Origin of the sequence: Bacteroides sp. AM23-12, from assembly GCF_003434395.1 — a bacterium.
In the GTDB taxonomy this organism is placed as follows: Bacteria; Bacteroidota; Bacteroidia; order Bacteroidales; family Bacteroidaceae; genus Bacteroides; species Bacteroides thetaiotaomicron.
The window spans coordinates 2,987-51,428 of sequence record NZ_QTLF01000033.1; the positions used below are offsets into that span (position 1 = coordinate 2,987).

Annotated in this window: 41 protein-coding genes and 1 pseudogene; 21 read left to right on the forward strand and 21 right to left on the reverse strand. The window is 43.1% G+C overall.

Annotation, left to right across the window (positions count from 1 at the left end; genetic code table 11):
* Positions 1–17: 17 nt before the first annotated feature.
* The 6 genes from DW640_RS19490 to DW640_RS19515 form a co-directional block, all read right to left on the reverse strand.
* Positions 18–398: a VOC family protein gene (locus DW640_RS19490; protein ID WP_048698209.1), complete on the reverse strand. Its 381-nt coding sequence runs from the start codon at positions 396–398 to the stop codon at positions 18–20.
* 13 nt (positions 399–411) lie between these two features.
* Entirely contained in the window at positions 412–1,545 is a 1,134-nt protein-coding gene (locus DW640_RS19495) for a DUF4468 domain-containing protein (RefSeq protein ID WP_008762149.1), read from the reverse strand.
* A 14-nt stretch (positions 1,546–1,559) separates the two neighbouring features.
* Positions 1,560–2,291: an MBL fold metallo-hydrolase gene (locus tag DW640_RS19500; RefSeq protein ID WP_048698207.1), complete on the reverse strand. Its 732-nt coding sequence runs from the start codon at positions 2,289–2,291 to the stop codon at positions 1,560–1,562.
* 68 nt (positions 2,292–2,359) lie between these two features.
* On the reverse strand, positions 2,360–3,001 hold the full coding sequence (gene pdxH / locus DW640_RS19505; RefSeq protein ID WP_011107871.1) for a pyridoxamine 5'-phosphate oxidase: 642 nt from the start codon (positions 2,999–3,001) through the stop codon (positions 2,360–2,362).
* Positions 3,002–3,035: 34 nt separating this feature from the next.
* Complete coding sequence (locus tag DW640_RS19510; protein WP_008767943.1) at positions 3,036–3,740, reverse strand: pirin family protein; 705 nt, start codon at positions 3,738–3,740, stop codon at positions 3,036–3,038.
* Between the two features lie 60 nt (positions 3,741–3,800).
* Entirely contained in the window at positions 3,801–4,802 is a 1,002-nt protein-coding gene (locus tag DW640_RS19515; protein ID WP_008762152.1) for a 2-hydroxyacid dehydrogenase, read from the reverse strand.
* Between the two features lie 209 nt (positions 4,803–5,011).
* Here DW640_RS19515 and DW640_RS19520 point away from each other — a divergent pair, with 209 nt between their 5' ends.
* Positions 5,012–6,445, forward strand: a complete 1,434-nt coding sequence (locus DW640_RS19520) for an OmpP1/FadL family transporter (protein WP_011107869.1) — start codon at positions 5,012–5,014, stop codon at positions 6,443–6,445.
* Positions 6,446–6,544: 99 nt separating this feature from the next.
* Here the strand turns inward: DW640_RS19520 and DW640_RS19525 are convergent, their stop codons facing one another.
* Positions 6,545–7,834: a DcaP family trimeric outer membrane transporter gene (locus tag DW640_RS19525; RefSeq protein WP_008762154.1), complete on the reverse strand. Its 1,290-nt coding sequence runs from the start codon at positions 7,832–7,834 to the stop codon at positions 6,545–6,547.
* Positions 7,835–7,997: 163 nt separating this feature from the next.
* Here DW640_RS19525 and DW640_RS19530 point away from each other — a divergent pair, with 163 nt between their 5' ends.
* The 7 genes from DW640_RS19530 to queC all read left to right on the forward strand — a co-directional run bounded on the left by DW640_RS19530 (position 7,998) and on the right by queC (position 13,767).
* The gene (locus DW640_RS19530; protein ID WP_008762155.1) at positions 7,998–8,501 is read left to right on the forward strand and encodes an RNA polymerase sigma factor; all 504 of its coding nucleotides are present in this window, start codon (positions 7,998–8,000) and stop codon (positions 8,499–8,501) included.
* 248 nt (positions 8,502–8,749) lie between these two features.
* Positions 8,750–9,124 carry a DUF2141 domain-containing protein gene (locus DW640_RS19535; RefSeq protein ID WP_008762156.1) on the forward strand — a complete coding sequence of 125 codons (375 nt, stop codon included), beginning with the start codon at positions 8,750–8,752 and terminating at the stop codon, positions 9,122–9,124.
* A gap of 4 nt (positions 9,125–9,128) precedes the next feature.
* Complete coding sequence (locus DW640_RS19540) at positions 9,129–11,306, forward strand: outer membrane beta-barrel family protein (RefSeq protein ID WP_117578862.1); 2,178 nt, start codon at positions 9,129–9,131, stop codon at positions 11,304–11,306.
* A 59-nt stretch (positions 11,307–11,365) separates the two neighbouring features.
* A complete protein-coding gene (locus DW640_RS19545; protein WP_117578853.1) occupies positions 11,366–11,956 on the forward strand; it encodes a hypothetical protein in 591 nt (196 codons plus the stop codon).
* Positions 11,941–12,228 (forward strand): transcriptional regulator, encoded by a 288-nt coding sequence (locus tag DW640_RS19550; protein ID WP_008762199.1) that lies wholly within the window; start codon positions 11,941–11,943, stop codon positions 12,226–12,228. The genes DW640_RS19545 and DW640_RS19550 overlap by 16 nt, the downstream gene beginning before the upstream one ends.
* 142 nt (positions 12,229–12,370) lie before the next feature.
* Positions 12,371–13,051, forward strand: coding sequence for a queuosine precursor transporter (locus DW640_RS19555; protein ID WP_117578854.1), 681 nt, complete (start codon positions 12,371–12,373; stop codon positions 13,049–13,051).
* Positions 13,052–13,107: 56 nt separating this feature from the next.
* Entirely contained in the window at positions 13,108–13,767 is a 660-nt protein-coding gene (gene queC / locus DW640_RS19560; protein WP_055299487.1) for a 7-cyano-7-deazaguanine synthase QueC, read from the forward strand.
* Between the two features lie 44 nt (positions 13,768–13,811).
* Here the strand turns inward: queC and DW640_RS19565 are convergent, their stop codons facing one another.
* Entirely contained in the window at positions 13,812–13,964 is a 153-nt protein-coding gene (locus tag DW640_RS19565) for a hypothetical protein (RefSeq protein WP_008767948.1), read from the reverse strand.
* A gap of 431 nt (positions 13,965–14,395) precedes the next feature.
* On the opposite strand from DW640_RS19565, the gene queF reads away from it, so the two are divergent.
* Both queF and DW640_RS19575 read left to right on the forward strand, forming a co-directional pair.
* A complete protein-coding gene (gene queF, locus DW640_RS19570; RefSeq protein ID WP_008762202.1) occupies positions 14,396–14,851 on the forward strand; it encodes a preQ(1) synthase in 456 nt (151 codons plus the stop codon).
* A 31-nt stretch (positions 14,852–14,882) separates the two neighbouring features.
* Positions 14,883–15,521, forward strand: a complete 639-nt coding sequence (locus DW640_RS19575) for an HD domain-containing protein (protein WP_117578856.1) — start codon at positions 14,883–14,885, stop codon at positions 15,519–15,521.
* A 28-nt stretch (positions 15,522–15,549) separates the two neighbouring features.
* Here DW640_RS19575 and rlmH read toward each other — a convergent pair whose 3' ends face one another.
* Positions 15,550–16,023, reverse strand: coding sequence for a 23S rRNA (pseudouridine(1915)-N(3))-methyltransferase RlmH (rlmH, locus tag DW640_RS19580; protein WP_008762204.1), 474 nt, complete (start codon positions 16,021–16,023; stop codon positions 15,550–15,552).
* A gap of 127 nt (positions 16,024–16,150) precedes the next feature.
* On the opposite strand from rlmH, the gene DW640_RS19585 reads away from it, so the two are divergent.
* The 8 genes from DW640_RS19585 to DW640_RS19620 all read left to right on the forward strand — a co-directional run bounded on the left by DW640_RS19585 (position 16,151) and on the right by DW640_RS19620 (position 22,042).
* On the forward strand, positions 16,151–16,543 hold the full coding sequence (locus DW640_RS19585; RefSeq protein ID WP_011107862.1) for a DUF4783 domain-containing protein: 393 nt from the start codon (positions 16,151–16,153) through the stop codon (positions 16,541–16,543).
* Entirely contained in the window at positions 16,536–17,384 is an 849-nt protein-coding gene (gene nadC / locus DW640_RS19590) for a carboxylating nicotinate-nucleotide diphosphorylase (protein WP_008762206.1), read from the forward strand. Before DW640_RS19585 ends, nadC begins: the two co-directional genes overlap by 8 nt.
* A gap of 202 nt (positions 17,385–17,586) precedes the next feature.
* Complete coding sequence (locus DW640_RS19595) at positions 17,587–18,138, forward strand: RNA polymerase sigma factor (protein ID WP_032850560.1); 552 nt, start codon at positions 17,587–17,589, stop codon at positions 18,136–18,138.
* A complete protein-coding gene (locus DW640_RS19600) occupies positions 18,122–19,174 on the forward strand; it encodes an outer membrane beta-barrel protein (protein ID WP_008762208.1) in 1,053 nt (350 codons plus the stop codon). Before DW640_RS19595 ends, DW640_RS19600 begins: the two co-directional genes overlap by 17 nt.
* Before the next feature lie 11 nt (positions 19,175–19,185).
* Positions 19,186–19,710: a DUF4943 family protein gene (locus tag DW640_RS19605; RefSeq protein ID WP_008762209.1), complete on the forward strand. Its 525-nt coding sequence runs from the start codon at positions 19,186–19,188 to the stop codon at positions 19,708–19,710.
* A 38-nt stretch (positions 19,711–19,748) separates the two neighbouring features.
* Positions 19,749–20,300: a DUF4858 domain-containing protein gene (locus DW640_RS19610; protein ID WP_008762210.1), complete on the forward strand. Its 552-nt coding sequence runs from the start codon at positions 19,749–19,751 to the stop codon at positions 20,298–20,300.
* A gap of 37 nt (positions 20,301–20,337) precedes the next feature.
* Positions 20,338–21,033, forward strand: coding sequence for a DUF4858 domain-containing protein (locus DW640_RS19615; RefSeq protein ID WP_008767956.1), 696 nt, complete (start codon positions 20,338–20,340; stop codon positions 21,031–21,033).
* Between the two features lie 73 nt (positions 21,034–21,106).
* Complete coding sequence (locus tag DW640_RS19620; protein WP_008767957.1) at positions 21,107–22,042, forward strand: nitronate monooxygenase family protein; 936 nt, start codon at positions 21,107–21,109, stop codon at positions 22,040–22,042.
* A gap of 84 nt (positions 22,043–22,126) precedes the next feature.
* Here the strand turns inward: DW640_RS19620 and ald are convergent, their stop codons facing one another.
* The 4 genes from ald to DW640_RS19640 all read right to left on the reverse strand — a co-directional run bounded on the left by ald (position 22,127) and on the right by DW640_RS19640 (position 30,744).
* Positions 22,127–23,233, reverse strand: a complete 1,107-nt coding sequence (gene ald, locus DW640_RS19625) for an alanine dehydrogenase (RefSeq protein WP_008762213.1) — start codon at positions 23,231–23,233, stop codon at positions 22,127–22,129.
* A gap of 155 nt (positions 23,234–23,388) precedes the next feature.
* Positions 23,389–24,735: a RagB/SusD family nutrient uptake outer membrane protein gene (locus DW640_RS19630; protein WP_117578857.1), complete on the reverse strand. Its 1,347-nt coding sequence runs from the start codon at positions 24,733–24,735 to the stop codon at positions 23,389–23,391.
* Between the two features lie 12 nt (positions 24,736–24,747).
* A complete protein-coding gene (locus DW640_RS19635; RefSeq protein WP_054959269.1) occupies positions 24,748–28,080 on the reverse strand; it encodes a SusC/RagA family TonB-linked outer membrane protein in 3,333 nt (1,110 codons plus the stop codon).
* A 33-nt stretch (positions 28,081–28,113) separates the two neighbouring features.
* Positions 28,114–30,744 carry a zinc-dependent metalloprotease gene (locus DW640_RS19640; RefSeq protein ID WP_048698200.1) on the reverse strand — a complete coding sequence of 877 codons (2,631 nt, stop codon included), beginning with the start codon at positions 30,742–30,744 and terminating at the stop codon, positions 28,114–28,116.
* Between the two features lie 198 nt (positions 30,745–30,942).
* On the opposite strand from DW640_RS19640, the gene DW640_RS19645 reads away from it, so the two are divergent.
* The 3 genes from DW640_RS19645 to DW640_RS19655 all read left to right on the forward strand — a co-directional run bounded on the left by DW640_RS19645 (position 30,943) and on the right by DW640_RS19655 (position 36,131).
* A complete protein-coding gene (locus DW640_RS19645; RefSeq protein ID WP_117578858.1) occupies positions 30,943–32,595 on the forward strand; it encodes a M23 family metallopeptidase in 1,653 nt (550 codons plus the stop codon).
* A gap of 20 nt (positions 32,596–32,615) precedes the next feature.
* Positions 32,616–34,253 carry a C69 family dipeptidase gene (locus DW640_RS19650; protein WP_008762217.1) on the forward strand — a complete coding sequence of 546 codons (1,638 nt, stop codon included), beginning with the start codon at positions 32,616–32,618 and terminating at the stop codon, positions 34,251–34,253.
* A 132-nt stretch (positions 34,254–34,385) separates the two neighbouring features.
* On the forward strand, positions 34,386–36,131 hold the full coding sequence (locus DW640_RS19655) for a phospho-sugar mutase (RefSeq protein WP_008767964.1): 1,746 nt from the start codon (positions 34,386–34,388) through the stop codon (positions 36,129–36,131).
* Between the two features lie 305 nt (positions 36,132–36,436).
* On the opposite strand, the gene DW640_RS19660 is transcribed toward DW640_RS19655, so the two are convergent.
* From DW640_RS19660 to DW640_RS19695, 8 genes and pseudogenes are all read right to left on the reverse strand, one after another.
* Complete coding sequence (locus DW640_RS19660) at positions 36,437–37,612, reverse strand: DUF418 domain-containing protein (RefSeq protein WP_008762219.1); 1,176 nt, start codon at positions 37,610–37,612, stop codon at positions 36,437–36,439.
* 9 nt (positions 37,613–37,621) lie between these two features.
* Positions 37,622–38,671, reverse strand: a complete 1,050-nt coding sequence (locus DW640_RS19665) for an acyltransferase (protein ID WP_022470250.1) — start codon at positions 38,669–38,671, stop codon at positions 37,622–37,624.
* Positions 38,672–38,755: 84 nt separating this feature from the next.
* A complete protein-coding gene (locus DW640_RS19670) occupies positions 38,756–39,319 on the reverse strand; it encodes a Crp/Fnr family transcriptional regulator (protein WP_008762221.1) in 564 nt (187 codons plus the stop codon).
* 6 nt (positions 39,320–39,325) lie between these two features.
* Positions 39,326–40,114, reverse strand: coding sequence for an NAD(+) diphosphatase (gene nudC / locus DW640_RS19675; protein ID WP_117578859.1), 789 nt, complete (start codon positions 40,112–40,114; stop codon positions 39,326–39,328).
* Positions 40,115–40,195: 81 nt separating this feature from the next.
* A complete protein-coding gene (gene abc-f, locus DW640_RS19680) occupies positions 40,196–41,794 on the reverse strand; it encodes a ribosomal protection-like ABC-F family protein (protein ID WP_016267109.1) in 1,599 nt (532 codons plus the stop codon).
* 357 nt (positions 41,795–42,151) lie between these two features.
* Positions 42,152–44,977, reverse strand: a complete 2,826-nt coding sequence (locus DW640_RS19685; RefSeq protein ID WP_117578860.1) for a glycoside hydrolase family 2 TIM barrel-domain containing protein — start codon at positions 44,975–44,977, stop codon at positions 42,152–42,154.
* Positions 44,978–44,990: 13 nt separating this feature from the next.
* Positions 44,991–47,582: a glycosyl hydrolase 115 family protein gene (locus DW640_RS19690; protein ID WP_117578861.1), complete on the reverse strand. Its 2,592-nt coding sequence runs from the start codon at positions 47,580–47,582 to the stop codon at positions 44,991–44,993.
* A gap of 153 nt (positions 47,583–47,735) precedes the next feature.
* Positions 47,736–48,401, reverse strand: a pseudogene (locus tag DW640_RS19695) (helix-turn-helix domain-containing protein); the annotation flags it as partial.
* Positions 48,402–48,442 lie beyond the last annotated feature (41 nt).

A 48,442-nucleotide genomic window follows, 5' to 3' on the forward strand; every position in this document is an offset into this window, starting at 1 on the left:
CGCTTCTTTTTATAAGGTTACTTCTTTTGTGGAAGTATCTCTATCCAGTAGTCATCCGGGTCGTTGATAAAATAAAGCCCCATGGCTGTATTCTCAAAACAGACACAATTCATTTCTTTGTGATATTGCCGTACGGCGTTATAGTCGCCGGCTACACGAAAGCATAAATGACTTTCGTTTTCTCCCAGTTCATAGGGGGAGGTATGATCTTTCAGCCAGGTCAGTTCCAGTAGGAAGCCGGTTTCGTTGTCCGTCAGGTAGACCAGGATGAAAGAACCGTCGGAAGCTTCCTTCCGACTATGTTCTTTTAAGCCAAGCGCTTTTTCATAAAAAGCAATGCTTCGCTCCAGATTCGTTACATTGATATTAAAGTGATCAAATCTACTTTTAATTTCCATGATTGCTATCTTGTTATTTTTTCATCAATAGCTTCACGATTTCTCCGACATACGTACGGGGTTGTCCGGCTTGCGGAGTCGTTTGTGAAGGCAGTTTCTTACATTCGATAACAGCCGAAGGGGTCGTTTGGTTCGGAGCGTATAGTTTCAGTGTATAAGTTTCTGCTTTTTCTATCGCTTCGTAGGGCTGATCGGCAGAAAGTGTGCAATAAGCTACGGCTTTACCGTTTTGATAACCCAGTGCGCCGCCTGCGTTGGCTGTCATATTGGTCATGTTGAATTCATCTTTGCCGATAGAGATCACCAGTTTTCCATTGCCCATCAATGCGTATACATCGCCCGGAATCTGCTTCAGATCGATTTCTGTATATCCTGGCATATCTGCTGAAGCCTTGCCGACAGGAGTTGCAGGAGTTAAAGTAGCAGCAGGAGTAGTTGTCTGATCTGCTTCTGCAGTGGTAACTTTACCGCCCTGACCAATCACCAGCGGACCTGCAGCAGCAACGATAGACGGCTTCTGTGCTTCTTCTTCTTTTTTCTTTTTCTCAGACTTCGGACGAGTATCGGGAGCACCGAAGGCTACAGCTACATCCATAAAGATGTCATCGGCAAAGTCTACCGTTTTTCTGCGCCATTTAGCCAAGCCGCGTACCAGTTTGGTTTTAGCTTTGTTCAGTGCATATTCATCTGTAATCCATTCTTCTGCTTTGTATTTTTCTGTTTCGCGGTAGGTGAAACGGATTTTTTCCAGTTCTACCAAGCAACTGCCCGGTTTGCAGGTAACAGTGATCTGATAATTGACCCAAGTGCGGTCCAATGACAGGGCGCTGGAGTAAAATGTGATCCATTCTTCACCTACACCGGCGATGGTTCCTTGTGCTTCATCGCTGAAAACGACGCGGCTGTCCGGATTATTGTTTTCTTTCAGACGTTCGTTCATCCACTTCATGACAGTGTCGTAGATCTGCTTCTGACTCATTCCGGGAATCTGGAATTCCTTGGAAAATACTACTTTACCATCTACTACAGGAACAGCTCCCGCAAGGTATCTGGTATCATCTCTTTTTTCTTTGTGCGATTCGGCTCTCATTGCCATTGGCAGGCATGTGAGAAGCATGGTAAGAAACAGGATTGTTAACTTATTCATAATTATTATTGTGTTTATTTGGTTATTTCAAAACTTTCGCCCCGATGGGTGATGCTGACAAACCGGCATCCTGCATTTTCGGCAAAATCACGGAGGGCATTTCCGCCTTCGTAGTCTTCACTGAAGTGCATGGGTACAAATATAGTAGTTTTTATTTGTTCGATGAACTGTTTTGCACCTTTCATATAATCTTTTCCCATCCTGCGGTCCACTGGGAACAGCGCTAAATCGATCTTCGGTGCTTTTTCTTTTAAATATTTAACTTCTGCAAGGAAGTCTCCGTTGGCTTTTCGTATCTCCGCTTCGGTAGATTCTTCACTCCAGTGCCAGTTGTTCAGATCGCCTGCATGGAAGATGTTCCAGTCTTGCAGATGGATCAGGTACGAACTGCCGACATCGGTCGAGCCGAATGCTTCGATGCGGATCGTCTCGTCTTCGTAGGTTTCTCCTTTTTTAATATAAGTAGCGTTTTCGGGCTTTCCACGATGGCTTTTCAGAATATCTTTGGAGAAAATGTACCGGATGTCGGGACGTGCTTCTTTCCACGTCAGTATTTCACGGTTGAAGTGGTCGGGGTGAAAGTGAGTGGCCAATACATAGAGTTTACCCGGTCTTTGCAGGAGGTAGTCATGTACGATTCCCCGGTTATGTTCAGTTTCCGAAGAATCTTTGTAATAATCGATGATGACGGTCACACCTTCTGCTTCGATGGCAAAACCGCTATGATAAATATAATCCAGTGTCATGAGCTGATTATTTTTACAGTTGCAATATTACGTATTCTAGTTGGAGTTGGCAAGAAAAATCAGTGAAATCAGGGAGAAAGTCGATTGATTTCCCATTTTCCATCCGTCTTTAGGGTATACAGGAAGCGATCGTGTAACCGGTTGGGGCGTCCTTGCCAAAACTCCATCCGGGTAGGAGTGACGGCATATCCGCCCCAGTTGTCAGGGCGTTCCACTTCTTTTCCCAGCCATCGGGCAGCTTCTTTAACGAAAGCGCGTATCAGTTGCATCCGGCTTGCGATAGGCTGGCTTTGTGGAGAGATACGTGCACCGATGCGGCTTTTATAAGGGCGCTTTCGGAAATATTCGTCCGATTCCTCCGGAGAAACTTTCGCGGCAGTACCTTCGATGTGTACTTGCCTTTCAAGTTCATGCCAGACAAAGGAAAGTGAAATGTACGGATTTTGTGCCAGTTGCCTTCCTTTGCGGCTTTCGTAGTTGGTATAGAAGATAAACTTTCCGTCATGCAGTCCTTTCAGCAGTACGGTACGGGTCGAGGGTCTGCCTTCGGGAGATACGGTACCTACAATGATGGCGGTCGGTTCTTCTACGTTTGCGTCGATGGCTTCCTGTAGCCAGCGGCTGAAAAGTGAAAGCGGGTCGCAGGGAAGTTCGCTTTCCCTTAACCCGCTTTTGGTATATTCTTGCCGGATATCAGCTATATTCTTCATTCATTCAAGATTCATGATTTCTAATTCCAAATTTCTACATCGGTACTTCTATCAATAAGATATGTGAGTCCTTCAATGTTTCGAGTTCGAAACTTTTCGTATCATAGACGCCCATTCCGTCGCGACGTTTCAGTACTTCTCCGTCTACTACGATTTCTCCTTCAATCAGGAAAATGTATACGCCGCCATGACTTTGGTGCAAGTGATAACCGAGTTTCTTTCCGGCTTCCACCTTTCCGATAGAAAACCAGGTGTCTTGTAGAAGTGAAGCGGGAGTACTGCCGTCGGGCGATACAATCACTGCCAGTTCGTTCGGTCGTTCCAGCTCTTTGATGCTAAAATCCTTGTAGACAGGATGCGTATTCCGTTCTCTCGGCATAATCCATATTTGTAGGAATTCTACCGGCTCTACAGGGCTGGCATTCACTTCACTGTGGAAAATACCCGTTCCGGCACTCATCGTCTGAATCTCTCCGACAGTGATGATACGGCTGTTTTTCTTGCTGTCACCATGTTGCAGATGTCCTTTCAATGGAATGGAGATAATCTCCATATTTTTATGCGGATGGGTTTGGAACCCTTCTCCGGGGGCGACTTTGTCGTCATTCAATACGCGGAGGGCACCGAAGTTGATACGGTCAGAATCGAAGTATTCGTCGAAACTGAAGGTATGGTAACTATCCAGCCAGTCATATTGGGAATGTCCTCTTGTATCTGCTTTATGTATTACTTTCTTCATAATTTTCTCCTTTTCTAATTGTTTATATACTTCTGTAACAAGGGAAGTCAGGTAAAGGTTCTATCTCTTCACTTCATTTAGCAAAGGCTTGTGGTTGATGAAATCCTTGATATTCTGAAGTGTGGTCATGGCGATATTTCCCATTGCTTCACGTGTGAAAAAGGCTTGATGCGAAGTGACAATCACATTGTTAAATGAGAGCAGACGGGCAAGCACGTCGTCGTCGATGATGCGGTCGGACTGGTCTTCGTAGAAATATTCGCTTTCTTCCTCGTACACATCCAATCCGGCAGAACCGATTTTCTTGTTTTTTAAGCCTTCGATCAGGGCATTGGTGTGAATCAATTGTCCACGACCGGTATTGATGATCATGACTCCGTCTTTCATTTTGCTGATGGAGTAGTCATTGATCAGATATTTGGTGGCTTCGGTAAGCGGGCAATGCAGGGAAATAATGTCGGAACTATGGTACAATTCGTCCAAAGAAGTATAAACGATTTGTTCTTCCCTGGCAAAGTTGTAGTCGGGATAAAGGTCATAAGCCAGTATATTCATTCCGAATCCCTTTAAGATATGAATCAGAATTTTGGCGATTTTTCCTGTACCGATGATACCTGCCGTCTTACCGTGCATGTCGAATCCCATCAGACCGTGAAGGGAAAAGTTTCCGTCTTTTGTACGCCACGAAGCGCGTGGAATCTTTCGGTTGAGAGAGAGCATGAGTGCTACGGTATATTCGGCAACGGCATAAGGCGAATATGCAGGAACCCGTACAACGGTGATTCCGGCAGTGGCGGCAGCGTTCAGGTCTACATTATTGAATCCTGCACATCGGAGTGCCAGTAGTTTTACTCCGTTGGCTGCCATAGCATGAATGACTTCTGCATCGGCCGTATCGTTGACAAAGATACAGACCGCGTCTACTCCTTGCGTCAATAGCACGTTATTCTTATTCAGATGTCCTTTATAATAACGGAATTCAAATCCGAACTCTTTGTTTTTATCGTTGAAAGAAGCTTCGTCATAAGGCTTTGTTCCGAAAAATGCAATTGTATAGGCCATAATATTTTCTGTTTTTATTCTTATTAATAAACGTAAAAACAGGGTGGTTTGTTTATCTTTACCTCCGCTCAGAATGTGGATTGTTTCATTAGAAACAGTTTTTATTTTCAATTAAAATGAGCCGGTAAGCGAAAATAAGTGCACAAACATGTGTTGCGTGTGCAGGAATGTTGTATCTTTGCGCCCGAATTAATTTAAAAAAGATTTAGATGAGAAAAAATTTCTTGATTGGATTTGTAATGTTAATCGTTTCAATTCCAACTTTTGCCGGAGATTATCTAACTAATACGAATCAGAATGCTGCTTTCTTGCGCATGATAGCCCGCGGCGCTTCCATTGATATTGATGGAGTTTATAGTAATCCTGCCGGACTGGCATTCCTTCCCCAAAACGGTTTACAGGTAGCACTGACTATTCAGAGTGCATATCAGACCCGTGATATTGCTGCTACAAGTCCTTTGTGGACTATGGATGGACAGACTTCCGTGCGCAATTATGAAGGAAAAGCTTCGGCTCCCGTTATCCCTTCTGTCCATGCTGTATATAAGAATGGTGACTGGGCATTTTCCGGTAGTTTCGCTATCGTTGGTGGTGGTGGAAAAGCTTCTTTCAATACAGGTTTGCCTATGTTTGATGCAGCTGCTATCGGCTTGGTAAATTCTACAAGTGATATGTTGAAACCTAATATGTACAATATCAATTCAGCCATGGAAGGTCGTCAATATATTTATGGTTTGCAGTTAGGGGCAAGCTATAAGATTAATGAACACTTTTCAGTTTTTGCCGGAGCCCGTATGAATTACTTTACAGGTGGATATAAAGGTTTTCTGAATATTGCCTTGAAAGAAGGAGTAGCAGGACAGATCGGTGCTGCTATAGTACAACAAATTATGGGGGCTAATCCTAATTTGAGTTTAGAACAGGCACAGCAGATTGCACAAGAACAATCTGCACCTATGCTTCAGAAACTGAATGATACGAAGCTTGAACTGGATTGTGACCAGACAGGTTGGGGATTGACGCCGATTATCGGTGTAGACGCTAAGTTCGGTAAGTTGAATTTGGCTGCGAAGTATGAGTTCAAAGCTAATATGAATATTGAGAACAATACACATAAATTGGAATTTCCGGATGCTGCTGCTGCCTATATGGCACCTTATCAGCATGGTGTGAATACTCCAAGTGACCTCCCTTCTATGTTATCTGTAGCAGCAAGTTATGAATTCTTGCCTTCTCTTCGTGCTTCAGTAGAGTATCATTTCTTTGATGACAAGAATGCAGGTATGGCTGATAACAAGCAGAAGACATTGAAACATGGAACACACGAATACCTGGCTGGTGTAGAATGGGATATAAACAAAATATTCACAGTCAGTGGTGGTTATCAGAAAACTGATTATGGATTGAGCGATGCTTTCCAGACAGACACAAGTTTCTCTTGTGATTCTTATTCAGTCGGTTTGGGCGGTCGTATTAATCTTAGTAAGGCGTTAAGTTTAGATGTTGCTTATTTCTGGACTACCTACAGCGATTATACCAAAGAAAATCCACGTGGCTTGGATGGGGCTATGGCTTCAATGGATAAAGATGTTTATAGTCGTACAAACAAAGTGTTTGGTGTAAGTGTAAACTATAAGTTCTAATATTAATCCGCTACGATTTTATATTAAAGAAGCCGTCTCGAACATTGTTCAGAGGCGGCTTCTCATATTATATATACCTAATATTATATATGTAATAGATTAGAAAGAATATTGTACCAGCATATTCAGCCGATTGGCATGGCGGGTAGAAGAGTTGAAATCAGTGCGCCATCCTCTCAGATATTCAACACCTACTTGCATATTGCTAGTCACATTCCAGAAAGCATTTGCTACGAAATACTGTCCTTTTCGGTATGCTTCCGGATTATCACTCGGATAGTTGTTTTCAGAGTAAAGTCTGGATAAGCTGTATGTACCGGATACAAAGATATTCGGGCAAATATTATATTGCAACCCCGCATACCAGCCCAGCATCGGAAGAACCTGCATCTTGCCTTCATTATCCGGATCGGGAACGATGTCCACATTCAGATTACTTAAGTCGTTCAGATAAGAACCAATTCCTTTTCCATAATTAAACTGTCCGAACACTTGCCACTTCTTGGTTACATTAAAGGTGGTAGATGCTTGCAGGCCAAATCCGGTAGTCGAAAAAGCCTTGTCGTGCACATTACTTGAATAAGTCATGCTGCGTACGATTGCACCCAACTTAATATGACTGTTACTATTCCAGTTATACTGTGCAGAAGCTGCAAAATCCGGCATTCGTTGCGTGTTGATAGATACATCGCTATTCGTTGTACCGTCTACCGAAGGCATTTCCATGGCAACGCCGAATCTCCAGTTTTTCAGTTTATCGCACATATAACTCAGTTGAGTGGTACGATAGAAAGCGGAACCGTTCGGACCGGCAAAGTCAATTGTTGCGGGCAGAGCCGAAAGGTCCATGAATGAACCGTAGCTGTATCCGATGGTAAATCCTAAGAACTGCGCATACGCATTTTGAAGTTCAAACGTCTTCCCATCTCCACGGAAGTTTCCGGCGGTATACACCACGAAGTCGCCCAGATGCTTGGTTCGTCCTACCAATTTCAGGAATAGGGTAGAAGTGGTGATGTCCATCTGAAATTGATTCTTGGCAAAATTTCCCTTTCCGGGCTGTCCGATCAATGCCGGATAGAAATCCACATCGTCAACGATGCCGTTGAAATCATACTCTGCCGTCGCACGTACGTAGCCGCCGATACCAAGGGCGAATTTCCCTTTCTGATCCGTCAGAAGGAAGCGGGGAGCATTCGGGTCGTGAAAACGCATCTGAGAGCGGTCGTTCATGATTCGGATGATTTCATCTCCGGCCTTGTCCCTGGAGACGAACATGATGGAATTCGGTTCCTCATCCTCGATGACTACTTTCTTTTGCGCATGAGCACAGACGGGGAAAATTCCGATCCCCAGTAGCATAGCTACCATTTTAAAGCTTGTTTTCATTATCAGTTAAGTTTTAGGTGAATGCCCAATGAACAACTAAAAAAAGAAATGGTTGAGAGGGGCTAAGGAAAAATTGCCAAACTTATCGGAAGAATTGCTATTTATAATCGTTCTAAAAAAGCGGATCTTTGTATCGTACTAATTAGATAAATAAAATACGAGAATGGAAAAAGTGGATTTTACTCAAGGAATATTGGCGATGGAGTCAGACCTGCATCGTTTCGCATATAAGTTGACTTCAGACCGTGATTCTGCCAACGACTTAGTTCAGGATTGTGTATTGCAGGCATTGGATAATCATGAGAAATTTACGCATGCCAAAAATCTGAAAGGATGGATGTTTACCATCATGCGTAATATCTTTGTCAACAACTACCGGCGCACGGTCCGTGAAATGAATTTGATCGATGATACCTATTCCATCAATCAGCAAAGTTTGATAGAAGATGAAGAAGGCGACCGTTTCGAGTTTGCTTATGACATGAAGCAGCTGTATAGAGTGATCCATTCCATCCCCGAAGATATGAAAGTTCCTTTCCAGATGTTTGTAGCTGGATTTAAATACAGGGAAATTGCCGAAAAATTAGGATTGCCGATGGGGACGGTAAAGAGCCGACTTTTCTTTATCCGCAAGCGTCTGAAAGAAGAATTGAAAGACTTCTCCTGATGCAACTTTCTAATTGAGTGATGTGTTTTAAGGTCAAAGTGAAGCCTTCCTGTCAAAATACGACGAATGACAGGAAGGCTTATTTAATTTGAAATATTCTTCCGAAATACTTGGTTTATAAAATAAACCTATTTATATTTGCATCGAGTAAGAGAGATGCGCAGCTCCTTACTTTTTTTAATCCATATATGGTTTATAAAATAAACTAATTAAATCGTATCAACTAATTGATTGGAGGAAAGTAAAAGATGAAACGCTTGTTATTCATTGCTTTAGGGATTATTTGTTACCACGTTGTTACTTTTGCACAAGAAGTAAAAGTAGAAGTGCGGGGTATTCGTAGTGCAAAAGGCGCTATTATGGTCATGGCACAACAGGATTCGGAATCGAAGCCGGTATATGCGATGGCTACTGCTGTTAAAGATACAGTGACTGTTGTTCTAAAAGATGTTCCATGGGAAAAGTTTTTAATCTCTCTTTTCCATGATGAGAACGGAAACTGGGAATTGGACATGAATGAACAGGGGATACCGGTAGAAGGGTATGCCCGGGAAAAATGCAAGAAAGAGGCGGATGCTTCGGCTACCGTTAAAATGAAGATGTATTATCCGGTAAATGACTAACAGTATGCGATACCTGATATTTCTGATATTGACCGGTTTTACCGGAGTTACTGCTTGGGGGCAGACTTCGACGGCTGCCCGGCCGATGGCTGTGAATGATACTTTGGCAGAAGATTCCACTTATGCTTTGCAGGAAGTGGTGGTACGGACAAGTCCTGTGAAACGGAAAGCAGACCGTTTTATCCTGTCCGTCCCTCCTGCACAGAACAAAGACGGAGTCGAACTCCTTCAACAAGCGCCCGGAGTATGGTTGTCCGACGAGCGGATTTCCATCAATGGTTCTTCCGGCACGAAGGTGTTTGTAGATAATAGGGAGATAAAACTTACCGGAGAGATGCTGATAGGCTATCTCCGTTCTTTGAAATCGGACGATATTGCCCGCGTTGAAGTGCTTCCAATGGCGGGAGCCGATAAGGATGCCGATGCTCAGGGAGGTGCTATACATATTATAATGAGACGTCATACGGACAAAGGATTTCAGGGAAATCTTTCTATGAATGCTTCTTTTGCCTCTTCCTTGCAATCTTATCAGCCTAGCGGTAGCTTGAATTATCATAGTGGGAAGTGGGATACCTATGGATTTGCTTCCGGCACTTTGGTTCCTCAGAATAAAGGAGATTTGTACGTTACCCGTGATTATGTAGCGGGAGATAAAGGTTTTTCCAGTCTGACCCGTATGAAGCAGCCTTCGCGTTACGGGACGATTCGGATGGGAACAGTTTATACGATGGACTCTTCCAATAGTCTGGGAGTAGAGCTGGAGTATGTTCGTCGCGGATACATCTGGCCGTCTCAGAGTTACTCTACTCTGTCGGTAGGACCGCTGGATATGGAAAGTCAGGGTGTGTATCGTCAGAAAGAGACTTACAATATGTATACAGCTACTGCCAACTATATACATAAACTGGATAAGGACGGTTCGGTGCTGAAGCTTGTCACCGACTATATCTCTAAAGATCTGCATGGCAGAAATCAGTATCAAATTTTTCAGGAGATAGGTGCTCTAAATAAAGATACCGTTTACCGTTCCCGCTCTAATGCCACTTATCAGATCGCAACTGCCGATCTGTCGTGGAAACAACAGTTACATAAGAAATCGTTTTTCCAGGTAGGAATGAAATATACCTATACGGGAATGAAAGATGATGCCTGTTACGAAGGGCTGGAGCCTGACGAAAGTTGGAAGCCCAATGTTGCTTATGGATATGAACTCGATTATCACGAGAATATCGGTGCTTTATACGGAACTTATTCTCTGGATATGAAAAGAGGATCTGTTCATATTGGACTTCGGGGAGAATATACGCAAACCTCCAATGAAACAGAACGTCGGACGAGAAAATACTGGGATTGGTTTCCACATATCGACGGAAATTTCTATTTTGATGAAATTCACAAGTGGATGCTTATCGGTCAGTATGGACGCTATATAGAACGTCCGACTTTTTCGGCTCTCAACCCGAACCGGATTCAGACTTCCGAATATAGTTATCTGATAGGCAACCCGATGTTGCGTCCTACTTATATTAATAAATTCAGTATTACGCTGGTCTATAACTTCCGGTATACATTGACTGTTGGCGGCAATTTGCACCATGATCTGATCCGTCAGTTTGGTAAAGAAGATGCGGAGAATTCGGATATATCATATGTCATCAATGAGAATCACAATCGTGAGAACCATTGGTTCGTAGCCATCACTGCTCCCTGGCAGCCGCTCAATTGGCTGAATCTGAATGCCAGCTTTATCGGAGTGAGGCAAGATATCCGCATGTATCGGGAGGACGATTACTTTGGGCACTTCCTTTATTTCGCCAATGCTAATGCTACGGTCCTTTTACCGTCAGACTATTCGTTGGAAGCACAATATAATGGAGTTAGCCGGTTGTATTCCGGTAATAGCGGGATCGATCCTCGTCATACATTCAACCTGCACCTGCGCAAAAAATGGAAAGACGGGCGTTGTGTAGCTACTTTGGGGGTAGACAATATCTTCAACCGATATAATTCTTATTTCAGCAATGTACCGAGTTATTCATCGCAGAATCGTTTTGAACTGGCTTCGAGCGGAAGACTGATGAAACTCACATTTACCTGGAATTTCAATCATGGAAAGAAATCGGGTGCGGTGACTGTAGAAAAGAAATCGGCAAGTGAAAGAAGCCGTATCGAAGGAAAATAGACAAGGATTTTTGGTTTATTACGTAAACAATATTATTTTTGAAACAAAATTGATAGAATATGGAAGACAAGAGAATTTCAGAGAAAGAGAGTTTGGAACTGATTGCCCGCATGATTCGGGAGACGCAGGACCATACAGCCCGTTATGCAGCCTACCCATTATTGATATGGGGATATACTACTGTGGCTATATCACTTTTGGTATGGTACTTTTATTTGCAGACGGGAGTGTGGCAGATCAATTTTCTCTGGTTTGCTTTGCCTGTCATTGCCGGACCGCTGACTATCTTTTTTAATAGGAAAGACAAGAATAAGGGAGCAAAAAATTACATAGACCGGGTGACTGGTCAGATATGGGCTGTGTTTGGAGTAGTAGGTTTTTGTCTGTCTTGCATGGCATTTGTTGTCCGTATTGATATTCTGTTTGTAATTTCCTTATTGATGGGGATGGGGGCTACTCTTACGGGGTTGGTATGTAAGTACAAGCCGCTTAGTATAGCAGGGATGATTGGTATCGCCCTTTCTTTTTCCATGCTTTTTATTCATGGAAGCGGGGTATATCTGGTGTTTGCCGCCATCTTTATAGTGATGATGATTGTCCCCGGACATATTATGAATAAACAGATGAAGAAGCAATGTTTAAAGAACTGAATCCTATCTTGCATTCACAGCTTCGCTTGGCTATAATGTCGATTCTGCTGACGGTGGAGGAGGCTGAGTTCGTCTACTTGAAAGAGAAGACCCAGTCGACAGCGGGAAACCTCAGTGTGCAGTTGGATAAGCTGAGTGAAGCCGGATATATCGAGGTGGAAAAAAGCTTTGTAGGCAAAAGGCCGCGTACTGCCTGCCGGATCACTGCCGGAGGCAGGAAAGCGATGGAGGAATATGTGGAGACGCTGAAGGAGTATCTTTCGGGGTTGTAGTTCATGCCCCGAATAAAGTTATCGGATAACTTTGCCTTCTCGCTTTTTTCTTCTACCTTTGCACCCCGAAACAAGTAAAAAGATGTATGATGCCGTGAATAGCGGTCGTGTATTCTAGAACACCACGTAAAAAACAGGAGTTATGAAAGAAAAAGTATCAGTACCTTTTATGTTGCTGGGCATTCTCTTCAATGTATGCCTCATTGCAGCCAATCTTCTTGAAACGAAAGTAATTCAGGTCGGCAGCCTGACTGTCACAGCCGGATTATTGGTTTTTCCTATTTCTTATATCATTAATGATTGTATCGCCGAAGTTTGGGGATTCAAGAAAGCACGTCTTATTATCTGGAGTGGTTTTGCCATGAACTTCTTTGTGGTAGGGCTTGGCTTGATAGCTGTTGCGATACCTGCTGCTCCGTTCTGGGAAGGCGAAGAGCATTTCGATTTTGTATTCGGTATGGCTCCCCGCATCGTAGCAGCCAGTTTGATGGCTTTCCTTGTCGGTTCATTCCTGAATGCGTATGTGATGAGTAAGATGAAGATTGCCAGTCAGGGGCGGAACTTCTCTGCCCGGGCTATTCTCTCAACGATTGTCGGCGAGACTGCCGATTCGTTGATTTTCTTCCCGATAGCTTTCGGAGGCATCATTGCCTGGAAAGAACTGCTTATCATGATGGGACTTCAGATCGTACTGAAATCTATGTACGAAGTTATCATCCTTCCGGTGACTATCCGCGTAGTGAAAGTGATTAAGAAGATAGACGGCAGCGACGTATACGATACCAATATTTCCTATAACGTGCTGAAAATCAAAGATGTTTAATGAAACGACTTCTTCCGGCCTGCTTCGAGGGCTGAGAATATAAAGAGAATTTTATGATGAACAGAGAGACTGTATTGGTTGTGTTCAGTGGCGGACAGGATTCTACCACTTGCCTCTTTTGGGCGAAACGCAACTTTAAAAAAGTATACGCTTTGAGTTTCCTTTATGGTCAGAAGCACCAGAAAGAAGTGGAACTCGCCAGAGAAATAGCCCGAAAGGCAGAAGTGGAATTTGATGTGATGGATGTGTCTTTCATAGGAACATTGGGACATAATTCGTTGACTGACACCACGATGGTAATGGATCAGGAAAAGCCCGCAGGCAGCGTCCCCAATACTTTTGTTCCAGGACGTAATCTGTTTTTCCTGAGTATTGCTGCGGTATATGCCCGCGAACGTGGCATCAACCATTTGGTGACGGGAGTTTCTCAGACTGACTTTAGCGGCTATCCCGATTGCCGGGACGCGTTTATTAAGTCTTTGAATGTGACATTAAACCTGGCAATGGATGAACAATTCGTGATTCATACCCCTCTGATGTGGATTGATAAAGCAGAAACTTGGGCTTTGGCAGATGAATTGGGAGTACTGGATTTGATCCGTAACGAGACTTTGACATGCTATAATGGCATTCAGGGGGATGGCTGCGGGCATTGTCCCGCCTGTACGCTGCGTCGTGAGGGGCTGGAGAAGTATTTAAAAAAGAAGAATCAATAATATCTCTACATAGAGACTAAAAACGTGTTTTTTATTGTCACTTGTCACTTTTGAAGATTAACTCCTTGATTACGAATGAATAAAGGGTGATAATAGATGGTGATAATAGGGTGATAATAACCGATGAATGCTTTTTTATTGTCACCTTTATTGTTGCTGACAGCTGCTTGCCATTCTATTATTGGTGTTCGTTTCATTTCGGGATGTGCAAGGGTAAAGAAGTCATTGCTGGTTGTTTCAAGAAGTTTCAAGCGGTTGAAACTTTGGTTCCATAGGTTTGAAACCTTAGTTCCATAGGCTTGAAACTTTAGTTTCTATTACTTGAAACCATAGTTTCATACGCTCGAAACTTTTAGTTTCAAGGCTTTGAAACTAGAGTTCCATCATAGTGAAACACTTCATTCCTTTATAGGAAACGACTAAAAGCAACGGTCGTTTTGATAATAGGAGTACCGGATGATAATAGGAATACCGGATGGTGAAAGATGAAAGATCGGTGAAAGATTGCAATAATCAATCTTTCACCGCTGAACCATCGATGGATAAGCCGTTTCAGAGAATATGGTGACAGGTGAAAGATGTTTTGCGTTTTTTTCTATATGAAGAGAGTTTAAAACTATATTAAACAATGGCTGAATTAAAAGACCAACTTTCCTTATTAGGAAGAAAAACGGAGTATAAACAAGACTATGCTCCTGAAGTATTGGAGGCTTTCGATAATAAGCATCCGGAAAATGATTACTGGGTACGTTTCAACTGTCCCGAATTTACAAGCCTGTGCCCCATAACCGGACAACCTGACTTTGCAGAAATACGTATCAGCTACATCCCCGACATTAAGATGGTGGAAAGCAAGAGTTTGAAACTTTATCTGTTCAGCTTCCGTAATCATGGTGCATTTCATGAAGACTGTGTGAACATCATCATGAAAGATCTGATAAAACTGATGAATCCCAAATATATCGAAGTGACAGGTATATTTACTCCTCGTGGTGGTATTTCGATTTATCCGTATGCCAATTATGGCCGTCCGGGAACGAAGTTCGAACAGATGGCAGAGCACCGGTTGATGAATCGGGAATAACCAGATATAAAAATAATAATACGAGCAGAATATGACTCATAATATACCTACTGAATTGCAGAGATACGTGCAGGAAAGGATTATCCCGCAGTATGCCGGCTTTGATAAAGCACATCAGATTGACCATGTGGAAAAAGTGATCGAAGAAAGTCTGAAGCTGGCTCTTCATTATGAAGTCGATTCTGCAATGGTTTATACGGTTGCTGCTTATCACGACTTGGGGTTGTGCGAAGGACGTGAATTTCATCATATCGTTTCGGGGAGAATACTGTTGGCAGATGAAATTTTGCACCGTTGGTTTACCGATGAACAAATGCTGGAGATGAAAGAAGCGATAGAAGATCATCGTGCCTCCAATAAACAGGCTCCGCGAAGTATCTACGGGAAAATAGTGGCTGAGGCAGACCGGATTATTGATCCGGAAATAACACTGCGCCGTACCGTACAGTATGGTTTGTCTCATTATCCGGAGATGGATAAAGAGCATCAGTATGAACGCTTCCGGAAACATCTTGCCGATAAATATGCAGAAGGAGGGTATCTGAAGTTGTGGATACCCCAATCTGATAATGCCGGACGGTTGGCGGAGTTGCGTCAGTTGATGGAAAATGAGGAGGAACTGCGGACCGTATTTGATAAATTATATTTAGCGGAAAACTCAGCAGGATAAGGAGAGTTTGCTGTTGAATGGAGGCATGTTATTCATGATGATACGGCCCTCCATTCAATATCGTCATCGCCCGATAAATCTGTTCCACGAAGATCAGCCGTATCATCTGATGTGAAAACGTCATCTTCGACATTGAAATCTTTTCATTAGCTACCTGATACACCTTCTCCGAAAATCCGTAAGGACCACCGATGATAAATACCAACCGCTTATTCACCGTATTCATCTTCCGCTTCATGTAATCGGCAAATTCGAGTGAACGCATTTCTTTCCCGTGCTCATCGAGCAGTACGATCACATCCCCCGGTTGCAACGCTTTCAATATCAGTTCCCCTTCTTTCTCCTTCTGCTGTTCCATCGAAAGGCTCTTGGTGTTCTTCAGTTCGGGGATCACTTCCATATCAAAAGTGATGAAGCGTTTGGTACGCTGAATATAGTCATTAATAGCTGTAATATAGTGTTGTTCTACGGTTCGTCCAACGACGAGCAAAGTTGTTTTCATGCGTCTGATATTCTGATTCGAGCACAAAAATAGGCATTTTTTATGTTATTCTGCAATTAATGCTTACCTTTGCCTATCATTAGTTGAAAGTTTAAGCCTTTAAACTTCAACCCAAAAGCTTGGATTTATGAAGAAACGAGTGCTTTTAGGAATGGCCTCTTTGCTTCTTTCTGTCTCATTGCTGATGGCGCAGGAGATACCGGCAGGAGTGATTACGGCATTTAAGCGGGGAAGCTCGCAGGAACTGAGTAAGTATATGGGAGACAAGGTAAACCTTGTTCTCCAAGGCAGCTCGGCAAACGTTGACAAGAAGAAAGCAACAGCAATGATGCAAGAGTTTTTCACGGAAAACAAGGTCAACGCATTTGACGTGAATCATCAGGGAAAACGGGATGAATCCAGTTTTGTCATAGGTACGCTGACGACTACAAAAGGGAAATTCCGTGTGAACTGCTTCCTGAAAAAAGTGCAGACTCAATATTTAATACACCAAATAAGAATTGACAAGATCAATGAATAAGGAAAAAGAACTGATCGACAAACTGATCGATCTTGCTTTTGCAGAAGATATAGGTGATGGTGACCATACCACCCTTTCGTGTATTCCCGCTACTGCAATGGGAAAATCAAAACTACTGATCAAAGAAGCCGGTGTACTGGCCGGAATCGAAGTTGCCAAAGAAATCTTCAACCGTTTCGACCCGTCCATGAAAGTGGAAGTGTTTATCAATGACGGCACTGAAGTGAAACCGGGCGACGTAGCTATGATCGTAGAAGGAAAAGTACAATCCTTGCTCCAGACCGAACGCCTGATGCTGAACGTCATGCAGCGTATGAGCGGTATCGCAACCATGACCCGCAAGTATGCCAGACAACTGGAAGGCACTCACACCCGCGTGCTGGATACCCGCAAGACAACTCCGGGGATGCGTATCCTCGAAAAGATGGCAGTCAAAATCGGTGGCGGTGTAAACCATCGTATCGGTCTGTTCGACATGATTCTGCTGAAAGACAATCACGTGGATTTTGCCGGAGGCATCGACAAAGCGATCAACCGTGCCAAGGATTACTGCAAGGAAAAGGGCAAGGACCTGAAGATTGAAATCGAAGTACGCAACTTCGACGAATTGCAGCAAGTGCTTGACTTGGGTGGCGTAGACCGCATCATGTTCGACAACTTTACGCCCGAAATGACTAAGAAGGCAGTCGATATGGTAGCCGGCAAATACGAAACAGAATCTTCCGGCGGTATCACTTTCGATACCCTTCGCGACTATGCCGAATGTGGCGTAGACTTTATCTCTGTAGGAGCTTTGACTCATTCGGTGAAAGGACTTGACATGAGTTTCAAAGCATGCTGAATCTATAAGTGATGAACTGATAATAAATAAACGGTGAACAGTGCTGTTGCTATCGTGCTGCAGCTGTTCACCGTTTATTATTTACGAATCATCATTTCTTTAACTTCTTTTAGCAAAACTCTTTGCAGCATTCCTCAAATACTTGCGTCTAAAGGATAAAAACGGCGCAGACATACGTTCGATTTAAAAAAGACAATTGGCATTGGAAAACGAGATAGAACTGATAAAGGGCTGTCGGGCAGGACAGGATTCAGCCCGAAAGGAACTTTACACCCTCTATGCCAAACAAATGTTGGCGGTATGCTACCGCTATACGGGCGATATGGATGCGGCGCACGATGTACTGCATGACGGTTTCATCAAGATTTTTACCAACTTCTCATTCCGGGGTGAATCCTCGCTTTGTACGTGGATCACACGGGTGATGGTGACACAGTCACTGGACTATCTGAGACGGGAGAAACGAGTCAATCAGTTGGTAGTGCATGAAGAGCAGCTTCCCGACATACCGGATATTTCGTCGTCGGGAGGAGGAGCAGGGATCTCCGAAGAACAATTAATGGCGTTTGTCGCCGAATTGCCGGATGGTTGCCGAACCGTTTTCAACCTTTATGTGTTTGAAGAGAAATCGCACAAGGAGATAGCCGGGATGCTTCACATTAAAGAACATTCGTCTACTTCGCAGTTACACAGAGCCAAGTATTTGTTAGCAAAAAGAATAAAAGAATATAGAAATCATGAAGAAAGAAAATGATGAAATAACCGATCTGTTTCGCACTCGTCTCGCTGATGCCGGGATGACTGTTCGGGATGGCTTTTGGGAAGAGCTTTCGCAGGATATCCCTGTGGCTTGCCAGCATCGCCGTCGGTTGATATTCTTCCGTGTGGCAGCGGCAGCATCTGTGTTGCTGGTATTGGCTGCATCCTCAGCTACTTTCTGGTATCTCTCTCCGAAAGAAGAGATGGAGGAGGCGTTTACCAAAATCGTGGTGGCGAACAGCGGAAGAATGGATGGAGATGGTGTACGCGCTAATCAGTTGCCGACGGCAATGGAACCTGTATTGCCGAAACCGGCACCTAAATCATTCGGATTATTATCGCAGTATCCGGAAGAGGGAGACTCGGTTTCCATTTCCTTCTCCATGTCTTTCTCTTTCTCGGCAACTACCACCACGGGAAATGGCAACCGATACGGCAACCAAGGTCGCAACGGTTATTGGCAGGCGAATAATGGTAACACAGAACCATCCGCCGCACAAGAAGAAAAATATACTACCGGTACACCTGCTCCGGTGGAAAACGTAAAAAAACATCGCTGGGCTTTGAAAGCGCAGATGGGGACGGCACTTCCGGCAGAGGACGGTGCCTACAAGATGCCGATCTCCGCAGGAGTCACTGTAGAGCGGAAACTGAATGACTATCTCGGAATAGAGACCGGACTGCTTTATTCGAATCTGCGCTCGGAAGGACAGCACCTGCATTATCTGGGCATCCCGCTGAAAGCGAATATTACCTTGATGGATACAAAGAAAATCGACCTCTACGCTACGGTAGGCGGAGTGGCGGACAAATGTATAGCCGGTGCGCCGGACAACAGTTTTAAAGAAGAACCTATCCAACTGGCAGTTACTGCCGGTATCGGAATCACTTACAAAATTAATGACCGATTGGCGGTTTTTGCCGAGCCGGGTGTTTCCCATCATTTCAAGACGGATTCGAAACTGGCTACGGTACGCACGAAACGGCCGACTAATTTTAATTTACTTTGCGGACTTCGCATGACGTATTAATCCTTATGAAAATGAAAAAAACACTTATGATGCTGTGGATGGCTGTTAGCCTGATGGTATCCCTGGTGGGATGCAGCAGCGAAGAAATGGACTATGAGAATCCCGATGTAACCGTTTTTGTGAAACAGCTGAAAGCGGGTACCTATAATATGAAGAATGAAAAAGGGGTCGTGGAAGTTCCTCATTTCACTGAAGAGGACATTCCCGAACTATTGAAATATGCGGAAGATCTGACTATTATTCCTTCTTTCCCGTCAGTCTACAATACGAATAACGGTAAAATCCGTTTAGGTGAATGTATGCTTTGGGTGATAGAATCGATCCGTCAGGGAACAGCCCCGTCGTTAGGTTGCAGGATGGTACTGGCGAATGCCGAAAATTACGAAGCCATCTATTTCCTGACCGACGACGAAGTGCTCGACGCGGCAGCCTGCTATCGTCGATGGTGGGAAGGGCGGAAATATCCGAAGACGACCTGGACGATTGATCCGTGCTACGACGAGCCGCTTTGTGGCTCAGGATACCGATGGTGGTAAAAAAAGAAAAATCCTTCGGGGCATAAAAACTAAAAAACATGAGGCAACGTTTATTTGTATCAGCAGTCTTTGTACTGCTGACAGGGGCGTGCTATGCCCAATGGACGAAGGAAGATTCTCTGCGATTGAAGAAATCACTGAAGGAGGGCGAAGAGCTGAAGCTGAATAAGGAAGCCGTCAGACAGATTGATTTGAATGCAGGAGCAGCCAATCCGCGTGTGTATGAGGAGAAACGATGGATGCGTTTTGATGAGTCGCTTCCGCGTGTGATTTCTCCTTCTGCTGTGGTCGAATCGGATACTTTGTACGATAAACGGAGGATAACAGGTGGGAAACTTCCTCTTCAAATGCTTGAAGTGTACAAGCCTGTTTATGCTCACTTGCCATTGGATACATTGAAAATTGCGATGGAGTTTAAGCTCCCTCCCCCCGAAGGAATATCTTTAGGGAATGGAGTAAGAGTGAACGGAGGTACGTTTAGCGGTTTGGATTTACTGCAGGTCTTTACGAGAGAGTTCTGGCAGTTCAGGAAGAAACGAATGCGCACACGTACGATGGGGGTACTTGAGGAATATAGAAAACAGAGGTAGAAAGATGAGTGAATTGATAAAACGTTTGATAACAGCTATGACACTGTGCCTGACAGCTTTGCTGGTACATGCGCAGGAATGGACGAAGGAGGATTCCTTGCGTCTGAGAAAGTTGCTGGACAGTGATCAGGAGCTGAATTTGAATCAGGATGCAGTCAGGCAGATTGATTTCGGCAGCGCTGTCGGTACTCCCCGCATGTCGGTGGAAAAGAAGTGGATGCTGCCCGATGAGTCGCTTCCCGAAGCATTGCCTAAACCGAAAGTGGTATTGAGTCTGATGCCCTATAAGGCAAATACTCCTTGTAATTGGGACCCCGTTTTTCAGAAGAAAATAAGAATGGATAAGAATACCTGGCGTGGAGATCCGCATTACGAAATGCGTCATCAAAGGTCGTACAGCAACTGGGCACGTAATCCGATGGCGGGAGGAGTCCGTAAATCATTGGAGGAGATACGGGCGAGTGGGGTACGTTTCCGTCAGTTGAGTGAACGGGCGAATGGAATGATGGTTAATTCGGTAGTGATGGATAGCCCGATTCCTTTGTTTGGAGGCAGCGGCGTGTACATCAATGGAGGAACTATCGGAGGGCTTGATCTGATGGCGGTTTTCACCAAAAACTTCTGGGATAAAAAAGGAAAAGAACGTCGGGAGCGTACGTTGGAAGTGTTGAGAACCTATGGGGATTCGACGACTGTACTGATCAATCGCCCCATTGAACAGATTGCCCGCTGAAACTGTTTTATTAAATATGGACATGTCTCATGTTCCATGTTATTAGATTAGCACATTGAAAAACGATTAATTTATGAACAGAATTACTTCTCTTTTCGGTATTCAGTATCCTATTATTCAAGGTGGCATGGTGTGGTGTAGCGGATGGCGTCTGGCTTCCGCAGTAAGTAATGCGGGAGGATTGGGACTGCTTGGCGCAGGCTCTATGCATCCGGAGACTCTTCGTGAACATATCCGGAAATGCCGTGCGGCTACAGACCGTCCCTTTGGAGTCAATATTCCCTTGATGTATCCTCAGATTGAAGAAATCATGGCGATTGTTGCCGAAGAGGGCGTCAAGATCGTTTTCACTTCTGCCGGAAATCCTAAAGCATGGACCGGATGGCTACACGAACGTGGTATTATCGTGGCTCATGTCGTTTCCTCTTCCCGTTTCGCGATGAAGTGTGAAGAGGCGGGAGTAGATGCGGTAGTCGCCGAGGGTTTCGAAGCCGGCGGACATAACGGGCGTGAAGAAACTACCACTTTCTGCTTGATTCCTGCGGTACGCAATGCGACCACTTTGCCTTTGATCGCTGCAGGAGGTATCGGTACGGGAGAAGGTATCTTTGCTGCCATGGTGCTGGGAGCAGAAGGGGTACAAATCGGAACTCGTTTTGCGTTGACGGATGAAAGTTCAGCAAGTCCGGTCTTCAAAGAATATTGTCTGGGTTTGGGAGAAGGAGATACTAAATTATTATTGAAGAAACTGGCTCCGACACGTTTGGTACGGAATAATTTCCGGGATGCTGTGGAGAGGGCTGAGGATGGCGGTGCTTCTGCCGAAGAATTGCGGACTCTTCTTGGGAGAGGTCGTGCGAAGAAAGGTATCTTTGAAGGGGATCTGGAAGAAGGCGAACTGGAGATAGGGCAGGTGTCGGCTATTGTTTCCCGTCAGCAGTCAGTAGCGGAAGTCATGAATGAATTGGTGGAGGCTATGCAGCGGGCAGCGGAGAAGAAATATTGGTAAAAAAACAAGTTCCGAAGTAGTGGGTTTGGAAAACCTGACTACTTCAGAACTTTACTACTTCAGAAAGTTGGCTGCTTAATCAATTTATAGGTTTATATTTTCATATTTTAGATCGAATACATCCGCTACAGCTTTATATACCACTTTTCCTTCCACTACATTCAAACCGAGTGCTAGTGCCGGGTCGTCTTTACAAGCTTTTTTCCATCCTTTATTTGCTAAAGCAATGACATAAGGGAGAGTAGCATTGGTCAAAGCCAGCGTAGAAGTATAAGGTACAGCTCCCGGGATATTGGCTACGGCATAATGAACGATACCGTCTATCACATAGGTAGGCGCACTGTGGGTCGTGGGATGTGACGTTTCGAAACATCCTCCCTGATCTATTGCTACATCCACAAGTACCGTACCGGGCTGCATCATTGCAAGCATATTTCGGGTAATCAGATGAGGCGCTTTATCCCCCGGAATCAGCACGGAACCGATGACCAGATCAACATCCGGCAATTCCTTTTTTATCCTTAATTCGGATGCGTACAGCGTCTTGACATTTTTCGGTAATGTCTCGCTGAGATAGCGCAGGCGTGACAGATTAATATCTGCAACTGTAACATCCGCACCCATTCCCGCAGCCATCTGCGCTGCATTACTTCCGACAATACCGCCTCCGAGAATTAATACTTTGGCAGGCTTCACACCGGGGACTCCTCCCAGAAGGATACCTTTTCCTCCTTGCGGCTTTTCCAAAAAGCGTGCTCCTTCCTGAATGGACATGCGTCCGGCTACCTCACTCATAGGGATAAGCAGGGGTAAAGAATGGTCTTCCTTTTCTACGGTTTCGTATGCCAGACAGATCGACTTATTGTCAATCATGGCAAGAGTCAGTTCCTTATCGGAAGCAAAATGGAAGTAAGTGAACAATAACTGTCCTTTTCTGATCAGATGGTATTCGGGCGCGATAGGCTCTTTAACCTTTACAATCATATCTGCTGTGGCATAGACATCCTCTATTGTCGGAAGCACCTGTGCACCGACAGACAGATATGCTTCATCCGGAAAACCACTATTGATACCTGCCGTATGCTGGATATATACTTGGTGACCTTGCTTCACAACTTCGGCAACTCCGGAAGGTGTCATGCCTACCCGATTCTCGTTGTTCTTGATTTCTTTGGGTACTCCGATGATCATATTGTTATATATTAAAGGTTTAACATGGACCAATGTACGAAAAATCCCCTTACGTTGTTATTCGCAAGGGGATGTTTAAGAGCAGAATATCGTCTGTAGTATGATATCTGTAAAAGGTGATTTATATTGAATCCAATTTGGAATGAATAGAGGATTTAATTCATCAAATCTGGATTTGCATTGGTAGCACTTTGTGGAATACGTAATGTGTAACGAGGATCATCTTGTTCGATAATTACGGTTTGGCCACTATTCACTACTTTTTCGATTCTTGGTCTGGTAGTACGGCGTAAGTCAAACCATCGATGACCTTCAAACGCTAACTCACGTGCGCGTTCATTTAATATTTCAGTGACTAATTCAGCTTGATTCATCTTGTTAATTTCGCTTTCTTTCTGTGAATATTTAGCTGGAGTATATCTTTTCTCCATTAGTTGTAATAGACGGTTGCGAGAAGCAGGTAAGTTGTTTAGACAGGCTGCTGCTTCAGCTGCATTCAGATATAACTCACCGATTCGGAAACTGCACTTGTAATAAGTTGTATTATTTGTTTTTTTGATAGGGTAATTACCACTTTGGCTCATAGCACCGAAGTAGTAGTCTTTACGCAAATCACCGTCTTGGAACATTTGTGCAAATTTAGATGTAGCCCGTGAAGCTTCCATTGTGGCGTTACTATAAACATTCTCATACGCTGTAATGGACTCTACGGATTCATAGTGATTGGGAAGTTGGAAACTGACATTGTTATTATAATCTTCCAGTGTTTTCTTTTGTGCCAATACGCGTTCGGCAGCGTCATATGCAGTTTGCCATTTACCCATGTAGAGATGTACACGTGAGTCGAATGCATCTACCGCAAGAGTGGTGAAACGATAATTGTAACCAGCTTCCCATTCTTTTCGGTTAATAAGCTTTCGGGCATTTTCAATATCGGAAAGAATAGAAGTATAAACCTCATCTATTGTATTACGAGTTGGCATTTCTTCCAGATTAAGTGTCAGCTTCAGCGGTATGGCTTTTGTTGCAGGAGCTCCGTCTTTGGTATATGGCTGCCCGTATAAATTGGCCAATAAGAAATGCATATACCCCCTCATGAAGTAAGCTTCTCCAACTAGTTGGTCAATATCTTCCTGACTACCCTCTGTGATTTCATCTTTTTTGTTTATGATAGCATTGGCGTAATAGATGTTTTCATAATATGTTGCCCATCCAAATTCATAGCCACCAACAGAATTATCATCAATCCATTTCTCGATTTTTCCGAAGTCAGTTTGGCTTTGAGAGGCGTCTTCGACTATAATGTCTTCTGTACGCATATCACAGACACTTCTGTCTGTCAGGGAATTGGCATATACTTCTGTCATGAGTGCTCTATATTCTTCCAAAGTATTTGGGATCACTTTGCCTGTAGGCTGTATTTCCAGGAAATTACTGCATGAAGTCATAAAGAACCCCATTGCGAGCATGAGAACGATATATATTTTTTTATTCTTGTTCATATTCACTGTTCTTTAAAAGTTGAGGTTAAGGTTAAATGTTACCGATTTAGCAACTGGAGTGGAGTAAAGGTTGCCCATTGATTCCGGATCCAGATAATTCTTGTAGCTGGAACCAAAAACAAATAAGTTACGTCCTTCCAGACCTATTGTCGCTCCTTTGACGTTGAATTTATGTAGCCATTCTTGTGGCAGAGTGTATGCAAGTCGTATGTTTTGAAGGCGTACATAACTGAGGCGTTTCACCCATAAATCAAGATTTTTATAGATTGTCCGCTCATTTTCAAAAAGATAGTAATCTGCTGAATAATAATTCCGGTTGACGAGAGCCGGAAGCTTTGAACTGCGATTTTCAGTAGTCCATCGGTTTAGTATGTCTCGGTTCGTATTATGTCCCGGATCATATTCGGTAACGCTATATGATGGGGCAGTGCGCACATGTGCTCCAAGATTATAAGCAAAGTTAAAACTCAGTTCCCAGTTGTGATAATTCAGCGTGTTGATGAAACCGCCGGTATAAGGTGCGTCTGTTGTGCCGGCATACTCATACAGATTTCGTTGGATGTCGGCTTTTCCATTATATTGGTATAAACCTAATCCGCCCGATTCGTCGTACATTTCAAAGTATTCTTCGACAGAAACAGCTTCATTGCTTCCTTTCGGATAGATAAGTATACGCCCTGTCTCTGGATCTACCTTACTTCGGATGGCGAAGATAGTACCTGCCGGATTTCCTTCTAGTCCTGGTGTCAGACTTTGTGTACTGGCCAAATCCTTTAAGACCTTATTGTAGTTGTAAGCGAAGTTAAATGTAGTATACCAGGAAAAGTTGCGAGTGGTAATATTACGTGTTTGCAGATTGACTTCAATTCCTTTATTTTCCATACTAGCCCAATTGATAGTCATTCCGTTGAAGCCATTTTCTAACGGCAGGTTTTTGACACCGATAAGATCTGTACCTTTACGATAGTAATAGTCTACGCTAAGATTAATCGCAGACTTAAGCACGGAAAAATCAACACCAATGTTGTATGATGCTGTCTTTTCCCAGCGTAACTTATCGTTGGGAGCACTCGAAATGGAGATACTGTTTTCAGTGTTATTAGGGAGAATGGTTTGAGTTCCATAGGTGCCTATAAGATACGGAGAAGTGTTCTTGTCAATGTTACCTTGCAATCCATAGGAAAGGCGTAATGACAAATTATCCATCCACCCTGTAGCTGGTTTGAAGAAAGGTTCATTGGATATACGATATAATCCACTAACTGAATAAATAGGTAAAAAACGGTATTTCTTATCTACTCCGAACAGGTCGGATCCATCCATACGTACACTTGCTCCCAATGTATAGCGATTCATGAGGGTGTAAGAACCATTTGCGTAAAATGAAGCAAAGGCATTCTCTGTATAAGTTTTTATATGTAATGGATATTTTTTAGCATCCTGATCATCACGAATGACGACTGGTTTTGTTGTAAGTGTTTTAGGATCGTAGCCGTAAGCATTTGAAGTTAGTGAGTTATACCAGTTTTTTCGTATTTCAGAACCACCCATAATTTGCACTTCATGTATATCTGCGAAACTTTGACTCCATTCTCCTTGCAGTTTCCACGTAATCTGTGATGTTGTGGAGCCTGTAACTTTGTGCATGCCACCTTCGGGAATGCGATATTTTGTTCCATTGTCGTATCTGCTTTCATATCGTAGATCACGCATGGTGAATGTATTGGCTCCGATGTATTGTTCCAGATCCAACTGTTCCCACTGTAATCCGACCTGTGAGGTTACTTTCCATTGATCATTGAAGCGTAGGTCAGTGTTAAAGATTGCATTGATTGCTGTTGTTATAGTTTCTTTATTTGTATTGGCTCTTTCTTCAAAAATATTGAAGCCTCGTAGCGGGTCAGGAATATCTTTATTTGAAATATCATAATCATACGCATAGTTACCATTTGAGTCATAAGGATTAAAGTATGGATTTGCTGTGCGTGAATAGTAGATAGGATTTGCATAGCCATATTTATCTGCAACGAAGTCTGTATTCTTTCGTCTGTTTGCAAAAAGTGACATGCCTATTTTCAGCATACGGTTTATTTGATACGACGTTTTGCTTGTTAAATTAAAGCGTTTCATGCTGACTCCCGGTACATTACCGTCTTCTTTTGAGTAGCCTAGTGAATTATAATAGGTAACATTTTCGCTTCCGCCTGAGATGCTAAAGTTGTATTCTTGTGTAAATGCATCTCTGAATAATATATCATTCCAATCTGTATTTATATTTTTTAGTTGATTGATAGCGGATTGAGCTTCAGGTGTTAATCCATCCCAGCCATTTGCCCTGTATGCATCCATCAGATTATATTTTTTCAGGATAGATGCAACTCCTCCTTTCTCATAATAAACAGGATATTTATCTTCGAAGAGTTCGTATGTATCTTTAATCAGCTCCAATTCCAAATCGATTTTCTCCTGTGAGTTAAGGAGATTTAATCGTGAAGTATCCAAATTCGGAGTATAAGTCAGCCTTGTATTGAAATTTACAACCGGTTTTCCTGTTCTTCCTCTTTTGGTTGTGACAACAATTACACCATTTGCTGCTCGTGCACCATAGATAGCAGTGGCTGCTGCATCTTTCAGTATAGTAATACTTTCGATGTCATTTGGACTTATTCCGGCAATAGATGATTGTTTTATATTAACGATGTCATTACTTGTATCATCATCCAATTTGGGAATATCAGTCCCCTCTAAAGGAATGCCGTCCAATACCCACAACGGATCCTGTGTTCCGTTTAGTGAAGCTGTACCACGAATACGTATACGTGCCGGTGCCCCGGGAGCACCTGAAGTTGTGGTTACGGCTACACCGGCAATTTGTCCGGCCAATGCCTGGTCGATACTTTTTGCTGAACCTACCATCGCGTCTGTTACATCAATTTTTGTAATAGCAGCTGTCAGTTTTCGGCGTTCTACTTCCTGATAACCGGTGACGATAACATCTCCCAGTGTATGTGCGGAAGGTTGAAGTATGATGCGATAGTCATTCTTTCCTGCTTGCAATAATAAGATTTGTTCCTCAAATCCGATATAGCTGCAATGAATACGGGTTGTTTTTTCGGGAATGGAAAGAGAAAATTTACCGTCAATATCAGTAACTGTTCCTAAGGAAACCTCTGATGATCCGTTCTTTTTCAGTTCATCCGTATGAACGTAGACCGAAGCACCAATCAACGGTTCGTTATCTTCACCGGAGATTACTACCCCGGTGATAGTACGATTAGCCGCACTGGCCATTGCCAGTGCGTTAACAAGGAAGCATATAATAATGCAAAGATGTTTTTTATTCATTAATTGTAAATAAACGTAAGTGATTGAATCGAATTATTTAATACCTAAAGCTGTATTGATACGTAAAATCATATCTTCGTAATGATAACGTGTTGCTGTATCAGACGTTCCGAGGCGGCTCTGCAATAATTTCTTAATCCGCAGTAACTCTCCGCGTTTCACGGATATTGCATCCGAGATACGATTCAGTTGGCTGCCGTAGAAGTTGAGAACTCGGTGAGCTCCCATTTTATCTTCCTGTCGGAGCGAACGTTGTTCGGCCGCATAGCAGCTGCAGAAAGGAGTGGCATGATCGAGCAAGAAATGATCGTCTGCAATCTTTTTATTGATTTTCACAGCTTCGGGCTCTGCGGCAGCTGTGAGTAATGCATCCAGAAAGTTTTTTTGCAAAGAGCGTTCCAGCACATTGGGAATACCTCCTCGTTCGGTAATGCCGAAAATATTCTTGTGGAGTCCGTCCATTAGTTCCACTACGGTAAACGCTTTTTTTCCATTGACTGATTCATTTTCAATCATACGCATCAGACGGGTGTTGCCAAGCAAGTCCCAAAGGATGTAGGCTTGTGCATTCTTCAGTATCTGCGTCGGGGCGTTTTCTTGTTGTCCAACCGGGGTGTTACGGAGCAAATAGGTATATTTTCCTACTTCCGTATCGAACAACCATTTAGGATAAGTCAGTACTTCATCTGTCAGAAACTTCAAGGAAGCCTGTTGCTTCTCTTTCTCAACGAATGTGTAGGTCTGTACACCATCTCCTATGACTGTATTTTCGATATAGATGCCACCAATGTTGGCCAGTACGTGATACAGATAGTTGTTCCATTGATTGATAATTGCGTAATAGAGGCGTGAGGCTTCTTCGTAAGTCTGCCCTTTTTCTCCGGTAGTAGTCCATTGAAGGATTTGCGGAACGATGCGTTTCAGGTTGTCAATGCCAAGTAAGGAAGAACGTACGGGATCATCGCCTAAATCTTCATTCTGTGCACGTGGATCAACGGCATCACGTACATCCTGTGCTTCACTATATTTATAAAGACGGTCGGTATGCTTGCTCAGGAAATCAAATAAGATATCTTTTTCTTCTTCCGGGCTATTCTTTCCGTACCAGCGATATCCATATTCGATGGCAAAGATATCGTAAGGACCGATATGCGGGGAAAGAACCTTCACGCCATCTCCCGGTTGGGCTATGTAGTTGAAGCGGGCATAGTCCATAATAGAAGAAGCGGTGGAATTTAATCGGGAAGTGAACGTTGCGGAACGTAAGGAATCAGTTGGGAACGCTGCCGATCCCATCATGTTGTGACGCAATCCCAAAGAGTGCCCTACCTCGTGGCAGGCAACAAAGCGGATAGCATCACCCAATAGTGAATCCGGCAACTGCACGCTGCGTGCTTCCGGGCAAACAGTTCCGGTCTGTACTGTAATCCATTCGCTTACCATAGAGAGCACATTGTGCCACCACATGATGTCTGCTTCCAGAATCTCTCCGGAACGGGGGTCTAACAAAGAAGGTCCCATCGCATTCTTCTTTTCCGAAGCTGCGTAGGTCAGTACGGAATAGTTCACGTCATCCATATCTATTTCCATACTATCGGTAACTTCAATGGCGATGATTGCATTCTTGAATCCGGCTTTTTCAAAAGCGATCTGCCAGTCTTCAATACCTCTTTTTATATATTTGCGCCATTGATAAGGTGTGGAATTGTCGATATAGAATACGATTGGTTTGGCGGGTTCTACCACCTTTCCTTTCAGGTAAGCTTCCCGGTCTTCCGGTTTGGGTTCCATACGCCAACGGGTGATAAACTGCTTCTTATCCGTTCTTTGCTGTGCATCGCTGAAACTCAATAGCGGATTGGTGAAATAACCTATTTTCTGATTATCAAAACGTCCCATCATCGGAGTTTCAGGCAGCAGAAGGATAGAAGAACTGACTTCTACCGTTACATATACGCTTGTTGTTCCTTCCGTCACTTTAGTAGTCAGCTCGGAAGTGGCAACTACATTGTTCGGAAAGGATTTCACGGATAAGATACGTGATAGATTTTTAATAGCCGATGTTCCCAGATTGATATTGGTAAATACATTATTAATGCTGGTTTCCGTACCATCATAGATGTCGTTGATCTTGATCACCAATGCTGTAGAGTCCTGATTGACAGCCTCTATCTTGAATGCGGCAATAAGCGGTGATATAAAATTGTCCTTAACCGAACGGAAAATAGCATCCGTCTGAGGAGCCAGAGGTAACGGGCGTTGTTGGCGGAACATCAGTTTCCCGGTTGCTTTGTCCCATTCCATGCAAATCATTTGATTTTCATAATTTACACCCCGGTTTACTCCAGCATCGTTCAATTCAGCCGGTACTCGTTGTAACTTGTTGACAACAAGTAAATCGCGCCCTAGCAATGATGTGGGAACCTCAAAATAATAATCGTTCTTTTTTTGATAAACGGCAAACATCCCTTTTTTAACACTGCTGCCTTCCACTAATTTCTCGTAGTCGCTTTTTACTCTCTCTTCTTCTGAATTTTTTTTCTTTTTCTTTTTGAACCAACTCAGATTTTCTGTAGCAGGGGTAGTTGCAAGTGCTGAGTACGCTTCTCCACTCAGCAATATACATGCAATGACCGCTGCCATTACCTTTACATACATTCTCATTAAGTCCTTTTACTTTTAATTATTATTAAAAACAGCCGCAAAAGTAATAATATTAATAATATAATGATTACAGTTTAGTTGCGAATATAATAATAAAAGGAATTATTAACTAGGTTCATCTGCTATCATTCTTCCCGGATATTTCGTAATCTAGTTGGAATAATGTACATTTGCAGGAGTAAAAAAGTGAAGAAGATAATGAAAAGATATATTGCTGCTTTATTATTGGCCTGTTGCGTGGAGGGGTATGCACAGGAAAAAAAGCAGGCTGCCTTTGTGCCACCTTTCGACTTTCCCCTTACATTGAGTGGAAACTTCGGAGAAATTCGTTCCAATCACTTTCATGGCGGATTAGATTTTAAGACGGGAGGAACAATCGGCAAACCGGTTCGGGCACTTGCTGACGGGTATATCTCACGTATACGTGTCACCAATGGTTCGGGGTATGTGCTTGACGTCTGCTATCACAACGGCTATTCCACTATCAACCGCCATTTGAGCGCTTTTCTGTCTCCCATTGCCGAAAGGGTAAAGAAACTTCAATATGAAAATGAGAACTGGGAAGTAGAAATCATCCCCGAACCCGATGAATATCCGGTGAAAGCCGGACAGCGGATTGCGTTGAGCGGGAATACCGGATACTCATTCGGACCACATCTTCATTTGGATGTATTCGAGACGGAGACGGGAGACTATATCGACCCTATGCCTTTCTTTAAAAAGAATCTGAAAGATACACGTGCCCCGAAAGCGGATGGTATCATGCTTTTTCCGCAGCTTGGCAAAGGAGTGGTCAGTGGAAGTCAGGAAAATAAAACGATTCTGCCGAACAGTGAACATCCGGTGGAAGCATGGGGGGTAATCGGCACAGGTATCAAAGCGTATGACTACATGGACGGGGTAAATAATCATTATGGAGTGTATTCCGTAGTGCTTACGGTAGATGGTGCCGAAGTGTTCCGTAGTACCGTAGACCGCTTTTCGCAGGAAGAAAACCGAATGATAAACTCCTGGACGTATGGGCAGTACATGAAATCCTTTATTGATCCCGGAAATACATTACGGTTGTTGAAAGCCTCGAATGATAACCGTGGCTTGGTAACGATTGACGAAGAACGGGATTATCAGTTTCAATATACACTGAAAGATGCTTTTGGCAATACTTCCCGCTATCACTTTACGGTACGTGGCAAGAAACAGCCGGTTGAACCGTTGAATCATCGGGAGAAATATTTCTTTGCCTGGGATAAGACGAATTATCTGCAGGAACCGGGCTTGAGTCTGATTGTTCCGAAAGGGATGCTATATGATAATGTACCTCTTCAATATCAGGTAAAAGCGGATAGCGGAGCGGTTGCATTTACCTATCAGTTGAATGATAAGCCGGTCCCGCTACATGCAAGCTGTGAACTGCGAATCGGATTGCGGCGCAAACCGGTGGCGGACACTACGAAATATTACGTGGCGCGAGTGACCCCTAAAGGGACTAAATACAGCGTAGGAGGGAAGTACGAAGATGGATTTATGAAAGCATCTATTCGTGAACTGGGCACATATACGGTTGCTTTGGACACTGTTCCTCCGGAAATTATACCTGTTAACAAGAACCTGTGGGCACGAAACGGAAAGATTGTCTATCGGCTGAAAGATGAAGGAGCAGGCATCGCTTCTTATCGGGGAACGATTGACGGTGAATATGCACTTTTCGGTCGTCCCAATATTGTAAAGTCTTACTGGGAATGTGTGCTTGACCCGAAACATGTGAAGAAAGGCGGCAAGCATACCGTAGAAATGACTGTCACGGATGCTTGTGGAAATCAGACCGTTTCGAAGGAAACTTTTGTTTGGTAAACTATTAAAATGTATTATATATGAAGAAAAGAATCATTCTATCTGCTGTCCTGTCTTTGGCGGCTCTGGCGAATTCTTTCGCTTGTACGAATCTGATTGTCGGCAAAAATGCCTCGACTGACGGTTCGACTATTGTTTCCTATTCAGCCGATTCGTATGGTCTGTTCGGTGAGCTTTATCATTATCCGGCTGCTACATATCCCAAAGGGACTATGTTGAAAGTCTATGAATGGGATACGGGTAAGTATCTGGGCGAAATCGAACAGGCACGCCAGACTTATAATGTGACTGGCAATATGAATGAATTTCAAGTGACTATCGGTGAAACCACCTTCGGTGGACGTCCGGAACTGGCAGATTCTACCGGAATCATCGACTACGGAAGTCTGATTTATATCGGATTGCAACGTTCACGTTCTGCCCGCGAAGCGATCCGTATCATGACTGACTTGGTACAGCAATATGGCTATTATAGTGGAGGTGAATCGTTTACGATTGCCGATCCGAATGAAATCTGGATTATGGAAATGATCGGTAAGGGACCGGGGGTACGTGGTGCTGTCTGGGTGGCTGTACGTGTACCGGATGATTGTATCTCGGCTCATGCCAATCAATCCCGTATCCATCAGTTTGACATGAACGACAAAGAAAACTGTATCACTTCTCCGGATGTGATTTCCTTCGCTCGCGAGAAAGGTTACTTCAATGGTGTGAACAAGGATTTCAGCTTTGCTGAGGCTTATGCGCCACTTGATTTCGGTGCCCGTCGTTTCTGCGAAGCCCGTGTGTGGAGCTATTTCAATAAATTTACTGATCATGGGAATGACTATCTTCCTTATATAGAAGGAAAGACAGATACTCCGATGCCTCTTTTCGTAAAGCCGAACCGTAAACTTTCCGTACAGGATGTGAAAGATATGATGCGTGACCACTACGAAGGAACACCGCTTGATATTTCCAATGATTTCGGTGCCGGTCCTTATAAAACCCCGTATCGCCTTTCTCCACTGAATTTCAAGGTAGGTGATAAGGAGTATTTTAACGAACGTCCGATTTCGACTCAACAAAGTGGCTTCGTATTTGTTGCACAAATGCGTGCCAACAAGCCGGACCCCATAGGTGGCGTTCTTTGGTTTGGAGTGGATGATGCGAATATGGCCGTATTTACTCCTGTTTATTGCTGTACGACGAAAGCCCCGTTGTGCTATACACGTGTAGATGGCGCAGACTACATCACGTTCTCCTGGAATTCCGCTTTCTGGATTTTCAACTGGGTGTCTAATATGGTCTATCCGCGTTATGATCTGATGATCGGTGACGTGCGTGCAACTCAGAAAGAGATGGAAACGACTTTTAATAATGCGCAGGAAGGTATTGAAGAAATGGCAGCCAAATTGCTGGCAAAAGATAAGAATGCCGCAATCGCTTTCCTGACTAACTATACCAATATGACCGCTCAGAGTACTTTTGATACTTGGAAGCAACTGGGCACTTTCCTGATTGTGAAGTACAACGACGGAGTAGTGAAGCGCGTGAAGGACGGACAGTTTGAACGGAATTCTATCGGACAGCCTGCCGGTGTCATTCGTCCGGGATATCCGAAGGAGTTTCTGGAGGAATATGTGAAGCAGACAGGAGAGAGATATTTGGTGAAATAGTTGTCAATTATTCATTAAATAACTAGGATTTATAAACTTATTCTTTTACATTTGTGTGCTCAAGACTTGGCATATATTCAAGGATTGACAGAGAATAGAGAAATAATCATTAACCAATAAACAATAATCGAAATGGAAAATCAGGAACTTATCAAGCAGGTCACTGAGAAAGCCGAAAAATGGCTGACCCCGGCTTATGATGCCGAAACTCAGGCTGAAGTGAAACGCATGTTGGAGAACGAAGATAAAACAGAATTGATCGAAGCATTCTACAAAGATCTTGAATTTGGAACGGGTGGTTTGCGTGGTATCATGGGAGTAGGTAGCAACCGCATGAATATCTATACGGTAGGTGCTGCTACACAGGGGCTTTCCAACTATCTGAAGAAGAACTTCAAAGATCTGCCTCAGATTTCTGTAGTGGTTGGGCACGACTGTCGTAACAACAGCCGTCTGTTCGCTGAAACTTCAGCCAACATTTTCTCAGCTAATGGAATCAAAGTATATCTGTTTGATGATATGCGTCCGACTCCGGAAATGTCTTTCGCAATCCGTCACCTCGGTTGCCAGAGCGGTATTATCCTGACTGCTTCTCACAATCCGAAAGAATACAACGGTTACAAAGCATACTGGGATGATGGTGCGCAAGTACTGGCTCCGCACGATGCTGGTATCATTGATGAAGTGAATAATATCGCTTCCGCTGCTGATATCAAGTTCAAGGGGAACCCGGATCTGATTCAGATCATCGGTGAAGATATTGACAAGATTTACCTTGATATGGTGAAGACAGTTTCTATTGATCCGGAAGCTATCGCCCGTCATAAGGATATGAAGATCGTTTATACTCCGATTCACGGTACAGGTATGATGCTGATTCCGCGCGCTTTGAAGATGTGGGGATTCGAAAATGTATTTACTGTTCCCGAACAGATGATCAAAGACGGTAACTTCCCGACAGTAATATCTCCGAATCCGGAAAATGCCGAAGCGCTTTCTATGGCTGTCAATCTGGCTAAAGAAATTGATGCCGACCTTGTGATGGCTTCCGATCCGGATGCTGACCGTGTAGGTATCGCCTGTAAGGACGACAAGGGTGAATGGGTACTGATCAACGGTAACCAGACTTGTATGATGTATCTTTACTATATTCTGACTCAGTACAAACAGTTAGGTAAGATTAAGGGTAATGAGTTCTGTGTGAAGACTATCGTTACTACCGAACTTATCAAGAAGATTGCTGATAAGAATAACATCGAAATGCTCGACTGCTACACCGGATTCAAATGGATCGCGCGTGAAATCCGTCTGCGTGAAGGCAAAAAGAAATATATCGGTGGTGGTGAAGAGAGCTACGGCTTCCTTGCCGAAGACTTCGTACGTGATAAAGATGCCGTATCAGCTTGCTGTCTGATTGCAGAAGTAGCTGCTTGGGCAAAAGATAACGGCAAGTCATTGTACCAGTTGTTGCTGGATATCTACGTAGAATATGGATTCTCCAAAGAATTCACAGTGAACGTAGTGAAACCGGGCAAGAGCGGTGCTGAAGAAATCAAAGCTATGATGGAAAACTTCCGTGCTAATCCTCCGAAAGAACTGGGTGGCTCCAAGGTGATTTTGAGCAAAGACTATAAGACGCTGAAACAGACAGATGCAGAAGGCAAGGTGACTGACCTTGATATGCCGGAAACATCTAATGTGCTCCAATACTTCACTGAAGATGGAAGCAAAGTTTCAGTTCGCCCGTCAGGAACAGAGCCGAAGATCAAATTCTATATGGAAGTACAAGGAGAAATGGGTTGTCGCAACTGTTTCGCTTCTGCTGATGCTGCTGCAATGGAAAAGATTGAAGCAGTGAAGAAGTCATTAGGTATTTGATTCCGTTCTTCTTCTGATATTTCAGAATAGAGAAACAATAAATAACGCCTCCATAGTCTCGAAGATTATGGAGGCGTTTCTTTTATGTAACCGCCTTTTCATCGGTCTTTCATTTCCTTTGCATTCTTTAAGTTCCCTTTCTAATCCTTCTTATGGAAATCTTGTTCTATCTAAATCATCTCAATTTAAACATGCAGGCTACGGGGATACACGGTTTTGTTGATGCTTTAGAGTGATACGTAACGTTTCATTTTCATAAGTTGTTCGTTTGTAGTTTGTGTGTACTTCGTGGCCTGCTTTCTTCATTATTTCTTAGCTCCCAACCAAGTCCATTTGTGCCAGATGGTTTCCAATGGTCCTTGTTTGTGCTTCGACAGCCACCATTTACAGAACTGTACCTGTAATAGGAACAGAATGATTCCGATAATCAGACTGAGCGTATATCCGCAATAGGGAGCCAGATAAAATCCGAATGGGAAGTAGATGATAGCTCCCATAATAGATTGTGTGATGTAGTTAGTCAGACTCATTTTTCCGTAAAAGCGCAGGTTGGAAACGGTTTTCTGGAACTTAGCCTTCTGATAAAGTAAGATGAAGGAAGCAATCAGTACGATGGTAAATGCGAATTTCTGCCACATATCGAAAGCTGTCCCTACGGTCTGTTGAATCAGGCTGCTGTCACTTTGCATGATCTGCTCTTTCAAAGAGTAAAGCGGAGCGAAACTGATAGCTGCAATGATTAGTGCTTTGGTCCAGAATTTCAGATGAGACTCGGAAGTGATGAACAGTTCTTTGCGTCCGATGTACAGACCGAACAGGAAAAGTCCGGCAGTCTGCAAGAAACGTCCGGCACCAATGGCCCAGAACAAGCTTGCTTTCTGTCCTAATGTGACGTTGCCAATGAGGAATTCCCAAAAAGTTCCGTTTTTGGTGTAATCTGCCACTTCGCTATACATGGCTCCGACATTCAGATCGGGCAGGGTATAGGCAGGATTGAACAGACTCATTATATAATGGAACCATTCAATAGGCTGTAATGAAAATAAGATAGCAGTGATTAAAATAGCCTTATCGCTCCATTTGCGTACAATAAATAATATGATACCGACAACAACAAACAGAAGCAAAACATCTCCAGCCGGAAAGAAAGCCGCGTTAAGAGTGGCAAAACCGGCAAGTAAAACCAGTCTCCATAAAAAACGGTAGCCGAAATCTTTTCCTTTCAACTGCTGATTATGTGATTGGATATAGAAAGTAAATCCGAAAAGCAGTGCGAATATGGCATAAGATTTTCCGGCGAACAGTGAAAATACTGCATTAAACACTCCGGCATCTAAAATGCTAAGCCATTCGGGAGAACTCTCCGGATAAACAGGGAAAATGAAATGTTCCAGATTATGTACCAGGAGGATGGCCATAACTGCAAATCCTCTGAGGGCATCTACTACTTCAATTCGTGGTGTCTTTTTTAATAATTCCATGGGTTTGATTTATGATTGTTTTTTAGTTAGTATTCGTTTTACCCATTTATTGGCGGGCTTTTCGAAATAATAGTAAGAAAGTAAACTAAGTATAATGGTGATACCGAAAATGAGGGGAACACTGATCATCCATGACACCTGCCATTGATAGAGCGCTGCCATTTTCGTATATGTGAGTATAATAAACAAATGTATCAGGTAGAAACTATAGCTGATTTCTCCACCTATTATCAGAAACCGATTGGATAATAGCCGGGATATACCTCCCTTCTGGAAGGCAAAGATGAGTATCATCAGAGAAACAGGTAACCAGTAATAGCAAGAATAACGGTATACTTTAGGTATATCTGCGGCACAAAGATAAAAAAGAAGAAATAAAGCGACGGATGCTACTTCCAACAATGTTCCCGTGGAGGAAGAAATCTTTTTATTGTGTAATGACTGATAGATCTGATAAAGCAATACTCCCACAAAAAAGTCTGGCAGGCGGGTGATGGGATTGACATACCAATATGCTTTGATTTGTTCGTCGGCAGTCAGATACATACCTGCCAGCATGACCGGAAGACAGATTGAGAGTACAACCAATAGTTTTCGCCTGCTGTTTAAGAAAGGAATCACGAAAGGAAAGCAGAAATAAAATAACTGTTCGCACCCCAAGCTCCATGAAGGACTGTTGAAAGAGAAAAAATAATCGGCAGAGGGGAAGAAGGGCTGTAACAGAAAGGTAGAGGCGACAAAGTGTTTGATCCAGTCCGTCGTATCGCTATATTGAACATATCCTCCTATACATGCGGCAATTAATAGTGTAAGTAGATGCAGGGGATAAATGCGGGCAATACGTGCTACCCAGAACGTGCGTTTAGTAGTCGTTTTTGTCAGTAGTTTTTCCTGATAATTGTAGGCAATAATAAACCCGCTGAGGACAAAAAAGAAACTGACTCCGACAAATCCTTCTTTAAAGAAGTGGGCATCGAAACTTGTATCCAGTACATAACAATGTGCTCCGAATACCATCAAGGCAAAGAATATTCGTAAAGATGTTAATGTGTTGATCACGACGTTTATCTGTTTCTTTTTTGTATTCGGCTGTAAAAGTACAGTTTTTCTGTGATATAAAAATTCACATAGATTAAAAAGAACTCAGGATTCGGAGCGCAGGCGGCTTAAATGTTGTGGAGTCATCCCAAGAAAGGAAGCTATATATCCCAGTTGGGCACGGTGAATTACATCCGGCTGTTCGCGTAGAAGTTGTTCGTAGCGTTCTTTGGCTGGTAGGTATAGTCGGTTTATGTGGTGTATGTCCATGTAGAGCAGACATTCCTGATGGATAATGCGTCCCCAGTTGGCAATTTCGATATTTGTTTCATAAATCTGATTTAATTCATCAATGCGTATGGCATATAGTTCACAATCTTCCAGTAATTCTACATATTCGTATCCCGGTTGGTTGTGGTATAAGTCTTTCATCGCAAAAGTGATATCGCCTTCGCGTGAGAACCAGATCGTGATTTCTTCACCGTCACGCAGGCAATAGGAGCGGCAAAATCCTTTCTCAATAAAGTAGACGTGACGATCTGATACTCCGCCGTGTATCAGTAAGTGTTTCTTTGGCAATTCCAGCTTTTTCATGTGGCTGAAAAGCATTTCCAGTGAGCTGTCAGATACCGGATAATATCGGCGGATTCCTTTGATGATGTTCTCCATGTCTGTTTATTTATGGGAGCATTCCAGCCACCAGTCGATCATTTTCCGTGCCAGGCTCAGTTTTCGTGGAAGTTCCGGCAAATTATCTCTTGTATAGAAATCACCGGAGCTTAATTCCTCTTCTTGCAATTTGATTTCTCCTCCGGCATAATCGGCAATGAATCCTACCATTAATCCGCTGGGGTAGGGCCAGGGCTGGTTGCCGAAATAAGTGATGTTCTTCACGTCCAGTCCGGTTTCCTCTTTCACTTCGCGGGCTACACATTCTTCCAGTGTTTCGCCTGTTTCGAGGAATCCGGCTACAAGGCTGTTGAATCTGCCTTTAAAGTTGCGGGCATGAACGAGAAGTATGGAGTCGCCTTTGCGCACTAAAACAAGGACGGCTGTCGAGATAGCCGGATACACTTCACGGCCACAACTCGGACAGCGTTTCATGATGGATTCTTTTTGTTCCATCGGAGTGCCGCAAGCCGAGCAGAACAGACTGTTTCTGTCCCAATGCAGTATTTCGTGGGCTTTGCCTGCTGCCTGGTAATGTCCCAGCGGGAGGTATTCGTAAGAAGCGCGAAGCCCTATCATTGCATATTGTTCTGTCTCTTCAATAGGTTGGGATACGGAATAGGCTTTGCAGTTTCTTCCTTCCAGTGTGGTGATATTGTGTACTGTAGTCTTGTCTTTGATAAGGATAGGAGGAATTTCTCCGTAGGGAATGGCAAATGTACCGTTCCCCTCCTTTTCAAGCAGTAGTTCATCTTTGTAAAAGACAAACCACAGGGATTCAGCTGTTTGATTCATTTTATATTTTTCTATTTTCTTCGCGCTGCGAAGTTATAAAAACTGTATCGATATATGTAGGGTTTACCGGATAAAATATGATTAACTTAAAAATATACTTTGTTCCACTCCAATCTCTTGAATGAAATAATTATCGTGTGAGATGGCTATCACAGTACCTGCATAGTTTTTGATGGTAGCAGTAATAATTTCGATGCTTTGTATATCCAGGTTATTGGTCGGTTCGTCCAGTATAAACATATCGGGCATATTATTACTGATCATCAGGCAACAAAAGGCAAGTCTCATTTTCTCTCCGCCGCTTAGCTTCCGGCAAGATTTATCCCATTCGGAAGCCGGAAATAAATATCGGTTTAGAATAATCTTTATTTCGTGCTCCGGCAGGTTGCGGCCATTGAAGGCATAGGCTTGTTCCAAAATACTGTTTCGATCATTGATGATCGAATATTCCTGATTCAGATATACATAGGTGAAATTTGCCTGTATGAGCGTGCCTTTCAGTGGTTGGAGTTGTCCGGTTATGATTTTCAGCAGAGTTGTTTTTCCGCTGCCATTGCCTCCTTCTATACGAAGGCGGTCTCCGCTTTTCAACTGAAAGCTGAGAGGGGCTCGCCAAAGTTGTGGCTGATCGGGATGATAACCGAAGTTAATCTCTTTTGCCGTAACCAGTATTTTACCGGTATGAAGTCCGGGACTGTTAAAGTCAGTCTTTAGTGCGGCTGTCGGCGAGAGTGAGCTTCGGAGTTGGTTACGCTCGTCAGTTAACTTCTCGGTTTTTTCCTGATGTGCACCGCTTAGTTTGGCAGTACTCTTTTCCGATTTGCTTTGCAAACCGTTCAGTACAATACGCGGGACACCTTTTTTCAGATTTCTTTTTTCACCACGTACATTTTGTTTATCCCTCCGTTCAGCTGTTTCGCGGGCTACCTTGCGGGCAGTGCGGAGCGCTTTCTCTTTTTCTTCGATGCGTTGTTGCAGGGCTTCTTGCATCAGTGTTTTTTGTTCTTTGTAAAATTCATAGTTTCCACCGTAATAGCTGATCTGATGCTTTTCCAGTTCACATATTTCGGGAAGAAGATTCAGCAGTGTACGGTCATGGCTTACTACCAACAGCGTGGAACGCCATTTTTCCACCCAGTCATACAGACGTTGTCTGCCTGACGAATCGAGATGATTGGTCGGTTCATCCATCAGTATGACAGACGGATTATGAATGTCCATACCTGCGAGGAATACACGTGTCTTTTCTCCTCCGCTGAGCAGATTCATCGGGTAGGATAGTGGGAATTGGCCCAATCCCCACGAATCGAGGGCGGCGACGGAACGTTCTTCTATATTCCAGTCGTCGTTCAATATGCTGAAATTTTCTATTGAGGCATCTCCCGCAAGGATAGCATGTAGTGCTTTCTGCTTATGGTCTATCTGTAAGGCTTGCGCGATGGTCAACGAATCATATTGCCCGAAATGTTGGGGAATATAATAGAGGTCGTCCGGTCGGACGATGACGCCGGAAGAGGGTGTTAATTGTCCGGCAATAATTTGCAGCAGGGTAGATTTGCCACAGCCGTTATTGCCGACTAATCCTAACTTCTGCCCTTTACTGATGGCAAAGTTAAGGTCACTGAATAATACTTCTTTATCCGGATGGATATAGCTGATTTGTTGAATACTAATAGGCATGATGGTCTATTGGGTTTGAGGTTGAAAACTGGGTGAGGATAATCACGGGACAAGGGAACGACAAACACAATACTGGCTAAACAACACGAATTTCGTGATGCTTAACGATAAAGAAAAAGCATGGATGAAAAGTGATGTTTACTAGAAGTGTTGTCTTACTTAGAAATTCTCATTGCGGTAAGTATATAGTTTAACTTGGGTGCAAAGATAGTACTTTCTTTTATAATATTGTTGGGTTTTGGCTGGAAAAATGGATTCTTTGAACTAATTCAGAATATGGAATAAAAAAATGAAGAGCAGAGACTACAATTAAAAAATGTCCCGCTCTTCATTTTCACTACCTACTTTATTAACTTATTACATCTTTTCCACTCGAAAATCAAACCATAATTTCATTTTAAAACCGTCATCCCCTTTTTTAATGCGAATACTGCTTGGCTGACTGTGGGGACCAAGTTCAGGAATGGATTTTCCGGAACGCATGGCGGGAATATCATAAAGAAAAGAGATGTCACCTTCCGGGAATTCCCACATTGTGTTTTCACCATTACGTCGATGGACAGGTTCCAGCGGAGTAAATACACGGAAGAACAAGCCATCACTTTCAGAGTAAACAGTGAAAGGTACGCGATCTGATTCTAATGTTGCCCAATAAACATTGGCATGGTAACCTTTGAATTCCGGATAGATTAAATGATCAAAACTTTCACCGGTTATGGTATTATTGTATTCTTTCTCCCAAATGCCATAATTGGTACCTTTTATACGATTCTTCCATACACGGTAAGGGCCACGTCCCATCCATTTCATGCCTTTCACTTCTTTTTCCGGAAAAGAGAAAGTGAGTCCGAGATTATATATTTTCTTATCAAAGAAGGCTCCCTCAAAACCGTGACCTTTAGGATCATTCAGCAGTACAGCTTCCATACCTAATAATCCGTCTCCGGACATACGCCAGACAATTGAATCTATTCCTCCTTCATATTTGGCAATGTAACAGGCGTCATTACCTTGCATGTACTCATAGCCTTCTTTAAAATTAGCTTTCATACCGACAGGTAATGGACCGTTATTTAACGGGATGATTTCATCCTTCTGTTTTATTTCGATAAGTATCCCATTTCTAAAGGTGGCAGAGATACCATTAGCAAACAAAGTGACCTCTCCATTCTGCTTTTTAATACTTGCGGATGAAGTACTAATATGTTTATTATATTGCGTTGCAAAATATTCATTGGCATATTTAATTGGCCAAGTCCAATTGCAGATAGAATGCCCCTGTTTATCATAAGCTTCCAGTTCCAGCACATCCCCTTGGAAAAAAATAGCAGGTAATTTCATATGTACCTTGCCGGTTTCACCCGGAGCAATATCCGGAAGGGGCACTGTACCTTCGGAAAGCAGCGTTTGTGTCCCCTTCTTTAAAGGTGATGAAAGGGAATAGACTCGATATTTCATACTGCACTCTTTCAGATTCGTAAAAAGATAGTTGTTACTTATCATGAAATCTCCTTTAAAAGATGGGGTGATAAAGAGGTTCTGGAATTGTATAGGTGCCCAGACTTCACGGACGGTATAAAAACTTCCTTCTTTTTCCCGTCTGGGGCCTACAATGCCATCCGGACCGTTAGGACCATCCGAGTCCAGACGCCCTCCTTGGTCGGTCCTTTTAACGGCTTCATCAACGTATGTCCATAAAAATCCTCCTGCAAATAAGGGATTAGACTTATAGCTATCCCAAAAATCATCCAGGCCGGCTCCTTGTCCGCGATCATAAAGTCCATGTAGAAATTCGGTAGGCATAAATACATTATATCCGTTTGCCAAGCGGTAAGGACCTGTTTGATAAGCTGGATAGTGATGAGTATCAAGCCCGTTGAAATCAGCCCACGGATGGATGACATGACGTTTCTGCGGATCATAATCTGCAAAGTGGGCATCTATATTTTTATTCCATCCTCCTTCGTTTCCATTACTCCACATAAAGATACAGGGATGGTTTACATCACGGTTTATCATCTCAGACAGTAATTTTAATCCTGTTTCCGTGTCATAGCTATTCTGCCAGCCGGCAAGTTCGTTCAGATAGAATATACCAAGCGAGTCACATATTTCCAGGAAATGTTTGTCGGGAGGATAATGAGAACGTACGGCATTCATATTCATTTCTTTAATTAATAAGGCATCTTGCAGGCTGAGTTCACGGTTTGTTGTACGTCCGCCATCAGGATGAAAACTATGACGGTTGGTTCCCTTTACTATAATTTTGGTTCCATTGACATAAATGCCGTCCTTGGGGCGGAACTCAATGGTACGGAATCCGATACGCTCTTCATGGATGTGGACAATTTGCTTCTGAGGATTGATAAGTTCCAGCTTTAAAGTGTAAAGATTGGGGTTTTCACAGTCCCATGTCTGAATGCCTTTCCATTCTGTAGTTATAGTTTGTATCTCATCACTGTTCAGTGAAATGATTTGCCTGCCAATACTTGTCTTACTATCTACAGGAGTAATTGTTGCCGCTACTGAATAGTCTTGGGAAATATTTTTCAGATGTAGCTCTGTTGCTAGTTTTCCATTTGCCATCGCGTTTACTGCGATGCGTTCGATATGTGTTTTGGGCATGGCTTTGAGGTATACGGGCCGATAAATACCGCCATAGAGCCACCAGTCTGCACGTCGTTCGGCGGCATTCACTGATTTATTGGCAGATTCTTTCCATACCTTTACTTCCAGATTATTCTTTTTTCCAAAATTTAGTTTATCTGTTATGTCATAGCTAAAACGATAGAAACCGCCTTGGTGAATGTCGCCTGCCGGTATGTCGTTTATTTTCACTTCAGTATCTGTCATTACTCCTTCAAAAACAATACTGACTTGCATATCTTTCCATTTAGCGGGTACCTTGAACTGATATCGGTATAGCCCGGTTTCATCGCTGGGGTTAGCTCCCTTATTCAAATAGAAACGTCCGTAAGTGTATTCGCCAAACCCTTGTAATTCCCATTGCGAAGGGACCTCTATCTTGCTCCATTTGCCACTGTTCATGCCTGCGGAACAATAAAACTCCCATGTCTTTGTGTCTTGATATCCGCTTCCCGACAGATATTGGATTTCCGTAGTCTGTGCATTTACAGCTAAGGAGAATAAACAACTTAAGATTATAAAAATAAATGTTTTCATATAGGTTCATTCTTTAATATTGATAGGTTGGTTCTATAGGGAATACATAAAACTGTCTTTCCGGTTTGAAATCAATCATCCATTGGTCTATTAATACATGATTGTCTAAAGCAGTAATGGATAGAGTGTGCATTCCTTTTGTCAGTCTGTGCTTGGTATTTCTTACTGCTTGTCCGCGAAGAACATTCTGCTTCCAGGATTCGGTACGAAAACCTTCTTTAAAGGAACATATCTGAGGCGTTTCACCATCTATGCTGACACTAAAGCGAATATCTCCTTTATCGTTCGGCTGTGTCGGGATGACGGCTGTACGCAGAATAGCCTCTCCTTCCCATGCACTTTCAAAATCAAAGGTGATTGTCTTTCCTTTTGGTAGGGATACAGCGTTCATGCTGTGTCCCAATGACTGAATGACGATCACCCCGTCTGTTGCTTTGGTATAGTTGCAAGCATTGGCAACAATACATTTGTCTTTTGATACCTCTTTCAGGGGGAGCGACTTGGTACTTTCAGGAAAAGTATATTGCTCAATTTCCTGATCAGTTAACCATATAGGGAGGGTAGGCGGATAAAATACGTATAAATCACGTGGATTGTAACACATGGAATATTTCCATTTACCACCGGCTAATTTATGATTATAATAATCTGTCAAGTCACGAATTTCCTGATAGGCTTTGATACTTTTTGCACAAGCATTCATCAATTGGCTTTCACGAGTCCACAAGTTAGTATCACAACTTCCCGGAAAAATGCAGCGCGCCCTTTGTGCTTCCAGCATTTTAGTACTCATAGCTGCTGCACCGAATACAGGATATTTAATTTGTGCAAAGAAAGCGTCTTTTCTCTCTTGAGGAATGATCGGTTCTACTTCGGACAGGATTCTTTTTATTGACTCATAAGATTCCAGATAACGGTCTAGTTCTCCACCGAATTCAGTGAGACTGAAATCTGTGTTTTTGATTGGAGACCATCCTTTTATATATTTCTTTTTATCCAGTTCTACTTGGTTCCAGCCCATAAACTCTGGCTTGCGGATACCGCACAGACGATAAAATTCCAGCATGGCCGGCAATAACTTTTCTCCCGCTTCTGTACCGAATTCGCGGCAAAGCCAATTTTTCTGATGCTGTACGAGGGTAGAGGGAGATACAGAGTTGATGTCCCATGCCATATCCAGAAAAAGCTCCAGGTCATAGGCTGCAGGTTTTAAATCATGCACATTGACAATCCACAGACGACGGGCATTGCAATCATAGGCTTGTTTCATTTCACTATAGACCAACCCCGGTTGGGTAGTGCATAGCCACATATAGTCATGCGGACGTCCCCAATAGCTGAGATGATAATATACACCGGCACCTCCGCTGCGTTTTTGCTGTTCCTGGTCACTCAGACGAGTCATGTAGCCATAATTGTCGTCACACCATATGAGTGTAATATCATCGGGTACCTGTAAACCGTTCTCCATAATCTGAAGTACTTCTTTATAGGGAACAAAAGCCTGTGGGATTTTCGCTACATCCTTTTTTACATATTTAGATAATAAGGTGCGTTGGTCATTTATAACTTGCTGCAAAGCATCGGTTTTTTCCTGAAGAGTTTTTACTCCTTCCATACCGCTGTCGTGAATACCTCTCATGCCTATCGTATAGAAGTTTTCATAGCGTCCGGCTTCTTTCAAGCGTTCTGTCCAATAGGACTGTACACTTTCACGATTCGTAATATAATTATACTCGCCTCGTTCGCTGACTTTCCATTCACCTACATTATTACGCATCAAAGGTTCACAATGAGAAGTGCCGATAACGATACCGCAGCTATCGGCAGCCTCTTTGGCTCCTGGTACAAAGTAGAAAGGAGTCGTAATTCCGTGCATACCCGGCCAGATGGCGTTGGCACGAAGACGCATCAGCAGCTTGAAAATCTCTTTATAAGTACGGGCACCGATTCGTCCTTTTGTGTCAGACGGTTCGAAGTTTTTCCAACTCCAAGGTTGTAAACTCCAGTCTTCGTCATTCAAAAAGATTCCACGATACTCTACTGAGGGGTTTTGAAAGGTTGTATAATCGGCAGGCAATGTTAATTGATTTTTCTTTATGGGTGTGACGTCTCCCCACCATACCCATGGAGACACACCGGCTAAACGGGACAATTCGAGTATTCCGTAGGCAGTCCCTCTGCCATCACTGCCTACCACCAGCAATTGTTTCTCATTGGAGCTTTCGGTAACTTTGATAAAAAAAGCATCCTTTTTACTCATAAGGCTATCTACAGGAACATCCTGTTTAAGAAGTTCTTTCAGTGCAGATCTATTCTTGTCCAATTGTACAATTTTAATAGCTGTATTTCCTGTATGAGTTTTTTGAGGTAATACTCCTGTCACTTGTTTCATGTCACCGGTAAACATATCCAGTGCAATTGTCACCACAGGAGATACGGATTTGGATACGGAATAGGTGATCGCTTGTTTTCCATTGTACCAGACAAACTCACCCTCGTTGTGATTTGCCGCGGTGCAAACAATCCGATTTCCGAAAAGAAAAATAGAACAGAAGCATATCGCTATAAGCGACTTTCTGTTTCCATAAAAATTAGATTTCATAAGCCAACCTTTTTAAATTAGACATTAGAGTTTTAATGTCACAAAGGTAACCGGCTGTCAGTATTAAAGGGGGGAGGCATTGCCCGATAAGGTTGAAAGATGTTCCTTCTACCTTTTCGGAACATCTTTCAACTCTCTTTCTTTAGAATTCAATTAAGTGTTTTTTGCCGATTTCATCGAGTATTCTGTAGGTTGCATACCGAATTCTTTCTTGAAACAGATCGAAAAATATTTAGGATCGTTGAACCCCACTTTGTATGCCAGATCAGAGATGCGGATATTCTTATTCTCATCCATGATTTTGCAGGCTGCTTTCAAACGAATGCTCCGTACAAAACTGGTTGTATTGAGTCCTGTGAGTGATTTCATCTTTTTGTGAAGTGTGGTACGACTTGTTGCCATCTCATTGACAAATTGAGTTACGTCAAACTCAGGATCATCCAGATGTCGGTTTACACAGTCAATGGCATCCTGGAGGAATTTCTCATCATCTGAAGTAATATTCGAAAAGAATTGTAGTTTGATATGGTGTACTTTGTCTGTTTCTCCTTTTTGCAGATACTTCCGATTACGCAACATAAGTCTTCGGCGTATTTCCCACCATATCAATCCTAAAAAAGATGCAGTTAGTAAAGTGTAAATAAGATATGCCCACCAGGTAGCCCAGAAAGGAGGTTCGATAAGGATTTCCATTGTCCGCATTTCTCCCCAGTCTCCATTCTCATTGGTGGCTCGTAATTCAAATACATACTCTCCCGCAGGTAATTGAGAATAATATGCATTACGGTTGGCGGCATTCACATAGTGCCAGTCTGAATTCTAAGTCCTCTCCAAACAATATCTATAAAATCTTACCCAAG

Coding starts and splice junctions, on each gene's coding strand:
- DW640_RS19490 (WP_048698209.1), bottom strand. CDS start 398: ATGGAAATTAAAAGTAGATTTGATCACTTTAATATCAATGTAACGAAT.
- DW640_RS19495 (WP_008762149.1), bottom strand. CDS start 1,545: ATGAATAAGTTAACAATCCTGTTTCTTACCATGCTTCTCACATGCCTG.
- DW640_RS19500 (WP_048698207.1), bottom strand. CDS start 2,291: ATGACACTGGATTATATTTATCATAGCGGTTTTGCCATCGAAGCAGAA.
- pdxH (WP_011107871.1), bottom strand. CDS start 3,001: ATGAAGAATATAGCTGATATCCGGCAAGAATATACCAAAAGCGGGTTA.
- DW640_RS19510 (WP_008767943.1), bottom strand. CDS start 3,740: ATGAAGAAAGTAATACATAAAGCAGATACAAGAGGACATTCCCAATAT.
- DW640_RS19515 (WP_008762152.1), bottom strand. CDS start 4,802: ATGGCCTATACAATTGCATTTTTCGGAACAAAGCCTTATGACGAAGCT.
- DW640_RS19520 (WP_011107869.1), top strand. CDS start 5,012: ATGAGAAAAAATTTCTTGATTGGATTTGTAATGTTAATCGTTTCAATT.
- DW640_RS19525 (WP_008762154.1), bottom strand. CDS start 7,834: ATGAAAACAAGCTTTAAAATGGTAGCTATGCTACTGGGGATCGGAATT.
- DW640_RS19530 (WP_008762155.1), top strand. CDS start 7,998: ATGGAAAAAGTGGATTTTACTCAAGGAATATTGGCGATGGAGTCAGAC.
- DW640_RS19535 (WP_008762156.1), top strand. CDS start 8,750: ATGAAACGCTTGTTATTCATTGCTTTAGGGATTATTTGTTACCACGTT.
- DW640_RS19540 (WP_117578862.1), top strand. CDS start 9,129: ATGCGATACCTGATATTTCTGATATTGACCGGTTTTACCGGAGTTACT.
- DW640_RS19545 (WP_117578853.1), top strand. CDS start 11,366: ATGGAAGACAAGAGAATTTCAGAGAAAGAGAGTTTGGAACTGATTGCC.
- DW640_RS19550 (WP_008762199.1), top strand. CDS start 11,941: ATGTTTAAAGAACTGAATCCTATCTTGCATTCACAGCTTCGCTTGGCT.
- DW640_RS19555 (WP_117578854.1), top strand. CDS start 12,371: ATGAAAGAAAAAGTATCAGTACCTTTTATGTTGCTGGGCATTCTCTTC.
- queC (WP_055299487.1), top strand. CDS start 13,108: ATGAACAGAGAGACTGTATTGGTTGTGTTCAGTGGCGGACAGGATTCT.
- DW640_RS19565 (WP_008767948.1), bottom strand. CDS start 13,964: ATGAAACGAACACCAATAATAGAATGGCAAGCAGCTGTCAGCAACAAT.
- queF (WP_008762202.1), top strand. CDS start 14,396: ATGGCTGAATTAAAAGACCAACTTTCCTTATTAGGAAGAAAAACGGAG.
- DW640_RS19575 (WP_117578856.1), top strand. CDS start 14,883: ATGACTCATAATATACCTACTGAATTGCAGAGATACGTGCAGGAAAGG.
- rlmH (WP_008762204.1), bottom strand. CDS start 16,023: ATGAAAACAACTTTGCTCGTCGTTGGACGAACCGTAGAACAACACTAT.
- DW640_RS19585 (WP_011107862.1), top strand. CDS start 16,151: ATGAAGAAACGAGTGCTTTTAGGAATGGCCTCTTTGCTTCTTTCTGTC.
- nadC (WP_008762206.1), top strand. CDS start 16,536: ATGAATAAGGAAAAAGAACTGATCGACAAACTGATCGATCTTGCTTTT.
- DW640_RS19600 (WP_008762208.1), top strand. CDS start 18,122: ATGAAGAAAGAAAATGATGAAATAACCGATCTGTTTCGCACTCGTCTC.
- DW640_RS19605 (WP_008762209.1), top strand. CDS start 19,186: ATGAAAAAAACACTTATGATGCTGTGGATGGCTGTTAGCCTGATGGTA.
- DW640_RS19610 (WP_008762210.1), top strand. CDS start 19,749: ATGAGGCAACGTTTATTTGTATCAGCAGTCTTTGTACTGCTGACAGGG.
- DW640_RS19615 (WP_008767956.1), top strand. CDS start 20,338: ATGACACTGTGCCTGACAGCTTTGCTGGTACATGCGCAGGAATGGACG.
- DW640_RS19620 (WP_008767957.1), top strand. CDS start 21,107: ATGAACAGAATTACTTCTCTTTTCGGTATTCAGTATCCTATTATTCAA.
- ald (WP_008762213.1), bottom strand. CDS start 23,233: ATGATCATCGGAGTACCCAAAGAAATCAAGAACAACGAGAATCGGGTA.
- DW640_RS19630 (WP_117578857.1), bottom strand. CDS start 24,735: ATGAACAAGAATAAAAAAATATATATCGTTCTCATGCTCGCAATGGGG.
- DW640_RS19635 (WP_054959269.1), bottom strand. CDS start 28,080: ATGAATAAAAAACATCTTTGCATTATTATATGCTTCCTTGTTAACGCA.
- DW640_RS19640 (WP_048698200.1), bottom strand. CDS start 30,744: ATGAGAATGTATGTAAAGGTAATGGCAGCGGTCATTGCATGTATATTG.
- DW640_RS19645 (WP_117578858.1), top strand. CDS start 30,943: ATGAAAAGATATATTGCTGCTTTATTATTGGCCTGTTGCGTGGAGGGG.
- DW640_RS19650 (WP_008762217.1), top strand. CDS start 32,616: ATGAAGAAAAGAATCATTCTATCTGCTGTCCTGTCTTTGGCGGCTCTG.
- DW640_RS19655 (WP_008767964.1), top strand. CDS start 34,386: ATGGAAAATCAGGAACTTATCAAGCAGGTCACTGAGAAAGCCGAAAAA.
- DW640_RS19660 (WP_008762219.1), bottom strand. CDS start 37,612: ATGGAATTATTAAAAAAGACACCACGAATTGAAGTAGTAGATGCCCTC.
- DW640_RS19670 (WP_008762221.1), bottom strand. CDS start 39,319: ATGGAGAACATCATCAAAGGAATCCGCCGATATTATCCGGTATCTGAC.
- nudC (WP_117578859.1), bottom strand. CDS start 40,114: ATGAATCAAACAGCTGAATCCCTGTGGTTTGTCTTTTACAAAGATGAA.
- abc-f (WP_016267109.1), bottom strand. CDS start 41,794: ATGCCTATTAGTATTCAACAAATCAGCTATATCCATCCGGATAAAGAA.
- DW640_RS19685 (WP_117578860.1), bottom strand. CDS start 44,977: ATGAAAACATTTATTTTTATAATCTTAAGTTGTTTATTCTCCTTAGCT.
- DW640_RS19690 (WP_117578861.1), bottom strand. CDS start 47,582: ATGAAATCTAATTTTTATGGAAACAGAAAGTCGCTTATAGCGATATGC.